Here is a 55,282-nt window from a genome sequence, read left to right as displayed (position 1 = left end):
CCTGGACGAAGGCGTCGGGCGCCATGGGGTGGCTGTCCGTGAAGCCGCGCAGGCCCGCGACCTTCTCGTTGAGCCGGGGGTTGTGCTTCATGGTGCAGGAGCCCAGCGGATACATGCCGTCATCCACGCCGTAGTTCCACTTGGAGAGGCGCGTGAAGTGGCGGATGACCTCGACCTCGCTCAGCTCGGGCAGGGCGTCGAAGCCGCTGCGCTTGAGGTGGGCGGGCCGGGTGTCCTTGGCTGCGGGGACGTCGAGCTTGGGCAGGTCCATGCCCCGCTTGCCGGGGACGGAACGATCGAAGGAGAGGGGTTCGCGCTGACGAAGGAACATGTCGAATCCTCTAGACGGTGGCGGGGACGCGGGCCAGGATCTCGACGAGGCTTTCGATCGTCTGGCGGGTGTGGAGTTCGGTGGCGCACCAAAGGATGCAGCCTTTGTATTCGGGGTAGAAGCGGCCCAGGTCGAGGCCCGGCAGCATCTTCTCCTTCAGGCAGGCCTCCTGCAGCGCGGCGTAGTCGCCCTTGTAGCGCAGCACGAACTCGTTGAAGAAGGGCACCTCGGGCACGGCTTCCATGTCCGGCAGCTCCAGCAGGCGCGCCCGCAGGTACTGGGCCTTGGCGGCGTTCTGTTCGGCGAGGCCGCGCAGGCCCTCGGGCCCGGCGAGCTGCATGAAGATGTTGGCGCGCAGGGCGACGAGACCCTGGTTCGAGCAGATGTTGCTGGTGGCCTTGTCGCGGCGGATGTGCTGCTCGCGGGCGGTGAGCGTGAGCACGTAGCCCGTGCGGCCCTCCAGATCCTTGGTCTGACCGACGACGCGGCCGGGGATCTCGCGCTTGTGGGCGTCCTTCACGGCCAGGAAGCCGAGGAAGGGGCCGCCGAAGTTGGGCTTGTTGCCAAGGCTCATGGCCTCACCGCAGGCCATGTCGGCGCCGGCCTTGCCGGGGGCCTCGAACCAGCCAAAGGCGAAGGCCTCCTGGGTGACGCTCACCAGCAGGGCACCGGCGGCGTGGATGGGGCCGGCCAGGGCCGTCAGATCCTCGGCCGCGCCGAGGAAGTTGGGGTAGCCCACCATCACGGCGGCCACGTCGTCGTTGAGCTTGGCCTGCAGGTCGGCCATGTCGGTGACGCCGTCCTTCAGGCCCACTTCGACGAGCTTGAGGCCGTCGTGGGGCGCGAAGTTGGTCTCCAGCACCTGGCGGTAGAGCGGGTGCAGGCCGCGGCTCACGAGCACCGTGTGGCGCTTCTTCTGCACGCGCACGGCCATGAGCGCCGCTTCCACGCAGGAGGTGCCGCCGTCGTAGAGGCTGGCGTTGGTGACCTCGAGGCCCGTCAGATCGCAGATGAGGGTCTGGTACTCGAAGATGTGCTGCAGGGTGCCCTGGCTGATCTCGGGCTGGTAGGGCGTGTAGGCCGTGAACCACTCCTGGCGGCTGCAGAGCGCGTCGATGGCCGAGGGGACGTAGTGGTCGTAGGCGCCGGCGCCGAGGAACTGGGCGCAGAAGCGCGTGTTGGTGTTGGCCAGGTCCAGCATCTGCCCGAAGACTTCCTGCTCGGATCCCGTGGGGGGCAGGTCCAGCTCCCGCCGCAGGCGCAGGGGTTCGGGAATGCCGGCCAGCAGGGCCTCGGCGTTCGGCACGCCTATGGTGTCCAGGAGGGCTCGATCCTCGACAGGGGAAGAGGGCAGGTAGCGCATGGCAGCCTCAGCAAAGAACGTTGATATACCAACGAACCAGAGTATCAGGCGGGACCGGGATGCCCCATAGGGAATGGGTCACAGCCTGCCTCCCGGTCGCTAAATCCGCTAATGCCGTCTGATCCCCGGGCCTTCCCAGAGGAGAAAGCTCGGCCCGGCTGTGCCGGGCTGAGCGCGGGGGCCCAGGGGTGTTCGCGCAGCGCAGCGGAGCGAGGAACCCCCGGACAGCATCAATGCCGCTTCCAGAGGTCGAAGGGCTGGGTGCCGATGAGGATGTTGAAACTGCCCACCGCGCGGCCGCTGTCCTGGGGCGTGCGGAGGCGCAGGAAGCCGTACGAGGCTTCCACGTAGAAATTGGAGAGGGTCGTGCGGAGCATGAGACCCATTCCTTCGGCCCTCGGCGAGACCTCGGACTTCATGAGGGCCGAGGCGTCCTGGGATACCCAGGCCACGTCGAAGCGGGGCGCCACCTCCACCGTGAGCCCCAGGCCCATGTAGAGCCGCAGGGGCAGGCCGAAGCGCAGGGCCGCGAAATTCGGCGCCATGAAGCCCACGGCCTGGGAGCCGATGACGAAGGAGGGCCCGCCCAGCACCCACCAGCGGTCCAGGGGCAGGCGGTGGCCCTGGCCCCATTCCAGATCCAGGTCCGCGCCGAAGAACTCGCCCAGGGGCTTCACGCCCCGGGCCCTGAAGTAGCTCTGCTGGAAGGTCCCCCCCGCCAGTTCGCCCGTGGCATGGGTGCGGCCCATGCCGAAGCGGGCCCGCAGCAGCAACCCGTCGCGGGGCAGGGTGTAGCGGTCGAAGTTGTCCCATTCGCCCGAAAGGAAGGCCGCGTCCTGGCTCTGGGTGAGGCGCTGGCCCGATTCGCGGAAGGCCGAATCGCGCCGGCCCAGGTCGAGGCTCGCCTTGCCCGTGCCCAGGTTGCTGAAGCGGAAGTAGGTCTTCACCATCAGGTCCGAGGCGCTGATGCGGGCGTCCATGCCATTGCCCGGCAGCTCGGGGGCCTTCCAGGGCAGGGCCACCTCCAGGCGCTGCTCCCAATAATTGGCGACGGCCTCGATCCCGGCTCCGGGGGAAAACCCGAAGGGGCTGCGCAGGGCCAGGCCCGCTTCCTCCTGCAGGCGGTTCCGCGCGGCGCTCAGTTCCGCCTCGGTGCCCTTGAAGCCCAGGTTCAGGGCCCGGTAGGCCAGGCCCACCTGGCCGCCCAGGGTGGTCTCGTAGCCCAGCGAGATGTCCATGCGCTCGCGCTGCTGGGGGACCGGGATGAGCGTGATGGCCGTGCCCTCCTGCCCGTCGGGCCGGATCTGGTAGCGCAGCTCCGCGAGGTGCAGCCGGTGCTCCGCCAGGGCGACGCGCTGCTGGAGCTCCACGGGGCGAAAGGGCCGATCCTTCAGCTGCCCCAGCAGACGCATCAGGTGGGCCCCGTCCACCGTGGACCCCGGGGCGAGGCGGGCCTCCACCCGCGTGACGAGGGGCTCCTTGATGCAGATGCGCAGGCGGCCCGTCTGCGCGTCGAAGGCCGATCCGCGGGCATCCACGAGGGGACCGCCGTCCATGAGGAAGCGGTAGACCAGGTGGCCCATCATGCGGCCGAACACCTGGGGGTTGAAGGGTTCGCCCAGGTGGATCGATTCGGCCACCGCGGACTCGACGGCCTTTCGCCAGCCCTCCGGCGCCTCGATGTCCACCGCCTGAATCGCGGGATAGGCCCGCAGATGGATCGTGAGCGCGCGGTCCGGATCCACCGTGGCAAAGGCCTCTCGGGCGAGGCCGTGCACGAGCACCTGCTGCAGCAGGATCTGCACGTCCTGCACGCGGATCCCCACCCCGTTGGATTTCAGGGTCTCCTCCAGGAGGCCCGCCAGGGCGGGACTCAGGCCCCCGGGGCTTTCGAAGGCCACCCGCGTCACATCCAGGCGCTCGTCGCTGAGCCGGCTGCGGAGCAGGGCGTTCATGGCGTCGCGCCGAGCCTCGAAGGCTTCGCGGCCCTGCCGCACGAGATTCGCGGCCTGGGATCCGTATTCGAGGAAGGGCACGTCGTGGATGTCGGGGCGGATGAGGAAGTCCGCCGCGGCGCGGCTTTCCCACTGGCGCCGCTCCACCACCAGGTCCAGGCTGCGGGCGGCCACGGAGAGGATGCTCGTCGCCGGGCGGTTCTCCAGGGGCGCGCTGATGTCGACGGCGATGACGAGGTCCGGATGGAAGGCCTCCTTCGCCGTCTGCACCGGCAGGTTCTCCACCAGGGCGCCGTCCACGTACTGCTGGCCCTCGATGACGACGGGACGGAAGCCGCCGGGGATGGACATGGAGGCCCGCACCGCCTCCACCAGGTCGCCGCTGCCGAAGACACGGCCCTGGCCCGTTTCGAGGTTGGTCGCCAGCACGCGCAGGGGGCGCTGCAGCTTGTTGAAGTCGCCCCCGGAGAAGTAGGCGCCGCGGGCCAGGAGGCCCTGCAGCGTGTGCTGCACCTCGACGCCGCTTCTCAACCCCTGGGCCAGCGTGATGTGGCCGTCGTGCCGCTCGATGGAGAGGAAGGTGTCGTTGCGGTCCTCCTGCTCGCCCAGCGTCTCGCCCGGGTTGCGCCACAGGGGCTCCAGAAAAGCCCGCGTCAGATCCAGGCGGCTGAACAGGTCCTCGATCTCATGGCCCGAGAAGCCGCTGGCGTAGAGCGCGCCCACCATGGCCCCAGCGCTGGTGCCCGTGACGCTGTCCAGGGGGTAGCCCACGTCCTCCAGCTGCTGGAGCACGCCGATGTGGGCCAGGCCCCGGGCCCCGCCCCCGCTGAGGGCCAGGGCCACGCGGGGCATGCCGGGGATGCTCACCCGCGGCGTGAAGCGGAAGACCATGTCCGCAGGCTGGACCACCACGTCGATGCGGCGGGGCGCGGGAGTCTCCTCCTTCTGGATACTGCCGGGGTGGGGGGGCGTCGCGCCCTGTCCCGCCAACAGGGCGGGCAGTCCCAGCGCCAGCAGCAGGGATTTCATTCGAGGGCCGCCCGCTGAGCCTCCATGAGCGCCGCGCATCCGGCCAGGCCCAGGTCCAGCAGGCCCGTGGCCTCGCTGCGGCTGAAGGAGCGGCCTTCGCCGGTGCCCTGCAGCTCCACCAATTCGAGGTCGCCCCCAAGCGCGGGCCGGGCGGCCACCAGGTTGCAGTCCACGGCGGCCAGGTGGTCTTCCTCATATTCCAGATCGAGCACCAGGCCGCGGCGGCCTTCGCCGGTTTCCACGATGCCCGCGCTCACGGCGGCCACCTGGCGCACCAGGGCCGCCTCCAGCCCCTGGGAGCGCAGCGCCAAGGCCACGGCCACCCAGGCGCCGGTGATGGCCGCGCAGCGGGTGCCCCCGTCGGCGTTCAGCACATCACAGTCCACCGTGAGGGTGCGCTCGCCCAGGGCCGCCAGATCCACGGCCTGGCGCAGGCTGCGGCCGATGAGCCGCTGGATCTCCACCGTGCGGCCCTGCTGCTTGCCACGGGCCGCCTCGCGGTCCGAACGCGTGTGGGTGGCCGAGGGCAGCATGCCGTATTCCGCCGTGAGCCAGCCGGATCCCTTCCCCTTCATCCAGCCCGGCACCCGGTCCTCCAGGTTGGCCGCGCACAGGACATGGGTCCGGCCCACCTTGATGAGGCAGGAGCCCGAGGCGTGGAGCTGCACGCCTTTCTCCAGGCCAAAAGGGCGCAATTCCTCGTTCTGGCGCATCAGCAGGAGCCCTTCCATTCGATCTTGTCGACCCGCCCCTGGTGGCGTCCCCCTTCGAAGGGTGTTTCCAAAAAGGTTTTGAGGTAGGATTCTGCCTTGAGCGGATCCGTCAGCCGCTGGCCGAAAGCGATGGCGTTCGCGTCATTGTGCTGTCGAGCCAGTGCTGCGTGCTCGGGGGAGGTTACCAGCGCGCAGCGGATGCCGGCATGGCGGTTGGCCGCGATGCTGATGCCGATGCCGGATCCGCAGACCAGCACCAGGCGCTCCCACTGATCCATGCCCTCCGCCGCCCGGTGCGCGAAATCCGGGTAATCCACCGAGGCCATTCCGTTCGTGCCGAAATCCACCACCTCGTGACCCTGCTCCAGCGCCCAGGCCTTGAGCCTTTCCTTCAGGTCGAACCCCGCATGATCGCTTGCGAAACCGAGCTTCATCTATCTTCCCCCCGCCTTGCATCCTACCGCCAAGCGACGGCCTCTCTCTCATGCTGAATCCCTTCATCCAGTACCGCCCCCAGGACCGCGGCTTCCTCCTCTGCATGCCGGAGGCCGTGGAGCCCGCCGAGTGGCTCCGCGCCCTCCGCACTTTGCCCGGGGAACTCCAGGGCCGCGAGCGCCTCACGCCCGCCAAGGCTCAGATCTTCCTCGCCGACGGCACCCTGGTGGAGATGCACGCCCTGCCCCTGCGCTGGCAGCGGGCCTATCCCTGGCTTTCATCGCTCGCCCTGCGCCCCGCCAATGCCGGGCCCACCCTCCGCTACTGGGCCATGGCCCTGCGCCTGCTCCAGTCCCTCGTCGTGCGCGGCGCCATGCTGCCCCAGCTCGATACCAAGGGCAGCCCCTGGAAGGCCCGCTGGGGCGTGAGTCTCACGAGCCCCTCGGACCGTGCGGCCCTGCGCCAGCTGGCGGAAGCCATGCCGCCCGCGGCCCTGGCCTTCCCCGAGAACGACACCTGGGCCTTCACCAAGACCGTCGGCCTGGGTGAGCTGGACGCCTTCGACATCGAGGACGACCTCGCCATGCCCCCGGCCGCCGACGCTGTGCTGACGGCCTTCCTGGAGGATGGCGCCGACTTCATCATGCGCTTCGTCTCGGGCGGCCTTAGGGCCGGGGACGATCCCCGTCTGGGCCTCATCCACCGCCTGCGGGGCCACAAGCGCGACCGCCTGCCCTGGGACGAGCGCATCATGGTGGCGCTCTCGCACCAGCTGCCGGAGTTCCCCACCACGGGCATCACCGAACGCACCCTGGGCGAGCAGCTGGCCCAGTGGAGCGAAGGCGCGCGGCCCCAGTGGCTGCGACCTAGCCTCCGTCTCGAAGCCCCGGACGTCCCCACCGTCACCCAGGCCGTGCAGGACGCGGATCGCCTCGCCGAGGAAGGCTGGATCCTCAAGGTGGGCCTCGAAACGGAAGCCGGCGCCGATATCGGCGTGGCCAAGCTCTGGGAGCCCTCCACCGAACCCGAGGTGCTGCAGGCCCGCCAGGTGCTGCTGCGCGGCCTCGCCCGCGCCGTGCCCTTCTTCCCGGCCCTGGAGCGCGCCCTGTCGGGCCAGAAGCCCGAAGACCTCGTGCTGCGGCCCACCGAGGCCTGGGGATTTCTCACCCGCGGCGCAGCGCAGTTAAAGGAGGCGGGCTTTCTCGTCCACGTCCCCGAGGGCCTCGCCGATTTCGGCGGCGCCAAGCGCCTGCGCGCCAAGGTGCGCCTGGGCGCCCGCAACGTGCTGGATTCCGCGCCCCTGGCCCAGGCGGGCCTGGAGGGCAGTGTCAGCGCCGACTGGTCGCTCATGCTGGGCGACGACGCCCTCAGCGTGGAGGATTTCGCCCAGATGGCGAGCCTCAAGCATCCGCTCGTGGCCTGGAAGGGCAAGTGGGTGGCCCTGGATCCCGAGACCCTCAAGCAGATTTCCACCGTGCTGCAGGCCAGTCGCGGTGCGGGTTTCGAAAGCATGACCAAGGGCGAGGCCCTGGCCGCCGCCCTCACGGGCACGGCCCGCATCCCCGGCGTGAGCGAGGCCATCGAAGTGGAAGTCGCCGGCGACTTCGGCGCGGCGCTCGAAGATCTCAAGGTCCTCCCCGACAAGCCCATCACCCAGCCCGCCAGCTTCCAGGGCCAGCTGCGCCCCTACCAGCTGCGCGGCCTCGCCTGGCTGGAGGGCCTGTCCCGCCACGGCCTGGGTGGCATCCTCGCCGACGACATGGGCCTCGGCAAGACCATCCAGGTGCTCGCGCTGCTGTTGCATCGCCAGACGCAAAGCCCCGAATTCGGCCCCGCCACCCTGCTCGTCTGCCCCACCTCGCTGCTGGGCAACTGGGAGCGCGAGCTCGCCAAGTTCGCGCCCAGCCTGCCGGTCTTTGTGCACCACGGCAACAACCGCGACCGCCTGCCCAACACCTTCAAAGCCCACACCCTCGTGCTCACCACGTACGGCGTCGTGCGTCGCGAGGAGGACACCTTCGCCAGCCGCCCCTGGGGCATGGTGGTGGTGGACGAGGCCCAGGCCATCAAGAACGCCGGATCGGCCCAGGCCAAGGCCATCCGCAAGCTGCGCGGCGCCTTCCGCCTGGCCCTCACGGGCACGCCCATCGAGAACCGCCTCTCGGAGCTCTGGGCCATCATGAGCGCGGGACTGCCCGGCTACCTCGGCAGCGAATCGCAGTTCAAGGAGCGCTTCGCCAACCCCATCGAGAAGTACCGCGACCCCGACGCCGCCAACGAGCTGCGTCAGCGCATCGGACCCTTCATCCTGCGCCGCCTGAAGAACGACAAGAACATCATCCAGGACCTGCCCGAGAAGCACGAGATGAAGGTCTTCACGACCCTCAGTCGCGAGCAGGCCGAGCTCTACCAGTACCGCGTCGAGAAGATGGACGAGGAGCTGGACGCCGTCACCGGCATCGAGCGCCGCGGCCGTATCCTCGCGCTGCTCACGCACCTCAAGCAGATCTGCAACCACCCGAGCCAGTTCCTCAAGGCCCAGGGCCCCTACCGCGGGCGCAGCGGCAAGCTGGACCGCCTCACGGAAATGCTGGAGGAGGTGGTGGAGGCCGGGGAACGCGCCCTCGTCTTCACCCAGTTCAAGGAGATGGGCGACCGCCTGCAGGTCCACCTGCAGGAGGCCCTCGGTTTCGAACCGCCCTTCCTCCACGGCGGCACCACCCGCGAAGGCCGCGACGAACTGGTGCGCAGCTTCCAGGAGGATCCCAACTCCTCGCCGGTCCTGCTGCTCAGCCTCAAGGCCGGCGGCGTGGGCCTCAACCTCACGGCCGCCACGCACGTCTTCCACTTCGACCGCTGGTGGAACCCGGCCGTGGAAGACCAGGCCACGGACCGGACCTACCGCATCGGCCAGACGAAGAACGTGCAGGTGCACAAGCTCGTCACCATCGGCACGCTGGAGGAGAAGATCGACGCCCTGCTGGAATCGAAACGGGACCTGGCGGACCGCGTGGTGGGCACCGGCGAAGGCTGGCTCACGGAGCTGGACGACGACGCGCTGCGCCGCCTCGTGGCCCTGGATCCCGACGCCGAACTGCTGGATGCGGATGAGGGCAACGGCGAGGAAGTGGCCGCACCCAAGCCCCTCAAACGGAAGGCCAAGGAGGTGGCCCCATGATCAGCCACGCCGACCGCTTCGGCGCCACCTGGTGGGGCCGCCTCTGGATCAACGGCCTCGAGAAGCTGGGCGACGACTACGAGAATCGCCTGCCCCGCGGCAAGAAGTACGCGGAGGACGGCCACGTCTCGCATTTCAGCGTGCAGCCCGGCGAGATCCAGGCCCGCGTCCACGGCCGCAAGACCTACAACGTGACCCTGGGCCTGCCCGCCCTCACCTCGGCCCAATGGGGCAAGGCCCTCGACCGCATCGCCCTCGAAAGCCGCTTCGTGGCCTCCCTGCTGGCGGGCGAGATGCCCCAGGGGCTCGACGAAACCTTCCGCGAGGCCGGCGCCAGCCTCTATCCGCGCGTGCCGAAGGAACTGCAGACCCACTGCGACTGCCCCGACTGGGCCAACCCCTGCAAGCACGTCGCCGCCGTCTGCTACGTCATGGCCGAGGCCCTCGACCGCGATCCCTGGCTGCTCTTCGATCTGCGCGGCAAGAGCCGCGACGAGGTGTTGCAGGCCCTGCAGTCGGCCCTCGACGCCGCCGCCGTGGCCGCACCGAAGAAGCGCGGGCGGCCTCCCAAGAAGAAGCTCACGGTCGCCGACCTCCTCCGCCAGGAGCAGGCCGAGCCCGAACCCTGGCGCCGCCTGCCGGAAGAGGCCTACGATGCGCTGCCCATGCCCCTTCCCGAGATCGCCATCCCCCGTGTGATCCCGCCGGATCCTTCGGTGTTCACGCAGCTCGGCCCCCTGCCCCACGCGCGCATCGAGACGAGCCTCTGCCTGGCCGCCCTCATGCACCGTACGGCCCAGTGGGTGCAGCAGCAGATCGAAGAAGGTCCGCGCCGCCTTGAGGATGTGGAGGGCGAGGCCGAACTGGAGCAGCCCGCATCCCCCTTCGACGCGCCCCTCCAGCCCGCGCCCAAGGCCAGCCGCAACTGGCGTCACAAGAAGCGGCGCTGGGGTAAAAAAGGCGGACAATAACCCGTTTCCGGAGTCTCCATGCGCACCATCGCCACCTCGAATGCCCCCGCCGCCATCGGCCCCTACAGCCAGGCCCAGATCTCGGGCAACCACCTCTTCACCTCCGGCCAGATCCCCCTCGTGCCCGAGACCATGGAGATGGTGACGGGCCCCATCGAAGGGCAGGCCGAACAGGTCCTGAAAAACCTCAGCGCCGTGCTCGCCGCCGCCAACACCGGCTGGGACCGCGTCGTGAAGACGACCGTCTTCCTCACGGACATGGCCGACTTCGCCGCCTTCAACGCCATCTACGAGAAGGCCCTCGGTGGCGCCAAGCCCGCCCGCAGCACCGTGCAGGTGGCCGCCCTGCCGCGCGGGGCGAAGGTCGAGATCGAACTCATCGCCGAGGTCTAAGGAACCTTCACCACGGAGGCACGGAACTCACGGAGGTTCACGGAGACATCTCTGTGTCTCTCTGATGGATCTTTAACGGGCGATGGCGAATCGATTCAGCCCAGGCCCAGGCGCGCCTTGAGCCCTGGCGCCGCGCCGCGGCTCACCTCCAGTTCGGCACCGCCACTGAGCCTCACGCGCAGGCGCCCGGAATCCCCCGCGCGCAGGCCCACGATGGCTTCGGGCCGGATGAGCAGGTGGCGGTGACCGCGGACGACGCGGGCGCCGAGGGCGGATTCCGCCTCGGCCAACGTCTTCCAGGTGGTGCGCAGGCGCTCGCCCGCGAAGGCCCACACGGCGTCCTCCTCGAAGAGGAAGTGGGTGGTCCTCGCCAGATCCACCAGCACCACGCCCTCGCCCGCCCGCACGGGAAAGCGGAAGGGCCCGGCGGGTCGCGGCACCGCTTCATGTCCGCCGCCGGTCTCGCTTCTGACATCGGTTCTGGCATCGGTCCTGGTCCGCAGCCGCTGCAGGGTGGCCGCCAGGCGTTCGGCCGTCACGGGCTTGAGCAGGTAGTCGGTGGCGGCCTGTTCGAAGGCCCGCACGGCGTGCTCGGCATAGGCCGTGACGAACACCACGGGGAAGGGGCGCGGCAGGTCCGCCGACACATCCAGGCCCGTGAGGCCGGGCATCTGGATATCGAGGAACAGGGCGTCCACCGCCTCGCCGCGGGTCAGCCAAGCCAGCACCGAGGGGCCGTCTTCCAGCTCGGCCACCACCTCGCAGCCCGCTTCGCGCAGCAGTCGCGTGAGACGCCGCAGGTTGAAGGGCTCGTCTTCGGCCACAAGCACGCGCAGGGCCGGGTTCATGCTTTCACCCTCAGGCGCAGCTCAGCGATGGTCCATTCGCCGTCGCGGTGGATCCGCAGGGCCCCGGCGGGCTCGCCCAGCAGGGCCAGGCGCTCCCGCAGGTTGCGCAATCCGAGGCCCGGGCCTTCGGTGGTCTCGGGCGCCGGCCCCGTGTTGGCGACACGCACGCACAGCGCTTCGCCTTCCCGACGCACCTCCACCTTCAGCGCGCCGCCGCCCACCGCCAGGGAGACGCCATGTTTCAGGGCGTTCTCCACCAGGGGCTGGATCATCAGGGGCGGCACCTCCAACGTATCGAGGGCCTCGGGCCAGTCCCAGGATTCGCGCAGCCGATGCCCCAGGCGGAGCCGTTCCAGCGAGAGGTGGCGCTCCACCAGCCTGCGCTCATCGGCCAGGGGGGCCCGCAGGCGCGAACCGTGCACCAGCAGGGCGCGCAACAGGTCGGCCAGGTTCACCAGGGCCGCCTCGGCGGCCACGGGATCCTCGCGCACCAGCTCCGTGAGCCCGCTGATGGCGTTGAACAGCACGTGGGGGTTCATCTGGCCCTGCAGCACTCGGGCCTGCGCTTCGCGCGCGGCGAGGCGGGCCGCCGCCTCCTGGAACTCGGCGCGTTCGCGGTCCGCCAGGATCCAACCCAGCAGCAGGCCGAAGCAGAGGTGCGCCACGCCGAAGGCCCAGAGCCGCGGGTGGATGGGGGCCCGCCAGATGCCCTCGTGGCGCGGTCCCATCGCGTGATGGGGACCGGCATGCTCGATCGAGTGCTCGATCGGGTGCTCCCTCGGGCCCATGTCCATGCGGGGGACCGGACCGGGTCCTCGGCCGGGGGGTGGTCCCTCCAGGGATCCCACCAGCAGCATGGTGCCCAGCGTCAGCCCCGCCATCCAGGGCAGGGCCTGGGCCGCGCCTCGCCACACGCTGGCGAGCGGCGCATCCGATCCTGTCCACTGCCAGGGCAGCGGGGCCAGCACCAGGAAGAGCGCTACCCACAGCGATGGGGCGAGCAGTTCGACGGGGCCCGGGTTCGGCAGCCCCATGAACAGGCGTGTGCCCACCCACACCACGCCAAACAGCAGTGCGGCGCCCCAGGTTCGGGGGCGCCGCATTCGCTGCAAGGTGGCCTGTAGAACGGCTGAAGCGCGCATGGTGCCTCAGGATACTTGGTTCAAGACGGCTTCACAGGCGGCGCGTCGGGGCCCATGCCCTCAGGCCCGGGGCCACCATGCCGGGAACCACCGTGCATGGGGCCGCCGAAACCCGGGCCCATGCCATGACCGTGATGGGGGGACATGCCCATGGGGTGCTTGTTGAACAGCGCCTTCTGATCGGCACTGAGGAGGGGCAGGATTTCCTGCCGCACGGCGCGGTGCTCCAGCAGCAGCTCGAACTGGGCGGCGGCGGCCGCGTCGTGCAAGGTGCGCAGGGTCTTGGCATCGGTGGCGTCGTTGGCCATCGCTTCGCCCAGGGCCTTGTGGGCCGCCCGAGCCTCTTCGCCCTTGGCCTTGAAGGCGGCCTGATGGCTTTCGTGGATGGCCTTCACCTTGGCCTGCTGGTCGGTCGTGAGGTTCAGGCCCTTGAAGCCGTGGCCCTCTCCCATGGGACCGTGCCCATGGGCAGGATTGGGGCCGGGCATCTGGGCGGAAAGGGCCCCGCCGATGGAAAGCACGGCCGCGGTCAGGGCGGCGATGCGAAGGGAGCGGATGTTCATGGGACCTCCTGGGGAAGGGACGGGTGGTCCGTCCACCCCATGAGATACCCCTTGGCGACCGACGGTGGCGCCGCGGCCGTGGAATGCAGATTCGGGCCCCCGAATGACAGATGCGGGGGGTCGAACGGGGGCCTACTCGCCTTCTTCGGTTTCGCCGATGTCTTCCTCGATGCCTTCCCAGCGGCGCCGTGCCCGGAAGGCGGGGTCCTTCAGGTGGCCCAGGAAATCCGTCATGCGCGGGCCCCAGGAGGAGGTCGCCACGCAACCTTCGGGCGCGTGGGACAGCAGGTCGGCCGGGGCCTCCTCCAGACAGAGCTGGGTGAGGATCAGGGCCTGGCGGTAGCTTTCCCCCACGGGCGTAAGGTTGGCGGCGAGGGTATCCAGGATCTCGGTCAGGGGCGCCTCTTCCGGCAGCTTCTCCGCCTCGGCTTCGATGAGTTCGACGGTCTTCAACCGGGCCGTGATCAGCTTCAGGTGCAGGCGCTCCAGCTCCCGCCGCGCGCCCCCCCGCGCCAGCGCGTGCGCCGCGTCCTCAAGGTGCGGGTGCAGCTTGCGGAAGAGCAGGGAGAGGGCGGTCTCCGCCGGGGTCATGGGTGGGGCTTCGGTCATGCCTCCAGCGTACCTCACAGACTCATGCCGGGATGCGTTTCCGCCGAAGGAAAAGCAGATGTACCGCTCGGAGGGGTTCATGGAATCGGCCGCTTGCCCGCAGCCCGCCCCCCGCCACGGGACCTCCTGATGCTGCACCCCCTGCTTCAGCAGCAGCTCAAAGGAACGGGTCTGGACGTCGGATCAGGCCCCGAGGCGCTCCAGCGGCTCCTCGAAAGCGTTAGCCAGTCCTACGCGGAGGCCGACCTGGACCGCGCCGCGCTCAGGCAGAGCCTGGCCCAGTCCAGCGAGGAGATGGACGGCCTGCTCGTGGAGCTGAAGCGCATTTCCGAAAGCCGCATCGCCGAAAGCGAACAGCGTCTCCGCGCGGTCATGGAGACCGTGCAGGAGGTCATCTTCCACACCAACGCGCGGGGCGAGTGGGTGTTCCTCAATCCCGCCTGGGAGGAGCTGACGGGATTCACCGTCGCCGAGACGCTGGGCACGTTCTATCTCGACGCCGTGCTTCCCGAGGACCGGGAGGCCGCCAAGGCCGAAGTGGTCGCTTCCCTCCGCGACCCCACGCGGGAGGCCCGCCGCGCCGTCCGCTTCCGCTCGAAGACGGGCTACCGCTGGCTGGAGGTCCACGCCCGCCCCCTGATCGATGCGGATGGCCTCATCACCGGCGCCAGCGGCACCCTCAACGACATCCATGACCGCCGCCAGGCCGAGGAGGAGATCCAGCGCCAGCAGCGACTCCTGTCGAGCCTCCTCGATACGCTGCCCATCAGCATCTTCCTGAAGGACGCCGAAGGCCGCTTCCTCTTCGTGAACCAGGAGACCTGCCGCACCCTCGGGCTCCCCGCCGAGGCCATCACCGGCCGCACCGACGCCGACATCTTCCCGCCCGAAAAGGCCGCCCGGCACCGCGCCGAGGATCTGCGCGTGTGGGAGACCGGCACGCTCATCACCAGCGAGGATCCCTTCGAAAGCCCCACGGGCACCCGCTGGTTCCTCGTGGGCAAGACCCTCATCCAGGCGCACTCGCGCAACGAACCCACCCTGCTGGGTTTCAGCCTCGACATCACCTCGCGCAAGTGGGCGGAGGACGAGCTGCGCAAGGCCAAGGAGCAGGCCGAGGCCGCCACCCGGGCCAAGTCGGACTTCCTCGCCAACATGAGCCACGAGATCCGCACACCCATGAACGGGGTGCTCGGCATGATCGGCTTCCTGCTCGACACGCCCCTCAATCCTGATCAGCGCGAGCACGCCGAGACCGTCCACGCCTGCGCCAGCGGCCTCCTCGAGATCATCAACGACATCCTCGACTTCTCCAAGATCGAGGCCGGCAAGCTGGACCTGGAGATCCTCGACTTCGATCTACGGGACTGCGTGGACGAGGTGCTGGCCATGTTCGCGGATCAGGCCGAAGCCAAGGGCCTCGACCTGGCCTGCTTCCTGGATCCCGCCATCCCGGCCTCGCTGCGCGGCGATCCCGGCCGCATCCGCCAGATCCTCATCAACCTCGTGGGCAATGCCATCAAGTTCACGGGCGCGGGCTCGGTCATCCTCCGGGCCCGCGCCGGCGCACGCGAGGGGGACCACCTCGAACTCGCCTTCACCCTGGAAGACACTGGCATTGGCATTCCCGAGGACGCGCAGGCCCGCCTGTTCAGCCCCTTCTCCCAGGCGGACGGATCCATGACGCGCCGCTTCGGCGGCACGGGACTGGGCCTGGCCATCTGCCGGCAGCTCCTCACCCTGCTGGGCGGCGACATCCGCGTGGACAGCCGGCCCGGCGCGGGATCCACCTTCCATTTCTCCCTGCGGCTGGAAGTGGACCCCCTCGCCCGCCCGCGACCCAACCGCCTGCGGGGCGCCAGTGTCCTGTGGGTGGGGCCCCCCAGCGCCACGCGCGACACGATGGTGGCGCAGATGGAAGCCATGGGCCTGGTGCCCACCGTGCGCTCCACGGCGGCCGGCCTGAATCCCAGTGCCTTCCAGATCGTGATCCTGGAAGAGGAGGCGCCGTCCTCCTGGCCGGTCCACCCTCCCACCTGCCTGCGCGTGGTTCCCTGGTCCCTGCCGACCCGCCACACCCTTTCGGCGGCGCAGCTGGTCCGGCCCATCCGGCAGCGCCCCTTCCTGGCCGCCCTCGAAGGCGCCCTGGGGTTCACGCCGGAGGCCCTGCCAGCCGAACCAGCAGCGGCCGAGCCCCTCGCCCTGCCCCGCCAGGGCCGGATGCTGGTGGTGGAGGACAACGCTGTGAACCAGAAGGTGGCCGTGCGCTACCTGGAGCGCCTGGGCTACCGCGTGGACGTCGCGGCCAACGGTCTGGAGGCCCTGGAGGCCTGCGCCCGGCTGCCCTACGACCTGATCTTCATGGACTGCCAGATGCCCGAGATGGACGGCTTCGAGGCGACGGCGGCCCTGCGCGCGCGGGAAGACGGTCACGCGGCCCGGCGCATCCCCATCATCGCCCTGACGGCCCACGCCATGGCCGGCGAGCGGGCCCGCTGCCTGGCGGCCGGCATGGACGATTACCTGACCAAGCCCCTCCGGTTGGACGAACTGACGCGAGTGATCCAGCATTGGATGCAGGAGCCTGCCATGTGCACACCATCCAAGGGCGATGCCAATGCTTTCGACGGGGACGCCGCGAATCTGCTGGACTTGATGACGCTCCAGAACCTGGTGGATCTGGATGATGGCGGCTCGGGCCTACTGTCCGAGATGATCACCATCTTCCGCGAGGACACGCCACGCCGCATCCAGGACATCCTGCAGGCGGCCGCCCGCGGGAACGCCCTGGAATTCTCCCATGCCGGGCATGCCCTCAAAGGCGGGGCCGGCGCCCTTGGCGCCCATGCCATGCGCAGCTTCGCGGCGGATCTGGAGGCCCTGGGACGCAGCGGCTCCACGGATGCGGGGCTTGACCTGTCGAGGCGCCTCGAAGACCTCTTCCAGAGCTCCCTGGCCGCCCTGGACGCCTACGTGGCGAGCCTCCCGGCCCGGCCCTGAGGACGACCAGTCATGAGAACGGCTGGGCTCAGGGCCCGCCGAAGGGACGGACGCCCGACGCGCCCTTGGGCGGGGGCTGATCGCTGATCTGGATGCGGCCGTTGGCATCGGTCCACTGGTAGATGCGCGTGGAGGCCCGCTGCTGGGGCGTGGGTTCAGGCACGGTCTTCTCTTCGTCCACCTTGAAGCCGCCCCGGCCCTTCTGCAGCAGGGACATGCTGCCCGCCAGCTTCGGATCCGGCTGGACGGCCTTGCGGTGGTAGAGGTCGAGAACCTTGGGCACGTAAGCCTGCGTTTCCCGGAAAGGGGGAATGCCCTTGTGCCGGTTCACGGCGCCTTCCCCGGCGTTGTAGGCCGCCACCACGCGGATCAGGTCGCCGGAATAGTAGTCGTGGAGCCATTTCAGGTACTTCACGCCGCCCTGGATGTTCTGCCGGGGATCGAAGGGATCCACCACGCCGAAGCGCTCAGCCGTCGAGGGCATGAGCTGCATCAGGCCCAGGGCCCCGGCGCGGGAGCGCGCCTTGTAGTTGAAGGCGCTTTCCGCCTGGATGATGGCCCGGGCGAGGTGGGTGTCCACCCCTTCGACCTGGGCGATCTCATCGACCAGTGCGATGAGCTCCGGGCTCCGCAGGGCCTTCGCCATTTCCGCGGGCGTGACCGCGAGGCGCACCTTGCCCACGCCGACGTGCTTGAGCACCAGTCCCTGGCCCTTCATGTAGGCCGGCGGCAGGTTGTTGATCACCAGGCGGCCCTGCTTGTCCCAGTAGGTGTAGAGATACGTGTTCCCGGGCCGCACCGGATCCCGCGAGGCCTTCGGCATCCCGGCGGTCAGGCACAGGGCGAGGGCGGGCAGGATCAGTCCGGGACGCCACATGGAGCTTCCATGATAGGTCCCATCGGCCGCGGAGCCTAATTCATGAGGGGCAATCCCCTTTCGATGTCTGCATCACCCTGGAAGGACAGGCCCTGCGCGCAATTTGACCCCGACTCACGCAGGCGGGATTCGAACGCGTCCGGCTGCGCCGTCCGCCGGTCTTGCTCGCGACAGCGCACCGCGCTGTCTCCGCAAGCCCACTCGGAGGTTCGAATCCTCCCGGGTCATTTCGAGAAAAAAGGGGGCCACGCGGCCCCCTTTTTGGTCGGGGCGAGAGGATTCGAACCTCCGACCCTCTGCTCCCAAAGCAGATGCGCTACCAGGCTGCGCCACGCCCCGAAGGAGTCAGGATACCGCTACTTGCCGCCGATGGCGACGGCGCGGAGGTTGAGACCGGCGCGCTGGAGGTCGAAGATCTTGGCGGCGAGGCCGACGAGCAGCTGGGTTTCCATCTCCTCGCGGCCACGCTTGGTGGCGCCCGCGGGGGGAAGGGCGGTGATGTCGGCGGCGGTGCGGGTCTTGGACCAGTTCAGGTCCATGGCGAAGGAGACTTTCTTATCCTGGCTGGCCAGTTCGCCGGCGACGTTGGACATGCGGCCGTCGCCGCCGTAGCCGACCCGCAGCCAGCCCGGGCCTTCGAAGCCGCGGCTGCTGTTGTTGATGTTCACGGACTGCAGGCGGTTTCCGGCCCCGTAGGAGAAATCCATGCGGGTGTGCACACCCTGCTCGTCGTTGCGGAAATCCAGGCGCACGGGCTGCTTGGTGGCCTTGTCCACGGCCACCTCCAGCTTGCCGCGCTTCCAGAAGCCTAGGCTCTGGGCCAGACTCTGCTCGCGCTTCTTCGCGTCCCAGCCCTGGGTGGGGGCATTGAAGACGAGCCGCTGGACGGCATGGCCGTCGATGGTGTCCTCGCCGGCCAGGCTGGCCTGGAAGGTGGGGGCGTCGATGTAGACGGCCTTGATGTCGTTCAGGGTCTGGCGGAACCAGGACATGTAGGTGAGGGGCGCGTCGGAGGCCGCCAGGTCCACACGGGTGGTGTAGGCGTTCTGCTCCTTGCTGTAGATGAAGCCCCGGTTGCCGCGGCGCGTGTAGAGGATCGTGCCGAAATCGCCGGCCAGGTCCGTCTTGAAGTCGCCGTTGGCGAAGTAGGTGCCGTGCACGCGCAGGTTGGCGGCGCCGCCCTGGCTGTTGCCCTTCACCGCGCCCTGACTGAGGCTGTCCACCTTCTGGTTCACGAGGGCGCCGCTGAGCGCGATTCCGAGGGTGCCCTGCATCTCGACGGAGGAGATGCCCTGGTAGGGCTGGCCGAACCAGGCCGAATCGATGGCATCCAGCGTTTCCCGCAGGGTCCTGCGCGCAGCTTCGGACTCAGGCGTGGCCTTCGGGGCCGCTTTGGGCGCAGCCTTGGCCGGGGCCGGCTTGCTGGCCTTGGCGGGCGCCTGGGCCGGAAGCAGGGTGGCTACGAGCAGAAAGGGGAGGGCGGAAGGACGCATGCAAAACCTCTGGGCATCAACGATGAGGATGTCGTGGGCTGGACTTTGGTTCCGGCCGCTCCTTGGCGAAGCAGGCCCGGCAGAGGGCCTTGGCCGGATCCTCGGGCACGAAGGGCAGGTACTCCTGGGCCCCGCATGCGGCGCAGGTGATGTGGGTGAGGATGCGGGCCGCATCCTTTCCGCCCTTGCGCTTGTAGACGAAGGAACGCCGGTAGCAGTCCGGGCACAGGTAGAACTTCTGGCCCGTCTCGACGCGGAAGTGCATGCCGCAGTCGGCGCAGATCTTCTCCCGGGGGGCCTTGGGATCCGGTGCCGCCACGGGGGCCCGCTTGGTCAGCAGGACGGGTGAGGGTTTCGGAGCCTGATCCGGAACCGCATCCCCGCTCGGGGGATCGTTCGCTGATTTGGATCCTTTTTTCATTGTCATGCTTCCAAGGCGGCCAGAGCCGAGGGATCAGGGTACCCCATCCGGCCCTAAGCTGCGAATTGGGGCCCGCGAGTTGGGGGCCCCGAAGTCTGGCATCCTGGGCACATGACCCAGCATTCCGACCTCCTGGAGCCCCTGCGCCGCGGCGAGCACCGGGCCCTGGGCCGGGCCATCTCCTGGATGGAAAACGGCCACCCCGGCGCCCGCGGCCTCATGGCCCGGCTCTGGCCCCACCTGGGGCGGGCATCCGTGATCGGCATCACGGGTTCCCCCGGTGCCGGCAAGAGCACCCTCACGGACCGCCTGGCCCGGGCTCTGCGCGCCGAGGGACAGCGGGTGGGCATCCTCGCGGTGGATCCCACCTCGCCCTTCAGCGGCGGTGCCATCCTGGGCGACCGCATCCGCATGCAGCGCATCGCGGCCGATCCCGGCATCTTCATCCGCAGCATGGCCACCCGCGGGGCCCTGGGCGGCCTGGCGCGGGCCACCCAGGACGCCATCGACCTGCTGGATGCCGCGGGCTTCGACACGATCCTCGTGGAGACCGTCGGCGTGGGCCAGGACGAGGTGGACGTCGTGAGCTGCGTCCAGACCTGCTGCGTCGTGCTGGTGCCGGGCATGGGCGACGAGATCCAGGCCATCAAGGCCGGGATCATGGAGGTCGCCGATCTCTTCGTCATCAACAAGGCCGACCGCGACGGGGCCGACCAGGTGGAGCGCGAACTCGAGGCCATGAAGTCGCTGGCCATGCCCAGCGGCTGGGATCCGCCCGTGCTGCGCACGGTGGCCCAGCAGGGCGAGGGCGTGGCCGAGCTGCTGGCCCAGGTGCGCGAGCACGAGCGCTGGCTGCGGGCCCATGGCGGGCTCGCACGCAAGGCCAAGGAGCGCGCCCGGCTCCGCTTCGAATCGCTGCTCGCCGAGGCCGCCCTGCGCCGCGCCAAGCAGCAGGCCGGGCCGGACAGGGTGGAGGCGCTCGTCCAGGGCATCGCCGACCGGGCCCTGGACCCCTACACCGCCGTGAGCGAAATTCTCGGCGAAGTTTGAGTCTCTGGCCCGTGTCCCGATAGGGCAGTCATGGGGACACGCAACCTCAACAAGGACGAGCCGGAGGCCATCCGCATGGTCTTCCAGCGCCTCTGCGAAGGCGAGGAAAGCGTGCGCCTGACCTTCGGCCAGCTGAGCGGTGAATTCAAGGTGCTGGCCGAGGCGCCGGACCGCATCATCCTCGGCATCTCCGACGTGGAACGCGGCCAGTGGCGCCTGAAGCCCGGCGCCAAGCTCACCCTGAAGCTGGTGGACCGGGGCCTGCCCTACGAGGCGGTGGTGGATTTCGAGGGCCACGGCAAGCTCCACGGCATGGAGGCCGGGCACATCGCGATGCCGCGGCTGCTGCGGGCCATGGACACGCACCGGTTCGCGGAATTCGTGCCGGACCGCCCCCTGCCCTGCCCCTTCGCCGATCAGCACAGCAACGTGAAGGATGGCTTCGCCCTGGCCTTCGGCGAGGACGGGCTGGAGCTGGCGCCCCCCGAAGGCACCCAGTCCCTCAGCGACCTCCTGAGACTCAACGCCGCCTCCACGGTCGAGCTACGGACCACGCCGACGGAGCGCATGGTCCTCGAGGTGCGGGTCGCCTACTTCACCGACAGGGCCTGGGGCCTGCGGCTCAGCGACGGCGCCGACCGCCTGGCCGTGGGCCAGTACCGCCAGTGGCTGATGGAGGCCCGCCACCAGCAGGCCAACCGGGACCGCGCCCGCTTCAGCCCGGGCGGGCTCGAATCGCCCCGCCTGCCAGGGCGCAGGGAGGTCCTCCTGCCCACCACCAGGCCCAAGCTGATCGTGGACCGCGATCCCCTCGTGCTCGTGCTCGCCGAAGGAGAGGCCTTCCCCGCCCGCCTCGCCGAGGCCATCGGCCGCAAATTCGGCGTGGCCGCCCTCGACCTGGGCCCCGGCCCCCTCAAGCCGACCCTGGCGGACCTGGGCGTCGATGGCCAGACCTGGGGGCGCATCCGCCTCGTCATGATCCATCACCTGCTCCGCTCGGGCACGGCCCTGGAGCGCTGCCGTCGCACGGTCCAGGAGGAGGCCTGCCCCCTGCCCATCCTCATTGCGGGCACCGAGGAGGAATCCGATCTGAAGCGCAACCGCGCCGCGGCGGCCGGGGCCGTGGACTACCTGGTGGTCGATCCCTTCCACGTCCTGGCGGTCCTGCGCACCCTCGACGAGACCCTGAAACTCTTTGGCTGAACTTCAGAGGAGGCCGGGGGCATCCGATGCAGGGGGGTGGCCGATGGTTGTCCCCACCTCAAAGGAAATCCGCATGTCGTTATCGCAGCGCCTGAGTGTCCGGGGCAAACTCCTCCTGATGCTGATGCTCCCCCTGGGGGGCTATGCCTACTTCAACCTGCATGAGGCCTGGACAGACTTCCAGGCGCTCCGCGTGCAGGGCCTGCTCGCCAAGGGGATCGACCTGGGCCACCCGCTCTGGCGCTCCTTCGTCTTCGGACTCCTGATCTCCTTTGCCGTCTGGGTGATCACCTTCGTCGTGGTCTACCGCCTCAGCCTCTGGATCACTAAGCCCCTGAAGGCCCTCGCCAGCGGCCTCGAACAAAGCGACCTCACCCTGCAACTGGAGGTCGAAAGCGCCGACGAGATCGGCCAGGCCGCCCGTGCCTTCAACGCCTACAACACCCGCCTGCGCGGCGTCTTCCAGAACCTAACGGGATCCTCGGGCGCCGTGGCCAGCGGGGCGACCCAGCTCTCGGCCTCCAGCGAGGAGATGGCCACCACCAGTTCGAGCCTGGCCGAGAACTCCGTGGCCCAGCGCGCCGCCTTCGAGCGCGTCGCCGCCGCCGTCACCCAGCTCTCCGCTTCAATCGACCAAGTCTCGGGCAACATCCGCAGATCACAGAAGGAATCCGAAGCCGCCGTGGCCGCCGTGAACCAGGGCACCCAGGCCGGCGGCGAAAGCGCCCAGGCCATGGATGACATCCGCGAATCCACGGTCCGGATGGTGGCCGCCGTCCGTCTCATCCAGGACATCGCGCGGCAAACCAACCTGCTTTCGCTCAACGCCGCCATCGAGGCCGCCAAGGCCGGGGCCATGGGCAAGGGCTTCGCCGTCGTGGCCGAGGAAGTGCGCAAGCTGGCCGAACGCAGCGGGGCCGCCGCGCGGGAGATCGGCGAACTCATCGAGCGCAGCAACGCCTCCGTGGACCGCGGCGCCGAGATGGTCGACGCCACCGTGGCGGCCCTCGGCACCATCGATACGAACATCCAGGGCCTCGCGGCCATGATCCTCGAAGTGGGTGCCGCCGCCGACGAACAGGCCCGCACCAGCACCGAAGTGGCCGAGCAGGTGGATCAGAACCTGGGCCGCGTCGCCCACAACGCCACCGCCACCGAGCAGATGGCCCGCACCGTGAGTGAAGTGGCGCGCACCGCCGCCGAGCTGGCCCGCGTCGCCGAGGACCAGAACCAGCTCGTCGGACAGTTCAGGGTCTAGGCGCTCGTCGTCTCCAGCTTCGCGGCCCGGCGCCTGCGCCCGGCTGCGATCTCGCGCACGCCCTCGATGGCCGCCTCGATGTGCTCGGCGTGATTGAAGGCGCCGATGCCGAAGCGCACGGCGCCGTGGATCGCCGCCGTGCCCAGGTGCTCGTGCACCATGGGCGTGCAGTGGAGGCCCGTGCGGCAGGCGATGTTGTGGTCCACGTCCAGCATGGTGCCCACGTCCGCTGCCTCCATCCCCTCCACGTTGAAGGAGAGCACGCTGATCCGCTCGCGGCCCGGGATGTCCTCGGCGCAGTAGAGCCTCACGCCCTCGATCTCCCGCAGGGCGTCCCGCAGGCGCCGCCACAGGACCATCTCGTGGTGGTGGATCGTCGAAAGCCCCAACTCGTTCACCCACCGCACGCCCGCGTTCAGGCCCGCGATGCCCGGCAGGTTGGGCGTGCCGTACTCCATGCGGTAGGGATACTCGTCCAGGTGCTGGCGCTGGATGCTCTTCACGCCCGTGCCGCCCGCGCGGGTGCGGCGCACCTCCACGCCCTCGCGCACGTACATGCCGCCGATGCCCATGGGGCCCATCAGGCTCTTGTGGCCCGTGAAGCAGACGATATCGGCGTTCAGCTCATCCATCTTCACGGGCACCATGCCTGCGCTCTGGCTCACGTCCAGGATGAAGCGAATGCCGCGCTCGCGACATGCCGCGCCGATGGTGGCAGCGTCCTGCACGGTGCCGATGACGTTGGAGGCATGGTTCATGACGCAGGCCTTCGTTTCGGGCCTGAAGCGGCGGATGACCTCGGCGGGATCCACGTAGCCGGTCGCGTCGAAGTCCACCCAATCGACGGGACTGCCCTCCTGCTCCAGCTTCCAGAGGGGCCGCAGCGTGGCGTTGTGCTCCAGGTGGGTGGTGACGACGTGATCGCCGGGCTGGAGGCTGCCCCAGATGGCCAGGTTCAGTGCGTCCGTCGAATTCAGGCCGAAGACGAGGCGGTTGGGATCCGTGCCCCCGAAGAAATCGCAGAGCAGGCGCCGCGTGTCGTCCACGAGGGAACCCGCCTCCAGGCAGAGGTCGAAGCCGCTGCGTCCGGGATTCACGCCCGCCGAGCGGTAGAAGGTGTCCATGCGCGTGTAGACCTCCTGCGGCTTGGGGAAGGAGGTGGCCCCGTTGTCGAGGTAGATCATCTTCACTTCGGGCGGAATCGGAAGGTGGAGCAGGGTCATGGCTGGGCCTCCGCGAATGTGGGTGTAGACGAGGGAGTGGACGTGGGCGGGACGAGGGCCGCGGCGACGAGTTCCGCCACGGTCTTGATGTGAACCTTCAGCTGGTATTCCTTGTTCAGCTCACTGAGTTGATCGATGCAGTTGTGACAGGGGGCGGCCACCACCTTGGCGCCGGTGGCGCGGATCTGATCCGCCTTCATGCGGCCCGCCTTCAGGCGCCGGTTCCGGTATTCGGACATGGCCAGCTGGCCGCCGCCCCCGCCGCAGCAGTAGTTCTCGATGCCTCGCGGTGCCATCTCCGTGAAGGTGTTCACGGCCCTGCGCAGCACGCGGCGCTGGGGTTCCGAAATGCCGCCGTGGCGCACGAGGTTGCAGGGGTCATGCAAGGTCACGGGCTGGGTGTTCTTCGTCGGATCGACCTGGATGCGGCCTTCGTCCAGGTACTGATCCATGAGTTCGAGGATGCTCACGACGGGAAAAGGGAATGCGGATTTGAGCCACTCGGGCCCCATCCAGCGCGCGCTCTGGTAGCCGTGGCCGCATTCGCCGATGACCAGCACCTCGCAGCCCAGCCGCGTCATGGCGTCCGTGAGGTTCTTCACGATGGCCGCGGCCTGGTCGTCCTCGCAGGTGAACAGCGCATAGTTCGTGAGATCCCAGCCCGCCTCGCTGGCCAGGGTCCAGTCCTCCTTGGCCGCCCAGAAGACCTTGGCGCTGGCCTGCAGGGAGAGCGGGAAGAACTTGGCCTCGCGGGGATTCACCGTGAAGAGGCAGCGCGCGCCCTGCTTGTCCACGGGGATCCGGGCCTGCGGATCGCCCGTCTCGGCCTGCAGTTCTTCTTCGATCCACTCGAGGGTCTCCACCCACTCCTCGCGCTCGATGGCCATGTTGTTGCCGTGCCTCAGGCTGTTTTCCACGTTGGCCTGCAGATCGTCGGGCACCAGGCCCATGGCGCCGAGCGCCCGCCGCGCCGCGCGGAACAGCGCGGGCATGGGGATGCCGATGGTGCAGTTGAGTGAGCAGCGCCCGCACAGCGAACAGCGGCCGAAGACCGCATCCACCCAGGCGCGGGCCATGTCGCGGTCGAAGCGCTTGGCGCCCACCAAGCCCGGCGCCACGCGGCCAAAAGTCGTGTAATGGGCGCGGAAGACGCTCGCGATGTGATCCAGCTTGCGGCCCGGCACGTTCTCCAGCCTGGGTTCGGCGCGGTGGTAGTGGCAGCTGTCCGCGCAGAGACCGCAGCGGACGCAGGCGTTCAGGAAGCCCGCCTCGGCCTCTTTGAGATGTTCGCGGAAAACCGCCAGCCCCTTGGCGAGGGTCTCGTCCGTGAGGGCCTCCAGCTTCTGATCCAGTTCAGCGGACATGGGCGCCTCCCGGCGGAAAGACGCCCCGGCGGCCGAAGAAGGCCCCGAGGTGGCGGCGCGCCACAAAGAAGAAGAGGCAGTGCCGGATCTTGCCGAGGGGCACGTAGATCAGCAGCAGCATGGCGCTCAGCATCCAGGCCGTAACGGGCCCTGTGAGGGCCAGGGCCACGAAGGCCGTGGCGAGCAGGTTCGATACCACGTCATCCGGGTGGGAGAGGCGGCGTAGCTCCGGCTTCAGGAGGCGCTTCAACAGCAGCCCGAGACCGCCCAAGACACCCAAGCCAAGGAGAATCCGGGCTCCCATCAGGATGCGGCCGGGCAGCGCCACATCGCACAGGGCAAGCAGCAGCAGGCCCAGGGCCGTGAAGATGCCACCGTGGTAGGCCAGGCCCGCGAAGTACGAAGGCAGGTGCTCCCGCACGCTCTCCTTGGCACCGGGGCTCATGGCCCCCGTGAAGGCGTAGCGCACGCCCGCGGCCGGGTCCCCGGCGGGGGCCGCGTGGAGGGCGCGCGATCCGTAGGCACGGGCCTCGGCTCGCAGCAGGACGAGACCCGCCACGGCCCAGGTGGCCGAGGCGAGCACGCCCAAGGTCAGCACGACAGACATCGACACCCCCTAGACGCAGCCGTCGGGCTTGGGCAGGCCCGCCAGCTTGCAGGCGCCCTTGGCGGGGCCACTGGGAAAGAGGTCGTAGATGCGCTGGAGCCGCAGACCCGTGCCCTTGCAGACCGCGCGGACCATGGGCGCCCCCTGCTTCTCCTCGAAGTGCGCGCGGATGAACCGGATGACCGCCCAGTGCTCCTCGTCCAGGGTCTCGAGCCCCTCTTCCTCCCGGGCCAAGACCCGCGCCAGATCCTCGTTCCAGAGGCCCGGCTCCACGAGGAAACCCTCCTCGTTCAGCGCCACCACCTGTCCGTTGAACACCAGACTGCCCATGCATCCTCCCAAGCCGGGCGATCCGCGCCCCACATCCGGGCTGGATTTTGTGTGGGTCAGAATCAAAATTGTCTGCATGACAATCTGGGTGCCCGACCTTCCCGAGGATTCACGTCCCACGTACCTGGCCGTGGCCGATGCCATCGGAGCCGCGGTACGACTGGGCCGGCTGAGGCCCGGGGACCAGCTCCCGACCCACCGCGCCCTTGCGGACCTCCTGGGTGTGAATGTGAGCACGATCACACGCGCCTACCGCGAAGCCGCCCGCCGCCTGCTGGTCGGCGGCGAGGTGGGACGCGGCACCTACGTGCTGGGCCTGGCCTCGGAAGAAGCCCTCTTCGCCTTCCACAGCCGGCCCGAGGGCGGCGTCATCGACCTCTCCACCAACCGCCCGCCCGTGGGCCTCGCCGAGGACGACCTGGCCAAAGGGCTCGCGGCCCTCCTTCACCGCGAAGGCGGGCGCTTCCTCAACTACCCGAGTCCCGGCGATACGCGCCTCCACCGCGAGGCCGCCGCCGCCTGGATGGCGCGCCGCGGCGTGTCGGCCGATCCCGAGCGGGTGCTGATCTGCGCCGGCGCGCAGCACGCGGCGGACACGGCCCTGGGGCTGCTCTCCGAGCACGAGGATCTTGCCTGTGAAGCCCTCGTCTATCCGGGCCTGAAGGCCGTGGCGCGCCAGAGCCACCGCCGCCTCCACCCCATGCCCATGGACGAGGAGGGCCTCCTGCCCTCGGGCCTGGAGGCGGCTTGCCGCGCGGGCCTTCGCGTGGCGGCCCTGTCGCCCACCCTGAACAACCCCACCACCGCCACCATGGGCCTGAAGCGGCGCGAGCAGATCGTCGCCCTCGCCCGGAAGCACGATCTGATCCTGGTCGAGGAAGACGTCTACGGCCTGCTGCAGGAGGGGGCGCCGCCGCCCCTGGCCGCCCTGGCGCCCGAGCGCGTGCTGTACGTGACCGGCCTCTCCAAGACCGTCGCGCCGGGCCTGCGGCTGGGCTACCTGCTGCTTCCGCCCCTGCTGCAGGCCCGGGCCCGCGAGGCTGAGCATCACACGACCTGGTACGTCACGGCCCTGAGCATGGCCCTGGGCACGGCCTGGCTGGAGGACGGCACGGCCTGGCACCGCCTCCTCGCCCAACGGAAGGAACTCGCCGCCCGGCATCGCCTCTGCGCCCAAAATCTCCGCCACCTCGCCTGGCGCGGCGCGCCCCACTGCCCCCACGTGTGGCTGCCCGCCCCTCCGGGCGGGCCCGAGCGCTTCACCCGGCGGGCCCTGGAGGTTGGCGTGGTCGTGGTGCCTTCAGACGTCTTCGCCGCCACGCGGGCCGTGCAGGAGCCGGGGCTGCGCATCTCCATCGGCGCCGCGCCGGACCGCGCCACCCTCGCCCAGGGCCTCGCGCGGCTCGAGGGCGTGGCGGAGGCGCTGAGAGCCGAAGGAACCTAGAGCTGGGTGATCGTGCCGTAGAGGTCGGGCCGGCGATCACGGAAGAAGCCGAAGGAGGCCCGGTTGCGGCGGATCTCGTCGAGGTCGAAGGCCGCGTGGATGATGCCCGAGTCGGTGCGCCCCAGTTCCGCCACCTTGTCGCCGCGGTGGTTCGAGATGAAGGAGTGGCCGTAGAAGGTCTGGTCGCCCTCCAGACCGATGCGGTTGGAGGCCACCACGGGCACCACGTTGGACACCGCGTGTCCAATCATCGCGCGCTGCCAGAGGTCCTTCGTGTCCAGCTCGGGGTTCTCGGGCTCGGTGCCGATGGCCGTGGGATACATCAGGATCTCGGCGCCCATGAGCATCATGGCCCGGGCGCATTCCGGGTACCACTGGTCCCAGCAGATGCCCACGCCGACACGGCCGAAGCGCGTGTCCCAGACCTTGAAGCCCGTGTTGCCCGGCCGGAAATAGAACTTCTCCTCGTAGCCGGGTCCGTCGGGAATGTGGCTCTTGCGGTAGATGCCGAGCAGGGCGCCGTCGGCGTCCACCATGGCGAGGCTGTTGTAGTACATGTGGCCGTCCCGCTCGTAGAAGGAGACGGGGATGACCACGCCCAGTTCCCTGGCCAGGGCCTGGAATCGGGTGATGGTGGGGTGTCCCGCGGCGGGCTTGGCCCAGTCGAAGAATTCGTCCTTCTCTTCGCGGCAGAAGTAGTAGCCCTCGAACAGCTCCGAAGGCAGGATCACCTGCGCACCTTGAGCCGCGGCCTCGCGCACGAGCGATTCCACCCGGGCCACGTTCTCGTCCAGGCTGGCGGTGAAGGCGCACTGGGTGGCGGCGACGCGGATTGTCGTGTTCACAGGACCTCCGGCTGCTGCTGGGTGATGCAGTGAAAGGCGCCGCCCCCGCTGAGGATGGCGCGGGCCGAGCGGCCCACCACGCGCCGCCCAGGGAAGAGGGGCGCCAGGGCCGCCACGGCGGCTTCGTCGTGGGGCGTGCCGTAGGTCGGCACGACGACGCTGCGGTTGCCGATGTAGAAGTTCACGTAGCTGGCGGGCATGAGCTCGCCGTCCTCGTTTTCCAGTGCGCCGGGCGAGGGGATGCGCAGCACCTTCAGCTTCCGCCCCCGCGCATCGGTCATGGCTTCGAGATCCGACGCGAGGCGCGCCAGCGTGGCGGCGTTGGGATCGCCGGCATCGCGCGCCTCCATGCACACGACGACGCCCGGCGCCACGAAGCGCGCCAGGGTATCGATGTGGCCATCGGTGTGATCGTTGATGAGGCCCTCGTCCAGCCAAAGCACCTTCTCGGCGCCGAGATCCTTGCGCAGGGCCGCTTCGAGGGCCGCCTGATCCAGGCCCGGATTGCGGTTGGGATTGAGCAGGCACTGGCGGGTGGTGAGCAGGGTGCCTTCACCATCTGCCTCCACGGATCCGCCTTCGAGGATCCACGCATGAACCCGCGAAGGCAGGCCGCTCAGGGCCGCCACCCGCGGGGCCACCTGATCGTCGCCCGGCAGCACGTACTTGCCGCCCCATCCGTTGAAGCGGAAGCAGGCGGCCTGCAGCGCACCGCCCGCCTTCACGAAGATCGGCGCCGTATCCCGCAGCCAGATGTCGCCCACGGGCACACGGTGGAAGCGCACCTGGCCCAGCACGGGCGCCAGGGCCGCGCGGGCCTGGGCTTCGGCCACATCGTCCTGCACGAGCAGATCCAGATCCTCACCGCCATCTTCGGCGATGGCGAGGCAGAGGGCCGCAAACTCCGTCTGGGCCGAGGCCAGGTTCTCCTGCCACAGGTGGCCGTGGCTGGGCCAGGCCAGCCAGCAGGCGCTGTGGCGATCCCATTCGGCGGGTTGGTGGATCATCGGATTCGTCATGACGGAAAAGGTCCTGGCGGGGAAGGGCGCCTTCGAGCGGCGCACCCTCCAGTTCATCAAAAGCCGACGGTCCCGTCGAGGAGAATGGCTGCCCGGACAGGAAGATCGCCTTGACGGACCAGGATACCGCGTAAGATGGGGTATCCACCCGGAGCCCCCATGCCGCTTCCCCGTCTTCTGCGGGCCGCAGTCCTGTTCGCCGCAGCCCTGCTGGCGCCCACCCTCGATTTGCGGGCCCAGCGGTCGGCGGAAAAGACCGAGGCCACGGTCCGCGAGCAGTACACCAAGCGCGAGGTGCGGATCCCCATGCGGGACGGCGCCCACCTCTTCACGGCCATCTACACGCCCAGGGACAAGAGCCGGACCTATCCGATCCTCCTGCAGCGCACGCCCTACAGCATCCACCCCTACGGCGAAGAGGCCTTTCCGGCGCACCTGGGCCCCTCCGCCCGCTTCCAGCAGGAGGGCTTCATCTTCGTCTACCAGGACGTGCGCGGCCGCATGATGTCCGAAGGCGAGTTCGTGAACATGCGCCCCCAGCGCGCCGTGAGCGGCGCCGCCGTGGACGAGAGCACGGATACCTACGACACCATCGCCTGGCTGCTCGAACATGCCGCTAGCAACAACGGGCGCGTGGGTCAGTGGGGCATCAGCTATCCGGGCTTCTACTCGGCCGTGGGCCTGCTCTCGGGACATCCCGCCCTCAAGGCCGTCTCGCCCCAGGCCCCCATCGTGGACTGGTTCCAGGGGGATGATTTCCATCGGAACGGCGCCCTCTGGCTGCCCCACGCCTTCAACTTCATGACCTCGTTCGGCAAGCCCCGGCCCGTGCCGACCAAGGCCTGGCCCAGCACCCTGGATCACGGCACTTCGGACGGCTACGAGTGGTTCCTGCGCCTGGGCAGCACCGCCGCCACCCGGCAGTTCACGAAGGACATCGCCTTCTGGAACGAGATGATGGACCACCCCACGTACGACGCCTTCTGGCAGGCCCGCAACCTGCGCCCCCAACTGAAGGACGTGAGGCCCGCCGTGCTTACCGTGGGCGGCTGGTTCGACGCCGAAAACATCTACGGGGCCCTCCAGGTCTTCCAGACGATCGCGCGCCAGAGCCCGGCCACCGACAGCCGCCTCGTGATGGGCCCCTGGTTCCACGGGGGCTGGGAACGCAGCAAGGGCGACCATCTGGGCCCCGTGCAATTCGGATCTGCCACCTCCGACTGGTTCCAGTCCGAGGTGCTGTTCCCCTTCTTCATGCATCACCTGAAGGGCGCGAAGGAGGCGAACCTGGCCCGGGCCACCGTCTTCGAAACCGGCGCCAACCGCTGGCACAAGCTCGATGCTTGGCCCCCCAGGCGGGCTGAGCCGCGGGCCCTCTATCTTCAGCCCCGGGGAAAGCTCGCCTTCACGGCGCCCCCACCCGAGGGTGGTTCCGATGCCTTCGTCTCCGATCCCGCCAAGCCCGTGCCCTTCATCGAGCAGGTGGCCATCGGCATGCCCCGCGAGTACATGTCGGCCGACCAGCGCTTCGCCGGGCGCCGCACGGACGTGCTCGTCTTCCAGACTGAGCCGCTTCGTGAGGACCTGACCTTGGCTGGTCCGCTGCGCCCCGAACTTTTCGTGGCCACCACGGGCACCGACGCCGACTGGGTGGTGAAGCTCATCGACGTCTACCCCGATGATTTCAGGAACCCCGATTTCAGAGAGGGCGGTGATCCCTGGGACCGCACACCCAACCCCATGGGCGGTTACCAGCAGTTGGTGCGTGGCGAAGTCATGCGCGGCAAGTTCCGCGACAGCCTCGAAAAGCCCGCCCCCTTCGTGCCTGGCCAACCCACCCGCGTCGCCTGGTCCATGAACGACGTCTTCCACACGTTCAAGAAGGGCCACCGCGTCATGGTGCAGGTGCAGAGCACCTGGTTCCCCCTCATGGACCGCAATCCCCAGGTGTTCATGAACATCAACGAGGCCCAGCCCGCCGACTACCAGAAGGCCACCCACACCGTCTTCCACGACGCCGCCCGGCCCAGCCACCTGGGTGTCGGGGTCTACGCCGAAAAATAGAAGCAGCCGCGGATGAACACGGATAAACGCAGATGAAGCATGGTTTTTCCATCTGGGTTTATCCGTGTTTATCTGTGGCTCATCCTTCATTCCCCTTCCAGCCTTCCAGCACCCTGAAGCGGCTGCCCATCATGCCGGGCAGGGTGAGCTGGAGCAGGTTCTCGGTGCGCTTCATGCGGTCGGGGGCCGGCAGGCCCATCCACTGGGCGCCCCAGGCGTCGAGAGGGGCGTGGGTGCGGATCCACCTGCTCAGTTCCATGTGCGAGAGGGAAGTCAGACCCTCACCCTCCAGCACGTGCGCCAGGCGCGTGAAATCAACATCGGATGTCAAATCCGCCTCACCCAGATCCTCGTGCCACAGACCATCCACTCCGTGGGCCTTGAAGCGGCGCAGGTCCGCGCCCTTGGCAAGCAGGCGGTCGGCGGATTCGCCGTAGTCCACCGCCAGGAAGAGCCCGGCCTCCAGGGCCCTGGACAGCTCTCGCACGAGACCCGGCAGGGCCTCGCACCAGATGCTTCCGTCCCCGGGTTCGAGGCCGTCCGTCTGCGCCGCGAACCAGACCCCGGCCTCGCCGGGATCCGCCGCCTGCCATTCGGGACCGGAGGCCGCCAGCACCTCGCGGGCCCACTGCTCGCCATTCCAGCGCCAGGGCTGGGCGGGCAGGGCATCGAAGAGTTCATTGCTGAACACGCAGCCGGTGAAGGGTTCAAGGGGATCGGTTTCCGAGGCGAATCGCGCGCGATTCGCCTGGAGGAAAGGCGCCAGGGCCGCTTCAGCCGCATGCCTCGCTGCAGGATTGTCGTCGCGATGGACGTAGATGAGGGCTTCGGCGAAGGGCCCGGAGACGGCGTTCAGCAGGTCGCGGCCGAGCCAGCCGCGCCCTGCGCCCGGCTCCAGGGCCGTGAAGCGCGCGGGGCGGCCCAGGCGCTCCCAGGCGGCCTCCAGGCGCAGGGCGAGGGTCTGCCCCAGCAACGGCCCCAGATCCAGGGCCGTGTAGTAGTCCTTGCCCGCGAAACCCCAGGGGCCTTCCTTCCGCCGGTAGTAGCCGTGCTGCGGGTGGTAGAGGCCCAGGGCCATCACTTCGGCCGCGGGCACGGCGCCTTCGTTCAATCGGGGCTGCAGCAGTTCGTTCAGCGGATTCACTTCTTCTCCAGGGGCCATGTCTCCAGCAGCACGGGCAGCAGCCACTGCGTGAGCAGGAGCGCCAGCGCCACGCCGCCCAGGCAGGCGAGTCCGAGGCCCCGCAGGCCGCGGTAGCCGCTGAAGACCATGCCGCCAAATCCCGCGAGCGTGGTGCCCGCGCACACGGCGTTCACGCGCGCCACGCGCCCGGGCGCATCCGCCTCCCGGCGCGCGCGATGCAGGAGGTTGAAGGCCGTGTCGACGCTCACGCCCAGCGCGATGGGGATGGCCATGAGGGAGAGGAAGGTCAGGGGTTCGCCGAACCAGCCCAGGGCGCCGAAGACTCCCACCTGGCTGGCGAGCAGGGGCACGAGGGCGAAAGCCGCGAAGCGCAGGCTGCGGCCGAAGGTGGCGATGACGATGAAGATGCCCGCCACCGCCAGCAGCACGGCCTGCTGCACGGCCTCCTTGGCGATGCCCTTCACCACGCGGAAGAGGGGCTGGGTGCCGACGAAGCGTCCGCCGGCGGCCTCCACGCTCGGCGTGAGCCGCGCCAGGGCGGCCTCGTCCAGGCGGATGGGCACGGTCAGCGCCGGGGCCAGGGGCGCGGGTTTGCGGTTCCTGTGGAAGCCGTCCCAGAGGTTCCAGGGATGGTGATCCTCGGGCTGGGAGACGCGGGGCAGCATCGCCTGCAGGGCACCCACGGGCTGGGCGGGATCGGCGGCCGCGGCGGCCAGGGCCGTGAGCGGACCCTCCAGACCCGCAGGATCCAGGCCCGCCTTGGCGGCGGCCTCCAGCACCTGGTGGCGCCAGGTTTCCGAACCCAGCGCGTGGCGCAGTTCGGGATCGAGGGTCTTCCAATCGGGCACGGGCAGGCCCGCCTCCCGCAGGATGGGGCTCAGCTTGTTCCAGCGCGCGGGCAGGCGGTCCGGATCTTCCAGCGGGATCTGGAGGGCGAGGGGCTGCAGGCTGGCGCCGAGGTTCCGCGTGAGGCGCTCCTGCAGGTTGAGGGCCGGATTGCCCTGGGCGCGGAAGCGCCGCAGATCCTCTTCCCAGCGCGTGCGGGGGGCGCCGACGAGGGCGAGGATCAGCACGGCGAGGGCCACCCAGGGCGCCCAGCGGTGGCGCGAAGCAGCAGTCTGGACGGGTCCGGGGGCGAAGGTGCCTGTGCCGTGATCCAGCGCCAAGAGGAGGGGCGGCAGCACGAGGAAGGTGGCGAGCAGGCAGGCCAGCAGGCCCAGCCCCGTTGTGAGGCCCAGGTCGCGGATGCCGGGGAAGGGCGCGAAGGCCAGCGCGAGGAAGGCAAAGGACGTGGCCAGGGCGCCCGCGACCACGCCGGGCCCCGTGCCGAGCAGGGCGGCGCGCAGGGCCCAGGCCTTGGACCGGCCCGCGCGGCGCTCGTCGCGGTAGCGGCTGAAGAGTAGGATGCCCACGTCGTCGCCCACGCCCAGCAACACCGCGCCGAAGCCCGCGGCCATGAGGTTCACCCGGCCCAGCACCCAGCCCGTGAGGCCCAACGCCCAGACCATGCCGACGAGCAGGGGCACCATGACGAAGCCGTAGCCCGCCAGGGTGCGAAAGCCCAGCCAGTAGACGAGGCCGATGAGGACGAAGCTCAGGCCGAGGCTGAACAGCACCTCCATCGTGAGGCGGTGGGATTCCCAGGCAGTGATCGCGTGGGCGCCCGTGATCTGCAGCGGGAAGGCGCGGCCCTCCATGGGCGCCAGTGCCCGTTTCACGTCCTCCAGGTTGGCGGAGGCGGGCAGGGCCCCCTTGGCACCGCGGCCCAGCCAGGCCATGAGATGCGTGGTGGCTTTGGCATCCGTGGCCGGGAAGCCCACCACCAGGGGCAGCAGCACGAAACGGCCATCCTTGGTCTCGAAGTATCCGGTGCGCACCCGCAGCGTGAAGGCCCGGCCCAGGGCGGTGGCCTTGGCCATGCCTTCGCCGTTCTGGGGCGCGAGGTCGCGCAGGCCCAGGGGGTCGAGGCGCGCCAGGGCGGCGGACAGGGGCTCGGGCGAGGCCAGGGCCTTGGCCGTGGCCTGCAGGCGGCGCTGCAGCGCGGCGGGATCCGTCAGCGGTGCGAGGCGGTCGCCCAGCCAGGCGGGCGCGAGGGTGTAGAGCGTTTCCGTCGTGAGGCGGCTGACGGCGGCGTCGCCTTCGGTGATGGCCCCCACGGCCAGCAGGGCGGGCCAGGGGCTGGCGCCGCCGGGACCCGGCACGGGCACGGGATCGCTCAGGCGTCCCTCGGCGGCCAATCCATTCAGGGGCAGGTTGCCCTCGGTGAGCAGGCGGTCGACCACCCCTTCGGCCCAGGCCCGCCGGGCCTCCAGATCCGCCTCTCCGCCCTCGGCCACCACCCACATCAATTCCTGCTGTCCGACGCCCGCCTCCAGGTTGGCGCGCACGGCCGGATGCTCGGAGGGCAGCAGGCTCATGAGGTCGAGGGCACGCTCCACCCGCAACGTGCCCCAGCCCAGCAGGAGCGTGAGGCCCGCCACGACGAACCAGAGGCCGCGCGAGCGGGAGAGGTGCAGCCGAAGCAGGCCGCGCAGGAATGCTTTCATCGGCGTTTTCATGAGCTAGCAGCGTTCGATGCGGTCGATCCAGGGCCTCAGTGCCGGCACCATCTCCACGCGCTCGGCACCGCGCAGACGCTCGAAGAGACTGGCATCCTCCAGGCGCACGAGGGGATGGTTCTCCCGCCGGTCCATGGCTTCGGGCGGGTACGAGGCCGTGAGGATGGTAGGCAGTTCTTCGCTGTAGCGGTGATCCAGCAGCTGGGCCAGGGCCGCGGCGACGCGGATGTCCGTGTCCATGCGGTCCCAGTCATCCAGCACCAGCAGCGGCTGTTCCTGCAGCGGCTCGATGAGGTCGCGCACGCTCTGGAAGGCCTGGTTCTGGAAGCTGCGCACGTCGTAGTAGGCGTCCTTGATGGTCTGGCTGAGGGTGCGCACGGAGATGAAGCTGCCGCTGCGGCCTGTGCGCTCGGTCCAGGCCCGCAGCGCGGCGGCGGCCAGCGTGCTGCGTCCGCTCTGGGCGGGGCCGTGGATCCACCAGAGCTCCCATCCGTGGCGGAAGCGGTGCTTGCCCGAGGTGGCCCACTGGGCCAGGCCGTCGGCGCCGGCGGGCCGGATGCCGTGCTCGGGGCGCTTGCGCAGGGCCTGGAGCAGCTTCACCAGATCCTCGCGGCCCTCCAGTTCGCCCACCTCCTCGGCGGGGCGGGCCAGCAGGTCTTCGAGGTCCGGCACCCGGTCCAGGAGGGCGCGCACGCCGCTGGCCTGGGCGTTGTTCCACCACTTCCAGAAGCGGGTGAAATCCGCTTCGCGGTAGCGCGCGGGCAGGCCCAGCGTTTCGGCGTCGGGCGCCAGATCGGCGGTGCAGCCGCAGACGAAGACGGGCTTCTGCGGATCCGGATCGAAGACCAGTCCCTTCCCGTGGCAGCGTGGGCAATCGGGGCGGCCCCTCACCATGCGCGCGCTCCCGTCATGGCCCGTCTCCGCCGCGCAGGAAGCCGCCCAGCACTTCGCGGCGGCGTTCGCGGATGCGCGCGAAGGCGCGCTCTTCCAGCTGGCGCACGCGCTCGCGGGAGATGGGCGGATCGAAGCGCTTGCCGATCTGTTCGAGCGTCAGCGGATCCTCGCCGCCGATGCCGAAGTGCAGCGTGATGATGGTGCGCTCCTTCTCGCTGAGTGAGGCCAGGCTGGCGTCGATCTGCTCGAGGAAGGCCTCCTGGTCGAGGGTGTGCATGGCCGAGGGCTCGACCTCTTGCTCCAGGCTGTCGCCCACGGTGAGGTCCGAATCGCCCAGGCCCTGCTCCGTCGAGACGGTGGAGGTCGTCTGCTGCAGCAGCTGGTAGCGCTCTACGTCCTCGAGGCTCAGGCCCGCGGCGTCGGCGATCTCCTGCAGGAAGGGCGCGCGGCCCAGCGACTGGCTGAGCTTCTGGGTCACGCGGTTGAGCTGCACGAGGTGGCCCGCCACCTTCTGGGGCAGGCGGATCTTGTTGCCATGCTCGGCCAGGGCGTGGAAGATCGCCTGCCGCACCCACCAGGAGGCGTAGGTGAGGAACTTGTTGAGGCGCTCGGGATCGAAGCGCTTGGCGGCCTCGATGAGGCCCAGGTTGCCTTCGCTGATGAGGTCCAGCAGGTCGAGGCCCATGCCTTCGAACTTGCGCGCCTCCTTGACGACGAAGCGCAGGTTCCCCTCCACCAGCTTGCGCAGGCCCTCGGGATTGCGGTCGTTCTGCCAGAGACGGCCGTTGATCCGCTCCTCCTCCGCCGTCAGCAGGGGCAGGTGGCGGATCGAATCGAAATACTTGTCGAGCGAGCGCTCTTCGAGATGCCGGAGGGGCACGGATCACCTAATGGGGAGGGACCAGCATAGCAAGCGAGCGCGCCTCCGAGCGATGCCTCACGTCAGGAGCGTTTGCGGAGCCCGTGGGGCGTCAGCTTCACGAGGCCCGTGGCCGTCGTCGGCCGGGGCACGTCCTTCAGGCCCGCCGCTTCCAGCAGATGGGCCAGGCGCTCCATGTCCTCCTGCATGCGGTTCATGCGATCCCGAAGGCCCAGCACCACCTCGACGCCCGCCAAATTCACACCCAGGTCACGGGTGAGGTTCAGGATGAATTCCAGGCGTTCCAGATCCTCGTCGCTGTAGAGCCGCGTCTTGCCTTCGGTGCGGCTGGGCGTGAGCAGCCCCTCCCGTTCGTAGAGGCGCAGGGTCTGGGGATGCACGCCATAGCGCATCGACACCACGCCGATCATGTAGGCCCCCATGCGTGGGTCTTTAGCCATGGTGGACACTCCGCTGCTTTCTCACGTCTTCGTCGTTCAGTTCGGCCAGTTCCCGCAGGAGCTCCTTGCTGCGCTCGTCCTGGATCTGGGGCGTGACCAGAGCCACCTCGGCGATGAGGTCGCCGCGCTGGTTGCTGCGCGGCACGGGCATGCCCTGGCCCTTGAGGCGCAGCCTCGCGCCGGTCTGGGTGCCGGGTGGCACTTTGATCGTCTGCTGGCCCTCGGGGGTCGGCACGTCCACCTTGGCGCCCAGGGCGGCCTCGGTGAAGCTGATGGGCAGGCGCACGTAGAGGTTCGGCCCCTTGCGCTCGAAGCGCGCATCCGGCTCCATGCTGATCTGCAGGAAGAGGTCCCCGGGCCCACCGCCGCGGCGCCCGGCCTCGCCCTTGCCCGCGACGCGCAGCTTGGCGCCATCCTCCACCCCCGCCGGAATGGCGATGGTGACGGTCTCCTGGCGGGCGTGGCGGCCCGCCCCGCCGCAGTCCGGGCAGGCCGGGGCCTTGGATCCGCGGCCGCCGCAGTCCGGGCAGCTGCGACCGAAGGACAGGAAGCCCGAGCCTCCGCCGATCTTGCCCTTGCCCTGGCAGGTGCGGCACAGCTCCTGTTTGCGGTTGGATTCGCCCGTGCCCCGGCAGGCCAGGCAGGGCTCGGAGCGGTTCACGCGCAGGTTGAGACGCGTGCCTTCGAAGGCCTCCCTGAAGCCCAGGCGGACCGAGTGGAGCAGGTCCTCGCCGCGTTCGGGCCCCTGCCGCATGGGACGGCCGCTGAAACCCGCGAAGACATCCTCGAAGGAGAAGCCGCCGCCATGCTGGAAATCCGGCGGGATCTGCGCGCCGGGTCCGTTGGGATCGCCGTAGGTGTCGTAGTTCCGCCGCTTCTCGGGATCCGACAGCACGTCGTTGGCCTCGGCGAGCTGCTTGAACTCGGCCTCGGCCTTCGCATTCCCGGGGTTCAGGTCCGGATGGTGCTTGCGCGCCAATTTCCGATACGCCTTCTTGATCTCCTCATCGGAGGCCGATTTCGGCACGCCCAGGATCTTGTAGTAGTCGGGGTGGGGCATGGTCTTAGTCTAGGGCACTAAGATTTCATTCAGGCACAAAAATGGGGAGCCCGCAGGCTCCCCGTTTCGTGCCTTGGCTAACTAACCACTTCGGCGTCGATCACATTATCGTCGCCCTTCTTCTCGCCGGCGGGGGCACCGGGCGCGCCGGGGGTGGAACCGTCCTGGGGCGGCTCCTGCTTGTAGAGGCTTTCAGCCAGCTTGTGGCTCTTGGCCGTGAGGGTTTCGAGCGCCTTCTTGATGCGCTCCTTCTCCAGGCTCGCCAGGGCGGCCTTGGCTTCGACGATGGCCTCCTCGGCCTCCTTCTTGTCGGCCTCGGGCAGCTTGTCGCCGTTGTCCTTCAGGAGCTTCTCCACCTGGTAGACCATCTGGTCCAGGTGGTTCTTCTCCTCGAGCATGGATTTGCGGGCCTCGTCGTCGGCCTTGTGGGCCTCGGCGTCGCGCACCTTGGCTTCGATCTCCTCCTTGGAGAGGCCCGTGCTGCCCGTCAGCGTGATGCTGGCATCCTTGCCCGTGCCCTTGTCCTTGGCCGTCACGTGCACGATGCCGTTGGCGTCGATGTCGAAGACCACCTCGATCTGCGGCATGCCACGGGGCGCGGGCGCGATGTTGCCGAGGTGGAACTGGCCCAGCAGCTTGTTGCCCTCGACCACGGGACGCTCGCCCTGGAACACCTCGATGTCCACGCCGGGCTGGTTGTCCACGGCGGTGGTGTAGACCTCGCTGCGCTTGGTGGGGATGGTGGTGTTACGCGGGATGATCACGCTCATCTGGCCGCCGTTGGCGTTGATGCCGAGGGAAAGCGGCGTCACGTCGAGGAGCAGCACGCCCTTCACGTCGCCGGCCAGCACGCCGGCCTGCACGGCGGCGCCCACGGCCACGACTTCATCGGGATTCACGCTGTGGTTGGGCTCCTTGCCGAAGATCTGCTTGACCATCTCCAGCACCTTGGGGATGCGGGTGGAGCCACCCACCATCACCACTTCGTCGATCTCGTGATGGGAGAGCTTGGCGTCGCGCACGGCGTTCTCGCAGGGGCCCTTGAGCTTCTGCAGCACGGGCTCGATCATCAGTTCGAACTTGGCGCGACTGAGGCTCTGGTTGACGTGCTTGGGGCCGCTGGCGTCCGCCGTGATGTAGGGCAGGCTGATCTCGGTTTGCGTGGTGCTGGACAGCTCGATCTTGGCCTTCTCGGCGGCCTCCTTGAGGCGCTGCATGGCGTCGGCCTGCTTGCGAAGGTCGATGCCCTCGGCCTTCTGGAACTCGTCGGCCAGCCAGTCGATGATGGCCTGGTCCACGTTGTCGCCACCCAGGTGGGTGTCACCGTTGGTGGACTTCACTTCGACCACGCCCTCGGAGACTTCGAGGATGGAGATATCGAAGGTGCCGCCGCCGAAGTCGAAGACGGCGATGGTGCCGTCCTTCTTCTTGTCGAGGCCGTAGGCCAGGGCCGCGGCCGTGGGCTCGTTGACGATGCGCTTCACGTCCAGGCCCGCGATGGCGCCCGCATCCTTGGTGGCCTGGCGCTGGGCGTCGTTGAAGTAGGCGGGCACGGTGATGACGGCTTCCGTGACCTTCTCGCCCAGGTAGGCCTCGGCGGCCTCCTTCATCTTGCTCAACACGACGGCACTGATCTCCTCGGGGCTGAGGTGCTTGTCGTTGACCACCACGGCACAGCCGCCCTTTTCGGCGCGCTCGACGGTGTAGGGCACGAGTTTCTGCTCGCGGTCCGAATCGGCGTAGGGCAGGCCCATGAAGCGCTTGATGGAGTAGATGGTGCTCTTGGGCTGGGCCACGGCCTGACGCTTGGCCGGGGCGCCCACCAGCCGCTCGCTGGTCTTGGGGTTGAAGCCCACCACGGAAGGCGTCGTGTTCGCGCCCTCGGGGTTCGGGATCACCTTGGGCTGCCCGCCTTCCATGACGGCGACGCAGCTGTTGGTGGTGCCGAGGTCAATGCCGATGATCTTGCCCATGTCGTGCCTCCTGGGGGCCAGGTCGAGGCTTCGCCCCCCTGGAATTCCTAGGATAGGGGGGATGGCGGGATTGTCAACATGATCTTCAAGATTTGACTCATATTTTCTTCTCGGTTGATGTTCTTCTTCGAATGAATATGCTGGAAGCCATGACCCTTCGGCCCTGTCCCACCTGCCGCACCCCCACCTCCTGGGAGGGGAACCCCTTCAAGCCCTTCTGCTCGGAGCGGTGCCAGACCCGCGACCTGGGCGCCTGGTCCAGCGAAAGCTACCGCATCCCGGAAAAGCCCCAGGAGGAGGACGGCGAAGGCTGGAGCGACGAAGGCGAAGAGGGCTAATCAGGCCCCGGGGGACGCTGCACGACGAGGAAGAGGCGGCGGAACCAGAAGGGTGTGCGGCCATTCCCATCCTGCGGATAGGCCTCGCGCAGCCGATGCCTGTAGGCTTCGAAGAAGGCCGCGCCTTCCGCGTCATCGAGCGCTTCCAGCAGGGGCACCAGCAGGCTCCCCCGCGTCCAGGCGGCGACCGCATCCGGCCCCTCGAGCAGGTGCAGGTAGTCGGTCTGCCAAAGGTCCATCCGGCTCGCCCAGGGCGAAAGCCAACGCAGGTAGGCTTCGGCCTCGGCGACGGGATGGCGCCTGAGAAGCGGACGAAGCCGCTCTCGCCAGGGGCCGGATTCGGCCACGTCGAAGGCCGCTCGGTGGGAGGGGCGATCCTGGTTGCAGGGCATCTGCACTGCCAGGCAACCGCCGGGGGTCAGGAAGCCCATCAGGCGCGGAAAGAGGGTTTCGTGCCCGTCCAGCCAGTGGAGCGAGGCGTTGGCGTAGAGGAGATCCACGGGCCGATCCGGAGCCCAGGCCGCCAGGTCCGCCTGGCACCAAGCTAGGCCAGGAGCCTCGGAGGCCGCCCGGGCCAGCATCTCCGGATCGCGGTCCACGCCCAGCACCTGGGCCCCGGGCCAGCGGGCCTTCAGGAGCCGCGTCACCTGGCCGGGACCGCAGCCCAGGTCCACCACGCGCTCCGGGGCCTCCAGGGGCACGCGGGTCAGCAGGTCGAGGGCCGGCCTCAGCCGTTCGGACTGGAAACGCAGGTACTGGCCGGGATCCCAGGGCATGGCCGATTCTGCCACACCCGGAAAGTCAGTCCGCCTGATGGACCTTCTTCACCATGTAGCGGGGCCGGTCGCGCACTTCCTGGTAGATGCGGCCGATGTATTCGCCCAGCAGGCCGAAGGCGATGAACTGGCAGCCCACGAAGAAGAAGAGGATGGCGAACAGCGTGAACACGCCCTGGGCCGTGCCTTCGGGGTGGAGGAAGCGGTAGATCACGAGGCCGAGGAAGAGGAGGAAGCCCACCGCCGCCGTGATCACGCCGAACACGCTGAGGGCCTGCAGGGGCAGCAGGCTGAAGCTCGTGAGCAGGTCGAACTGGAGGTTGATGAGCTTCCAGAGCCCGTACTTGCTCTCTCCCGCGGCACGCTCGGCGTGGGCCACGGGCACTTCCGTGATGCGCTTGGCGAAGCTGTTGGCCAGGGCGGGGATGAAGCTCGAACGCTCCTTGCACAGCATCATCGCGTTGACGACATCGCGGTTGTAGGCCCGCAGCATGCAGCCGTAGTCATGCAGCTTCACGCCCGTGGTTTTTCGCGTGACGGCGTTGACGATCTTGCTGGGCATGGTGCGGAAGAAGCTGTCGTTCTCCTGGCGGCCCTGGCGCCAGCCGCCGACCACGTCGTAGCCTTCCTCGATCTTGGCCACGAGCTTGGGGATCTCCTCGGGAGGATTCTGCAGGTCGGCGTCGAGGGTCACGATCACCTGGCCCTGGGCCTCGGCGAAGGCGCCGAAGATGGCGCTGTGCTGGCCATAGTTCCGGTTGAACTCCACCACCTTCACCCGCGGCTCGGCCTTGGCGATCTCGATGAGCATGGAGAGGCTGCGGTCCCGGCTGCCGTCGTCCGTGAGCACGATCTCCCAGGGTTTGGCCGGATCGGAGAAGTGGTCCGCCATCACCTTGGACAGCCGCGCCCACAACGTGGGGATGTTCTCCTCCTCGTTGTAGATGGGGATGACGACGCTGAGATAGGTGTTTGGCATGGCGTCCATGGGCGCTCCGAAGCTTCCATTCTAGTAGGATCAAAGGCTGTACCGGAGTCTGCCATGCCCGAGCCCAAGATCCTGCTGGTGGAAGACGAGCTCAGCCTCGCCGAGGGGATCAAGCTGAACCTCGAGCTGGAGGGCCTCGCCTGCACCTGGATCCCCCGTGGGGATCAGGCCCTGAAGCAGATCCTGGCCGAATCCTACGACCTCGTGATCCTCGACGTGATGCTGCCGGGCATGGACGGCTTCACCATCTGCGAAAAGGTGCGGGCCGCCCGGAACTTCACGCCCATCCTCTTCCTCACAGCCAAGAACACCGACGACGACCGCGTCCACGGCTTCGAGACCGGCGCCGACGACTACCTGGGCAAGCCCTTCCAGGTGCGCGAGCTGCTGCTGCGCGTGCGCGCCATCCTGCGCCGCGAATCCTGGTACAAGAGCCGGGAGATCAGCAGCCGCCAGCCCTACGGCAACTACTGGGTGGACTTCGACAACTTCTGCGGCGAGGGCCCCGGCGGCGCCTTCCAGCTGGGCGTGAAGGAATCCATGATCCTCAAGCTCCTGATGGAGCGGCCGGGCCAGGTGGTGAGCCGCACGGACATCCTGGACAAGGTCTGGGGCGAGGACGCCTACCCCACCAGCCGCACCGTGGACAACTTCATCGTGCGCATCCGCCGCGTGATGGAGGACGATCCCCACCACCCGCGCTGGGTCCACACCATCCGCAGCGTGGGCTACCAGTTCGATCCCGAAGGCCGCCAGCGCAAGGGCGAAGAATAAAAGAGGGGCGCGAAAGCGCCCCTCTTCATTGGCTGGGCTGAACTACTTGACCTCGAAATCCCGGCTGCGGGCCAGCGCCTCGAAGGCGGCGCACTGCTCGGCGAGGGTAGCGGCGGGGGCTCCCTGCTTCGCGTCGGCGAGCACGGCGCGCTTCTCGTCACCCTTGGCGAATTTGCTCTCCCCCATCACGGGTTCCAGCGCAGGCAGCAGGGTCAGCTCACCTGCGGGGCCTTCCGGGGCCTTGGAGGCGGCGATGTCTCCGGCCTTGGCCATCAGGGTGGCGCCGGGCATGGCGCCGAGGCGGCGCAGGTCCAGCCAGCCGAAGGCGGGATCGCGCAGCAGGTCCAGGTCCTCCTTGTCCAGCCAGGCCGCCAGGTCCTTCAGGGCCTTGGTCTGGACGGGATCGGGCAGGCGGCGGGTCTTCTTCTCGCCCTTGACCTCGGTCTCCTGCGGCGTCACGGCGATCCACTCCTGGGCGCGCTTCACCCAGAGGGCCGTGATGGCCTTCTGGGTGGCGAAGCCTTCGGGGGCCTTGGGTCCCTTCGCCTTGGCCTTCTTGCCCTTGGCAGGGGCTTCGGGCTCCGCCCAGCTGGGCGCCGTGGCATCCACCTTGGCGTCAAAGAGCAGGCCCTTCACCTTCGCGAGGCGGGGCTCCAGGCCCTTGGGGCCGGTCTTGGCCGCGCCGCGGGCGGCGGCCTGGAGGTCCTTCCAGGTGGACTCGAGCAGAATTTTCTTCCCTTCAGTGTCGTAGAAACCATGGTTGGCGTTGAACTTCGCCAGGTAGGCTTCCACCGCCGGCAAGGCGGCCGAAGCCTTCGCGGGGATATCGACCTTGGCCTTCAGCAGCGCCTCCAGCCCGTCGCGCACTTCGATGGCCCGGGGATGGCTGCGGTAGAAGCCCAGCTCGTGGGCGGACAGCGCGGCGCGACGCAGGGTGTAGGCCAGCTTGCGCTGGGTGGGGCGGAGCTGCTCGAAGGGCTTGGCCTCCACAACCGGAACTGCGGGTTTCGGCGTCTCCGCCTGGGGCGCCATCGGCGATTCGACGGGCTTGGTGGCGGTTTCTGGGGCCTGGACCGGGGCGGGCTTTGGTTCAGGAGGGGGTGTCTGGGCCAGAAGGCCCGAGGCCACGATGGCGGCCATGACCCAACTTCGCTGCATGGGGGACTCCTCGATGGGGGGGGCTGTGGATGGCCCCAGTATGCCCCAGGCGGCAGACTCACGCCTCGACCGGAGTCTCTAGGAGACGCTCGAGACTTTGCTTGAGCTGCTTTAGATCGAAGGGCTTACCCAGGTAGGGCACCTGGCTGGCCTCGAGGAATTCCCGCGTCTTCGCGTCGAAGGAATCCCCGGTCGTGTAGAGGATCCGCCGCGTCATGGCGGGCCGCTGGGCCTTCAGCCACTCGAAGAGGTCGACGCCCGAAAGGCCCGGCATGCGGATATCCGAGACGATGACGTCGAAGGCGCCGGATTCCAGCTTCTGGATGGCTTCGTCGCCGCGGGGGCTCGACGCCACCTCCATGCCCCAGGCGCCGAGGGCGTCCACGAGGCATTCCAGCAGGAAGCTTTCGTCATCCACCACCAGGGCCTTGGCCCCCTTCAATCCCATGGGCGCCACCGGAACCGCGGGCGGTGTGGGCAGGGCCGTACAGGGCAGTTCCAGCAGGAAGGCGTTCCCCAGGCCCTCCTGGCTGCGGGCACTCAGGCGGCCGCCATGCTGGCGGGCGATGATGTCGGCGATGGGCAGGCCCAGGGCCTCCGTCGTCGTGGCCTGCGCCGGATCGAACAGCTCGGCCTGGCACGCCTCTCCGAGGGCCGGAGCCGTGTCCTGCACGACCACCTGGAGGTTCTCGCCGGAGGCCCGGGTGGCCACCCTCAGGCGCTTGATGGGGCTCATGGCCATGGCCTGGAGTCCGTTCAACAGGAGGTTGGTGAGGGCCTGGACCATCAGGCCGGGATCCAGGGCCGTTTCGGGCAGGGTGGCGTCCAGGTTCAGTTCGACCGTCACGCCCATGCGCTGGGCCTTGGCGTCCACCAGGGCCGCCGCCTCCCGCACCAGGTCATTCACCTGCGCGGGCAGGGGCCGGGGGCTGGGCGGGTTCAGCACGGTGAGCAGGGGCTGCAGCAGGCTCTGGATGGAATCCACGGCCTTGGCGAGGCGGGTGGCCTGCTCGGCCTGGTGGGGATCCAGGGAGGATTCCGCGATCAGGCGCGATTCGAGCAGCACGGGCGTGAGCCGGTTGGCCGCCTCGTGGAAGAGCGTGGGAACCAGGCGGCCCAGGGCCTCGTGCTTCTGGGAATGGACCAGGCGGTCCTGCAGATCCCGCTGCTCCGAAAGGTCCCGAACCAGGGCCGAGTAGGCCAGCACGCGCTCATCGTTGCCGCGCACCGGCGCATAGGTGATGTTGGCGGGGAAGGCGATCCCCCCCTTGCGCAGCCGGGTGGTGGCCATGTCCCGCACCACCTGGCCGCGGCCCACCTGCTGGGCCACCTGGTCCAGTTCGCCCAGGAGGTTATCCGGGGTCAGCTGGGCCATGCTGCGGCCGACGATCTCGGGGCGGGAGTATCCGAAGATGCGTTCCGCGGCAGTGTTCCAGGTGAGGATCTTGCCATCCGGCGCATAGGAGATGACCGCTTCGCCGATGTTCTGGACGAGGCCCTCCAGGTATTTCCGGGTCTTCAGGTTGTCCTGGTTCGCCCGGTCCAGCTGGGTGTAGAGCTGGCTCATCTCCTCGTTCTTCTTTTCCAGCGTGTCCTTGACCTGCTTCAGCTCCGAATAGAGCCGGGCCGTCTCCATGTTGGATTTGAGGGCATCTTCCAGCAGATCCTGGGCGTCGGCGACCTTGCCGGGCACCAGGTCCGCCACGCTCACGTTGCTGTGGCGCAGCACCGTCGATTCCACCGCCGGGGCCAGGGGCGCCTCCTGGGGAGGTGGCAGTTCCCGCATGCTGGTGCGCACGTTGGACTCGATGAGGTTAAGCATCTCGTCGAAGTCCTTGATCTTCTTGTCCAGGTGGTACTTCTTGAAGGTGTAGCCCACCGTTTCCCGGGTGATGGCCAGGAAGGTGTCCAGCACGCCGGTGCCGCGGTTCGCCACGGATTCGAAGTACGGCACGCTGCGGAAATTTAGGCGCCGATTCATGACACCCACGGCCATGGCGTCCGGCAGATCCCGCTTGTTGTACTGGATGATGAAGGGTATCTGCTTGATGTTCAGCCGGTTGGCGTTGAGGTTGTGGTAGAGGTTCGACAGCGAGTCCACGTTGTCCTGCATCTTGGCTTCGCTGGAATCCGCCACGAACACCACGCCGTCGGCCCCACCGAGCACCACGCGCCGGCTGGCATCGTACTGCACCTGGCCCGGCACCGTGTAGATCTGGAGATGGATGGCGTTGCCGTAGATGTAGCCCAGGTTGATGGGCAGCAGATCGAAGAAGAGGGTGCGGTCCTCCTGCGTATTGACGGAGAACATCTCGCCCCGTTGCGTGTCCGAGCACATGGCGTGCAGGGATTGCAGATTGGTGGTCTTTCCCGACAGACCTGGCCCGTAATAGACCAGCTTGAGCAGGATCTCATTGGCACGGGTATTAAACTGAACCATGGGTTCGCCAGGAAAAAAGTGGAATCCAGCCTACCACGGAGGACCGCGGTACAAGCCGCCACCTCCCTCTCAACGGCAAACCCCGTGTTAGCATGACCTTTTTCACACTTTCAGGGGTTTCTGGCGCGATGACCGTCCCGATCCAAGTGGCCATCATCATCTCGGTATGCCCGTCGGGCGTATGCGAGGCCGACCACGCGGCAGGACTCGGCCCCATCCAGCCAGGAAGCGCGCGATGACGATGCCGACCCACGTCGCCATCATCATCTCGGTATGCCCATCGGGCATACGCGAGGCCGCCCACGCGGGATGGCCAGGCAAGACCGAGCCGGGGAGCCCGCGATGAGCATCCCGACCCATGTCGCCATCATCATGGACGGCAACGGCCGTTGGGCAGCCCAGCGAGGCAAGGCCCGCATCAAGGGGCACAAGGCCGGAGTGCAGGCGGTCGAACGCATCCTGGAGGCCGCTTCGGATGCGGGCATCCAGCACCTGAGCCTCTACGCCTTCTCCACGGAAAACTGGAAGCGGCCCGCCCTCGAAGTGGGAGCGCTCATGGCCCTGCTCCGCATGTACCTGCGCATGTTCGTCCACCAGCTCACCCGGAAGCAGATCCGCTTCCACCACCTGGGCTCGCTGGAGGGCATGCCCGCGGGCATCCGCACGGACATCCGGGCCCTGGAAGCGGCCACGGCGAAGAACACGGGCATGACCTTCCACCTCGCCGTCAACTACGGCTCGCGCCTGGAACTCTCCCAGGCGGCCCGCCGCTGCATCGAGGACGGCCTCCGGGCCGACCAGGTGGACGAGGCTGCCCTTGAAGCCCGCCTGTGGACCACCGGGGTGCCCGATGTGGACCTGCTCATCCGCACCAGCGGCGAGCACCGCATCTCCAACTTCCTGCTCTGGCAGTCGGCCTATGCCGAACTCTACATGACCGACCTCCTCTGGCCGGATTTTGGCCCCGCGGAACTGCAAGCCGCGCTCGAGGACTATGCCCAGCGCGAACGCCGCTTCGGGGGGATCTGATGGAACGGACCACGCCCAAGGTGGACACCAGGAACATGACCGTGCGCGTGACCTCGGCCCTGGTTTTCGGCGTCTTTTTCTTCAGCCTCCTGTGGTTCGGCGACCAGTCCTGGGCCCCGCCCACCTACCTGGCCATCATGGCCCTCGCCTCCCTGATGGGCATGCGGGAGATGGCTCTCATGGCTCGGGCCCGGGGCTTCAATCCCTCGCTGGTCGCCGGCGTCCTGCTGACCTGGGGCCTTCTCGCCCACTTCTTCCTGCAGAGCGGCAGCCAGGATCCCCTGCCGCTCTGGCTGGTGCTGGCCCTGGGGGCCATGGTCATCCACTTCGGCGCCCTTTTCTTCGACCAGAAGCTGGAAGAGGCCCTGCCCAGCCAGGCCATCACCTGGCTCGGCGCCCTCTACCTGGGCCTGGGCCTGGGCTTTCAACAGAAGATCTTCATGCTGCAGGGCACCCTGCCCAAGACCGGCAGCCGCCTGATCCTGGCCCTTTTCATCATCACGTGGTTCGGCGATAGCGCCGCCTACTTCGTGGGCAGCTACTTCGGCAAGCACCGCCTTGCCCCCAAGGTGAGCCCCAAGAAGAGCTGGGAGGGCGCCTTCGGCAACCTCGGCGGCAACCTCCTCGGCGCCGCCCTCATGCGCGCCACCGTCTGCACCGAATGGACCTGGGTGGACGTGGTGGCCCTGGGCCTGCTGCTGGGCACCGTGGGCCAGTTGGGCGACCTCGTGGAAAGCACCTGGAAGCGCAGCACGGGCGTGAAGGATTCCAACGTCGGCGGCGTCTCCATCCCGGGCCACGGCGGCCTGCTGGACCGCGTGGACAGCCTGGTCTTCGCCGCGCCCGCCCTCTTCGCCTACCTGCACTTCGTCCACGGTTTTAACTGAGTGCGAACCCTCGCCATCCTCGGCTCCACCGGGAGCATCGGCACCTCCACCCTGGATGTTGTGAGGGCCCATCCCGACCGCTTGTCCGTCGTGGCGCTCGCCGCGGGCCGGAACCGGGACCTGCTCAAGACCCAGTGCGAGACCTTCCGCCCCCGCTGCGTGTCCGTGGGTTCCCAGGAGGACGCCCAGTGGCTGCGTGCCCAGCTCTCCTACCAGCCTGAGCTGCACTGGGGCCCCGAAGGCCTCCTGGCCTGCGCCCTGCACGCTGACGCCGACACCGTGGTGGCCGCCATCGTGGGCAGCGCGGGACTGGCCAGCACCGAGGCGGCCCTGCGGGCCGGACGCCGGGTCTGCGTGGCCAACAAGGAATCCCTCGTCGTCGGCGGTGCCCTCATGCACGAGGCGGCCCTGGCCGGAAGCGGCGAACTGCTGCCCGTGGACAGCGAGCACGCGGCCCTGCACCAGCTGCTGGACGGCCGGGATCCGGCCAGCGTCCGCGAAGTCCGCATCACCGCCAGCGGCGGCCCCTTCCGCGACTGGCCTTTGTCCCGCATCCAGGCCGCCACGGTTCAGGAGGCCCTCAACCATCCCACCTGGAAGATGGGGCCCAAGATCACCATCGATAGCGCGACGCTGATGAACAAGGGTCTGGAAGTCATCGAGGCCTCGGTGCTCTTCGGCCTCACGGCGGATCAGGTGGCCGTCACCGTCCACCCGCAAAGCCAGGTGCACGCCATGGTCGGCTTCCACGACGGCAGCTACCAGCTGCAGGTCTGCGCCAACGACATGAAGCTGCCCATCCAGTACTGCCTGCTCTATCCCGACAAGCAGCCGGGCCCCGTGGCGCCCTATCCCTGGGAGGCGGCCCGCACCTGGACCTTCGAGGCCCCGGATCCGGAACGCTTCCCCTGCCTGGGCTTGGCCTTCGAGGCCCTGCGCGAAGGCGGCACGGCCCCGGCCCTCCTGAACGCCGCCAACGAGGTGGCTGTGGCCGCTTTCCTCCAAGGCCGGCTGGGATTCTGGGACATCCAGGCCTGCAACCGGGAGACCCTCTCCCGCCTGCCCGCCCAGCCCCTGTGCTCCCTGGACCAAGTGCTGGATGCGGATCGGGCCGCGAGACGTCATGCTGAAGGATGGGTCCAAACCCGGGCCTGACCTTCTCGGATGTCCATGAGCCGTCTTCGTCTGCCGCTGTCCTTGTCGCTGTCCGTTGTCGTCACGTTCATCTTCGCCCTCAAGATGCCGGGCGCGGGCTTCTGGGGCCCCATCCTCATGCTGGGCGGCCTCGTCTTCCTGCACGAAGGCGGCCACTTCCTGGCGGCCAAGTACATGGGCATGCCCGTGGAAGTCTTCTCGCTGGGCTTCGGCCCCCGGCTCTTCGGCTTCAAGTGGCGGGAGACGGACGTGCGCCTCTCGGCCCTGCCCCTGGGCGGCTATGTGAAGCTGGCGGGCTTCAACCCCGAAGACCCCGGCGCCGACGACCCCTACGGCTTCCTCAAGCAGCCCTACGCCAAGCGCATGCTCTTCTACAGCGGCGGCGTCCTGGCCAACTTCGCCACCACCCTGGTCCTGTTCACCCTCATCGGCGCGGACCAGTCCCGCATCACCAAGGTGCAGGAATCCTGGACGGTCATCGAGGTCCTACCCGGCAGCGCCGCCGAACAGGGGGGCCTCAAGGTGGGCGATGAACTCCGCGGCATCGGCGACCTGGCCTTCCCCGCCACCGCCTGGGAAACGGCCGTGGCTTACATCCAGGCCCATCCCGGCCAGCCCGTGCCCTTCCACCTCACCCGCGATGGCAAGGCCATGGACCTCGCCCTCACACCCCGGCTGGAGAACGGCAAGGGCCGCCTGGGCTTCCAGCCCATGCCCGTGCCCACGCCCCTCGAACGCCGCGCCTACCGCCCCGGCGACTTCGCCGTGGGCGCCAGGTACGCCGTGGTTACGTCCTGGCGCATGACGAGCCAGGTCTTCGCGGTCCTCAAGCGCCTCGTCACCTTCAAGGGCGCGGAAGTCTCGGGGCCCATCGGCATCATCCGCCAGAGCAGCCGTGCCGCCCGCACGGGCTGGGACGCCTTCCTCTGGCTCTGCGGCGCCATCAGCCTGCAGCTGGGCCTGCTCAACGCCCTGCCCATCCCCGCCCTCGACGGCGGCCACATGGCCCTGCTCACCTTCGAGAAGCTGCGCCGCAAGGAACTCACCATCGAACTCAAGGAGAAGATCCTCACCGGCGGCTTCCTGATGCTCGCCTCGCTCATCGCCCTGGTGATCGTCATGGACCTGCTGAAGCTCAGGAAGTAGCCACTTCGGCGCGCGGGAACAGCACCTGGAAGCGGGTGCCCCGCCCGGATTCACTTTCCACGTGGATGGTTCCGCGGTTCTGCTTCACCACGCCATGCACGAGGGCGAGGCCCAGGCCCGTCCCCTTGCCCGCGGGCTTGGTGGTGAAGAAGGGTTCGAAGATCCGCGCCACCAGGTCGGGCGCCATGCCGCACCCGCTGTCCGTCACGCTGAGGCAGACGTAGTCTCCCGGCAGCGTGTCGCCCAGCGCGGCGCAGTCGGCTTCGTTCAAGGTCCGGTTGGCCGTACCCACCTCGATCCGTCCCGATCCGGAGATGGCATCGCGGGCGTTCACCACCAGGTTGGTCAGGATCTGGCCGAGCTGGGTGGGATCCATCCGCACCTTCCAGAGCGCCGGTTCCTTGTGCCAGCTCAGCTCGATCTCCGGTTCCACCATCCGCGCCAGCACGCCTTCCATGGCCGCCGAGGTCTCGTTGAGATCCACCAGACGGGGAGTGACCGGCTGCTGGCGCGCGAAGGCCAGCAGCTGATGCGTCAGCTCCGCAGAATGGCGGGCCGCCCGCCGGATCTCCTCGAGGTACTTCCGCTCCCGCTGTTCCGGGGGCATCCGGTGAAGCGCCAAATCCGCGTTCGCGAGGATCACGCCGAGCATGTTGCTGTAGTCGTGGGCCACGCCCCCCGCGAAGCGCCCCACCGCCTCCATCTTCTGGGCCTGATGCAACTGGGCCTCGAGCCGGCCGCGCTCGGTGACGAGCTTGTGGTGCTCGGTGATGTCACGTCCGATGCCCAGCACGCCGACGAGTCGGCCGCTGAGGTCGAACACGGGCGTCTTGAGGGTCTCCAGCAGCATGGGCTGGCCCGTCTCCGCGACGGTGACCCACTCTTCGTTCTGCCGCGTCTCCCCCGCCTCGATCGCCTCCTGATCTTTCTGCCTGAAGAAATCCGCCATGTCCTTGGGCACGAAATCATGATCCGTCCGGCCGACGATCTCGGCCTCCTTGGCCCCGAAGAAGTGCTCGAAAGCCGGGTTGCAGGCGAGGTAGACGCCTTCGGGGCTCTTCAACCACACCAGGTCCGGGATGGCGTGGATGAGGGTCCGCAGCTTGGCTTCGCGATTGGCCACCCGCTCCACCAGATGCTTCACCATGACAAAGAGCATGGCCGCGGTGACGGCCACGAAGACCCAGCCCTTCAGGATGCTGACGACGGTCATCATGGCCGGTTCGCGCACCAGCACCTGCACCGCGCGATCGGACAGGAGAATCCAAAGACCCGAGAATCCCGCGTAGAGGAGGACGATCCGCAGGGCTCCGACCGTGCTTGATACCGCGGCCTTCGGGTGGATCTGGATCGGCTCGGGCATGATGCGGTCCGGAGGTCGAGAGATCTATCCTATCCCAGCCCTCTCGTCACAGCCCGAACAGCTCCTTGATCTTGGGCGTGACGCTGCGGCTCACTTCAAGGTCCAGGCCGTCGGCCACGCGCACGGAAGCCCGGCCGCCTTCGAGAGGCCTGAGTCCGAGCACGGCTTCGGGGCGCAGCAGCAGGTGGCGCTGGATGCGGATGAGACCCGCCCCCGGGAAGGCGGCCTCCACCTCGGCCAGGGTGGTCCAGGCCGTGCGGTGGCGGCTCGGCGCGCCCTGGATGGAGGCCCAGGCCCAGACGACCTCTTCTTCCACCTCGAAGTGGCTCGTGCGTTTCAGGTCGAGGAAGACGTGGCCTTCGCCCGCCTTCACGGGGAAGCGCTGGGGCGCCGCGGCCGGCGCGTCCACGCGCCGGGGCCCGGCTTCGCCCAGGCGCGCCAGGGTCTTCGCCAGCCGTTCGGCAGAGACCGGCTTCATGATGTAGTCCGCGGCGGCCGCCTCGAAGGCGCGGACCGCGTGTTCCGAATAGGCCGTGACGAAGACCACGGGGGGACAGTGGCGGCATTCCCCCAGCTCGGCCATCACCTCCAGGCCCGTGGCCCCGGGCATCTGGATGTCGAGGAAGAGAACGTCCACGTCCTGCGGATCGCGAAGCCAGGCGATGACGGAGGGGCCGTCCACCAGCTCGGCCTTCACCTCGCAGCCCGCCTCCCTCAGCAGGCGCGCCAGCCGGGCCCGGGCCAAGGGCTCATCGTCGGTCAGCGCCACGCGCAGCGGCCTCATCGCCGGGTCTCCAGGCCTTCCAGGGCCACTTCCGCCACCGTCGTCGCCCCTTCGGAGCGGAGGTGGAAACTGGCCCCGGATCCATAGGCCAGCTTCAACCGCGCCTCCAGATTGCGAAGCCCCACACCCTGGCCGGGCACCAGGCCCAGGCCCCGCCCCGTGTTCACGACCTGCAGGCGCAGACCGGCCTTGTCGCGCAGCAGCTTGATGGTCATTTCACCTCCGGCCGGATGGGGCGCGATACCGTGCTTCAGTGCGTTCTCCACGAGGGGCTGGAGCAGGAAGGGCGGCGCCTCCACGGCATCCAGGCCCGAATCCCAACCCCAGCTCACCTTGAGGCGCTCGCCCATCCGCAGGCCCTCCACCGCGAGGAAACGCTGCACCAGGGCCCGCTCGTCCCCCAGGGGGGCCGTGGGCCGGTCGCCATGTCGAAGCAGGGCGCGGTACAGCTCCGACAGGTCGAGAAGCGCCTGTTCGGCCGCCTCGGGGTCCTGGCGCACCAGTTCGGCCAGGCCGTTCAGCGAATTGAACAGCACGTGGGGACTCAGTTGGCCCCGCAGCAGCACCCACTGGGCCTCTTCCAGCTTGGCCTCGGCGGCGAGCTTCTCTTCCTCCGTGATGACGGAAAAGGCGATGATGGCGCCCACGATGGACATGATGGGCACGCCTCCGAGGAGGTTCATCGAAAGCACGGTCTTGAACGTGACCTTGGCCCCCTGGCCCAGGCCCAGGGCTTCCGCCTTCAGGCTCGCGTTGCGCACCATCAGCCAGCTGACGCTGACCAGCAGCAGGATGATCAGCGTGTTGAAGAGCAGCGCCTGGGCCAGGCCGCGCCAAAAGGGCGCCCGGGCCCGGTCGTCGCCGCTCCAGCGCCAGGGCAGGGGCGAGAGGAAGCCGTAGCAGAACGAGATCACGAAGGGCATGACCAGGGTGTTCAGCAGGGCCCCCGACTGGCGCAGCTGGTTCGCGGGCACCAGCAGAAACTGGAACCCTGTGAACACCACCGCGAAGACGAGCACCACGATCCAGGGCACCCGCCTCCGGAGGCGCGCGTGGAAATGCTGTTGGAGGGGGGCGAGGCGCATGGGTTCCAGCATGCCCGAGCCGAACCCTCCCGGGCGAGGTCACGCCGAGCGGCCAGTGGCGCCCGCCCAACCGGGGCAGGGCGCCGGTGATTCGCCGATTTGCCTTGGAACGCCGAGCTCCCCGCAGGCACCCAAGGAACCAAGTCCGGAGATCCCATGCGCCCCATCCTTGCCCTTGCCCTCAGTCTCGCCACCACCCTGGCCCTGCCCGCCGCCGAAAGGAAGGTCCCCATGTCCCTCCACGACATCACCCTCAACACCCTGGATGGAAAGCCCCAGTCCCTCGCCGCCTACAAGGGGAAGGTCGTGCTGGCCGTGAACGTGGCCAGCGAATGCGGCTTCACGCCCCAGTACGCCGGGCTCGAAAAACTCTACGAGCAGCAGAAGGGCCGCGGCCTCGTCGTGCTGGGCTTCCCCTGCAACCAGTTCGGAGGCCAGGAACCCGGTTCAGCCGAGGAGATCCACAGCTTCTGCCAGAAGAACTACGGCGTGACCTTCCCCCTCTTCGAAAAGCTCGAGGTGAAGGGGCCCGGCCAGGCCCCGCTCTACCAGTTCCTCACGGCCAAGCACGGCGAGCCCGCCTGGAACTTCCACAAGTACCTGATCGGCAAGGATGGCCAGGTGATCGCAGCCTTCAGCAGCAAGGTCGCGCCCGACAGCCCCGAACTGAAGGCCGCCATCG

General features: G+C 68.7%; 48 protein-coding genes and 1 tRNA gene (2 of these 49 only partly in view). 16 read left to right on the top strand and 33 right to left on the bottom strand.

What is annotated here, in order from left to right:
* The 5 genes from gcvPB to rpiB form a co-directional block, all read right to left on the bottom strand.
* Positions 1-331: the 5' portion of an aminomethyl-transferring glycine dehydrogenase subunit GcvPB gene (gcvPB, locus tag QSJ34_RS09420; RefSeq protein ID WP_285574327.1), read on the bottom strand. It extends 1,202 nt beyond the left edge of the window; the window shows 331 of its 1,533 coding nt (coding positions 1-331); the start codon lies at positions 329-331; the stop codon falls past the left edge of the window.
* Positions 332-341: 10 nt separating this feature from the next.
* Positions 342-1,694 (bottom strand): aminomethyl-transferring glycine dehydrogenase subunit GcvPA, encoded by a 1,353-nt coding sequence (gene gcvPA / locus QSJ34_RS09415; protein ID WP_285574325.1) that lies wholly within the window; start codon positions 1,692-1,694, stop codon positions 342-344.
* A gap of 230 nt (positions 1,695-1,924) precedes the next feature.
* The gene (locus QSJ34_RS09410) at positions 1,925-4,678 is read right to left on the bottom strand and encodes a patatin-like phospholipase family protein (protein ID WP_285574323.1); all 2,754 of its coding nucleotides are present in this window, start codon (positions 4,676-4,678) and stop codon (positions 1,925-1,927) included.
* Positions 4,675-5,391, bottom strand: a complete 717-nt coding sequence (gene rph, locus QSJ34_RS09405; RefSeq protein ID WP_285574321.1) for a ribonuclease PH — start codon at positions 5,389-5,391, stop codon at positions 4,675-4,677. Before rph ends, QSJ34_RS09410 begins: the two co-directional genes overlap by 4 nt.
* The gene (rpiB, locus tag QSJ34_RS09400; RefSeq protein ID WP_285574319.1) at positions 5,391-5,825 is read right to left on the bottom strand and encodes a ribose 5-phosphate isomerase B; all 435 of its coding nucleotides are present in this window, start codon (positions 5,823-5,825) and stop codon (positions 5,391-5,393) included. Before rpiB ends, rph begins: the two co-directional genes overlap by 1 nt.
* 50 nt (positions 5,826-5,875) lie before the next feature.
* Between rpiB and QSJ34_RS09395 the strand changes: the two genes are divergently transcribed.
* From QSJ34_RS09395 to QSJ34_RS09385, 3 genes are read left to right on the top strand one after another with little or no spacing between them, the layout of a single operon-like run.
* Positions 5,876-9,004, top strand: coding sequence for a DEAD/DEAH box helicase (locus QSJ34_RS09395; RefSeq protein ID WP_285574316.1), 3,129 nt, complete (start codon positions 5,876-5,878; stop codon positions 9,002-9,004).
* Positions 9,001-9,975 (top strand): SWIM zinc finger family protein, encoded by a 975-nt coding sequence (locus QSJ34_RS09390; RefSeq protein ID WP_285574314.1) that lies wholly within the window; start codon positions 9,001-9,003, stop codon positions 9,973-9,975. Before QSJ34_RS09395 ends, QSJ34_RS09390 begins: the two co-directional genes overlap by 4 nt.
* An 18-nt stretch (positions 9,976-9,993) precedes the next feature.
* Positions 9,994-10,368: a RidA family protein gene (locus QSJ34_RS09385; protein ID WP_285574312.1), complete on the top strand. Its 375-nt coding sequence runs from the start codon at positions 9,994-9,996 to the stop codon at positions 10,366-10,368.
* A gap of 95 nt (positions 10,369-10,463) precedes the next feature.
* On the opposite strand, the gene QSJ34_RS09380 is transcribed toward QSJ34_RS09385, so the two are convergent.
* From QSJ34_RS09380 to QSJ34_RS09365, 4 genes are all read right to left on the bottom strand, one after another.
* The gene (locus QSJ34_RS09380; protein WP_285574310.1) at positions 10,464-11,216 is read right to left on the bottom strand and encodes a LytR/AlgR family response regulator transcription factor; all 753 of its coding nucleotides are present in this window, start codon (positions 11,214-11,216) and stop codon (positions 10,464-10,466) included.
* Entirely contained in the window at positions 11,213-12,319 is a 1,107-nt protein-coding gene (locus tag QSJ34_RS09375) for a sensor histidine kinase (RefSeq protein ID WP_285574307.1), read from the bottom strand. The genes QSJ34_RS09380 and QSJ34_RS09375 overlap by 4 nt, the downstream gene beginning before the upstream one ends.
* A 59-nt stretch (positions 12,320-12,378) precedes the next feature.
* The gene (locus QSJ34_RS09370) at positions 12,379-12,921 is read right to left on the bottom strand and encodes a Spy/CpxP family protein refolding chaperone (RefSeq protein WP_285574306.1); all 543 of its coding nucleotides are present in this window, start codon (positions 12,919-12,921) and stop codon (positions 12,379-12,381) included.
* Positions 12,922-13,053: 132 nt separating this feature from the next.
* Positions 13,054-13,530 carry a hypothetical protein gene (locus tag QSJ34_RS09365; RefSeq protein WP_285574304.1) on the bottom strand — a complete coding sequence of 159 codons (477 nt, stop codon included), beginning with the start codon at positions 13,528-13,530 and terminating at the stop codon, positions 13,054-13,056.
* 129 nt (positions 13,531-13,659) lie between these two features.
* Here QSJ34_RS09365 and QSJ34_RS09360 point away from each other — a divergent pair, with 129 nt between their 5' ends.
* Positions 13,660-16,530: a PAS domain-containing hybrid sensor histidine kinase/response regulator gene (locus QSJ34_RS09360; RefSeq protein WP_285574302.1), complete on the top strand. Its 2,871-nt coding sequence runs from the start codon at positions 13,660-13,662 to the stop codon at positions 16,528-16,530.
* A gap of 28 nt (positions 16,531-16,558) precedes the next feature.
* Here the strand turns inward: QSJ34_RS09360 and QSJ34_RS09355 are convergent, their stop codons facing one another.
* From QSJ34_RS09355 to QSJ34_RS09340, 4 genes are all read right to left on the bottom strand, one after another.
* Positions 16,559-17,407: a transglycosylase SLT domain-containing protein gene (locus QSJ34_RS09355; RefSeq protein ID WP_285574300.1), complete on the bottom strand. Its 849-nt coding sequence runs from the start codon at positions 17,405-17,407 to the stop codon at positions 16,559-16,561.
* 262 nt (positions 17,408-17,669) lie between these two features.
* A tRNA-Pro gene (locus tag QSJ34_RS09350) sits at positions 17,670-17,746 on the bottom strand.
* A 17-nt stretch (positions 17,747-17,763) separates the two neighbouring features.
* Positions 17,764-18,900, bottom strand: a complete 1,137-nt coding sequence (locus tag QSJ34_RS09345; RefSeq protein ID WP_285574298.1) for a hypothetical protein — start codon at positions 18,898-18,900, stop codon at positions 17,764-17,766.
* 16 nt (positions 18,901-18,916) lie between these two features.
* Positions 18,917-19,327, bottom strand: coding sequence for a hypothetical protein (locus QSJ34_RS09340; protein ID WP_285574296.1), 411 nt, complete (start codon positions 19,325-19,327; stop codon positions 18,917-18,919).
* Positions 19,328-19,432: 105 nt separating this feature from the next.
* Between QSJ34_RS09340 and meaB the strand changes: the two genes are divergently transcribed.
* The 3 genes from meaB (at position 19,433) to QSJ34_RS09325 (ending at position 22,832) form a co-directional block, all read left to right on the top strand.
* Positions 19,433-20,371 (top strand): methylmalonyl Co-A mutase-associated GTPase MeaB, encoded by a 939-nt coding sequence (meaB, locus tag QSJ34_RS09335; RefSeq protein ID WP_285574294.1) that lies wholly within the window; start codon positions 19,433-19,435, stop codon positions 20,369-20,371.
* Between the two features lie 30 nt (positions 20,372-20,401).
* On the top strand, positions 20,402-21,574 hold the full coding sequence (locus QSJ34_RS09330) for a hypothetical protein (protein WP_285574291.1): 1,173 nt from the start codon (positions 20,402-20,404) through the stop codon (positions 21,572-21,574).
* A 73-nt stretch (positions 21,575-21,647) separates the two neighbouring features.
* The gene (locus QSJ34_RS09325; RefSeq protein WP_285574289.1) at positions 21,648-22,832 is read left to right on the top strand and encodes a methyl-accepting chemotaxis protein; all 1,185 of its coding nucleotides are present in this window, start codon (positions 21,648-21,650) and stop codon (positions 22,830-22,832) included.
* Here the strand turns inward: QSJ34_RS09325 and QSJ34_RS09320 are convergent.
* Genes QSJ34_RS09320 through QSJ34_RS09305 form a run of 4 tightly spaced genes read right to left on the bottom strand, consistent with a single transcriptional unit; the run spans position 22,829 to position 26,356 of the window.
* A complete protein-coding gene (locus QSJ34_RS09320; protein ID WP_285574287.1) occupies positions 22,829-24,055 on the bottom strand; it encodes an aminotransferase class V-fold PLP-dependent enzyme in 1,227 nt (408 codons plus the stop codon). The two genes, QSJ34_RS09325 and QSJ34_RS09320, sit on opposite strands and share 4 nt — an antisense overlap.
* Positions 24,052-25,419, bottom strand: coding sequence for a (Fe-S)-binding protein (locus QSJ34_RS09315; RefSeq protein WP_285574285.1), 1,368 nt, complete (start codon positions 25,417-25,419; stop codon positions 24,052-24,054). The genes QSJ34_RS09320 and QSJ34_RS09315 overlap by 4 nt, the downstream gene beginning before the upstream one ends.
* Positions 25,409-26,026 (bottom strand): hypothetical protein, encoded by a 618-nt coding sequence (locus QSJ34_RS09310; protein ID WP_285574282.1) that lies wholly within the window; start codon positions 26,024-26,026, stop codon positions 25,409-25,411. The genes QSJ34_RS09315 and QSJ34_RS09310 overlap by 11 nt, the downstream gene beginning before the upstream one ends.
* A gap of 9 nt (positions 26,027-26,035) precedes the next feature.
* Positions 26,036-26,356 carry a TusE/DsrC/DsvC family sulfur relay protein gene (locus QSJ34_RS09305; RefSeq protein WP_285574280.1) on the bottom strand — a complete coding sequence of 107 codons (321 nt, stop codon included), beginning with the start codon at positions 26,354-26,356 and terminating at the stop codon, positions 26,036-26,038.
* 76 nt (positions 26,357-26,432) lie between these two features.
* Here QSJ34_RS09305 and QSJ34_RS09300 point away from each other — a divergent pair, with 76 nt between their 5' ends.
* On the top strand, positions 26,433-27,800 hold the full coding sequence (locus tag QSJ34_RS09300; protein ID WP_285574279.1) for an aminotransferase-like domain-containing protein: 1,368 nt from the start codon (positions 26,433-26,435) through the stop codon (positions 27,798-27,800).
* Here the strand turns inward: QSJ34_RS09300 and aguB are convergent.
* Positions 27,797-28,645, bottom strand: coding sequence for an N-carbamoylputrescine amidase (gene aguB / locus QSJ34_RS09295; protein ID WP_285574277.1), 849 nt, complete (start codon positions 28,643-28,645; stop codon positions 27,797-27,799). The two genes, QSJ34_RS09300 and aguB, sit on opposite strands and share 4 nt — an antisense overlap.
* Positions 28,642-29,709, bottom strand: a complete 1,068-nt coding sequence (locus QSJ34_RS09290; protein ID WP_285574275.1) for an agmatine deiminase family protein — start codon at positions 29,707-29,709, stop codon at positions 28,642-28,644. The genes aguB and QSJ34_RS09290 overlap by 4 nt, the downstream gene beginning before the upstream one ends.
* Before the next feature lie 114 nt (positions 29,710-29,823).
* On the opposite strand from QSJ34_RS09290, the gene QSJ34_RS09285 reads away from it, so the two are divergent.
* The gene (locus QSJ34_RS09285; RefSeq protein ID WP_285574273.1) at positions 29,824-31,728 is read left to right on the top strand and encodes a CocE/NonD family hydrolase; all 1,905 of its coding nucleotides are present in this window, start codon (positions 29,824-29,826) and stop codon (positions 31,726-31,728) included.
* A 79-nt stretch (positions 31,729-31,807) separates the two neighbouring features.
* On the opposite strand, the gene QSJ34_RS09280 is transcribed toward QSJ34_RS09285, so the two are convergent.
* The 7 genes from QSJ34_RS09280 to dnaK form a co-directional block, all read right to left on the bottom strand.
* On the bottom strand, positions 31,808-32,890 hold the full coding sequence (locus QSJ34_RS09280) for an SAM-dependent methyltransferase (protein WP_285574271.1): 1,083 nt from the start codon (positions 32,888-32,890) through the stop codon (positions 31,808-31,810).
* Positions 32,869-35,418 carry an MMPL family transporter gene (locus tag QSJ34_RS09275; RefSeq protein ID WP_285574269.1) on the bottom strand — a complete coding sequence of 850 codons (2,550 nt, stop codon included), beginning with the start codon at positions 35,416-35,418 and terminating at the stop codon, positions 32,869-32,871. Before QSJ34_RS09275 ends, QSJ34_RS09280 begins: the two co-directional genes overlap by 22 nt.
* Positions 35,419-35,433: 15 nt before the next feature.
* Entirely contained in the window at positions 35,434-36,324 is an 891-nt protein-coding gene (locus QSJ34_RS09270; RefSeq protein WP_285574268.1) for a P-loop NTPase family protein, read from the bottom strand.
* A 13-nt stretch (positions 36,325-36,337) separates the two neighbouring features.
* The gene (locus QSJ34_RS09265) at positions 36,338-37,204 is read right to left on the bottom strand and encodes a sigma-70 family RNA polymerase sigma factor (protein WP_285574267.1); all 867 of its coding nucleotides are present in this window, start codon (positions 37,202-37,204) and stop codon (positions 36,338-36,340) included.
* A 62-nt stretch (positions 37,205-37,266) separates the two neighbouring features.
* Positions 37,267-37,644, bottom strand: coding sequence for a MerR family transcriptional regulator (locus QSJ34_RS09260; RefSeq protein ID WP_285574264.1), 378 nt, complete (start codon positions 37,642-37,644; stop codon positions 37,267-37,269).
* Positions 37,637-38,704 (bottom strand): molecular chaperone DnaJ, encoded by a 1,068-nt coding sequence (gene dnaJ / locus QSJ34_RS09255; RefSeq protein ID WP_285574262.1) that lies wholly within the window; start codon positions 38,702-38,704, stop codon positions 37,637-37,639. The genes QSJ34_RS09260 and dnaJ overlap by 8 nt, the downstream gene beginning before the upstream one ends.
* A gap of 77 nt (positions 38,705-38,781) precedes the next feature.
* Positions 38,782-40,677 (bottom strand): molecular chaperone DnaK, encoded by a 1,896-nt coding sequence (dnaK, locus tag QSJ34_RS09250; protein WP_285574260.1) that lies wholly within the window; start codon positions 40,675-40,677, stop codon positions 38,782-38,784.
* Between the two features lie 149 nt (positions 40,678-40,826).
* Here dnaK and QSJ34_RS09245 point away from each other — a divergent pair, with 149 nt between their 5' ends.
* Positions 40,827-41,015: a DNA gyrase inhibitor YacG gene (locus QSJ34_RS09245; RefSeq protein WP_285574258.1), complete on the top strand. Its 189-nt coding sequence runs from the start codon at positions 40,827-40,829 to the stop codon at positions 41,013-41,015.
* Here QSJ34_RS09245 and QSJ34_RS09240 read toward each other — a convergent pair.
* Entirely contained in the window at positions 41,012-41,791 is a 780-nt protein-coding gene (locus QSJ34_RS09240; protein WP_285574256.1) for a methyltransferase domain-containing protein, read from the bottom strand. The two genes, QSJ34_RS09245 and QSJ34_RS09240, sit on opposite strands and share 4 nt — an antisense overlap.
* A 25-nt stretch (positions 41,792-41,816) precedes the next feature.
* Positions 41,817-42,770, bottom strand: coding sequence for a glycosyltransferase (locus tag QSJ34_RS09235; protein ID WP_420798839.1), 954 nt, complete (start codon positions 42,768-42,770; stop codon positions 41,817-41,819).
* A gap of 63 nt (positions 42,771-42,833) precedes the next feature.
* Here QSJ34_RS09235 and QSJ34_RS09230 point away from each other — a divergent pair, with 63 nt between their 5' ends.
* On the top strand, positions 42,834-43,553 hold the full coding sequence (locus tag QSJ34_RS09230) for a response regulator transcription factor (RefSeq protein ID WP_285574251.1): 720 nt from the start codon (positions 42,834-42,836) through the stop codon (positions 43,551-43,553).
* Positions 43,554-43,595: 42 nt separating this feature from the next.
* Here QSJ34_RS09230 and QSJ34_RS09225 read toward each other — a convergent pair whose 3' ends face one another.
* Positions 43,596-44,711, bottom strand: a complete 1,116-nt coding sequence (locus QSJ34_RS09225) for a hypothetical protein (protein WP_285574249.1) — start codon at positions 44,709-44,711, stop codon at positions 43,596-43,598.
* A 58-nt stretch (positions 44,712-44,769) separates the two neighbouring features.
* Entirely contained in the window at positions 44,770-47,151 is a 2,382-nt protein-coding gene (locus tag QSJ34_RS09220; protein ID WP_285574248.1) for a PAS domain S-box protein, read from the bottom strand.
* A gap of 342 nt (positions 47,152-47,493) precedes the next feature.
* On the opposite strand from QSJ34_RS09220, the gene uppS reads away from it, so the two are divergent.
* From uppS to QSJ34_RS09200, 4 genes are read left to right on the top strand one after another with little or no spacing between them, the layout of a single operon-like run.
* Entirely contained in the window at positions 47,494-48,180 is a 687-nt protein-coding gene (gene uppS, locus QSJ34_RS09215; protein WP_285574246.1) for a polyprenyl diphosphate synthase, read from the top strand.
* Positions 48,180-49,067, top strand: coding sequence for a phosphatidate cytidylyltransferase (locus QSJ34_RS09210; protein WP_285574242.1), 888 nt, complete (start codon positions 48,180-48,182; stop codon positions 49,065-49,067). Before uppS ends, QSJ34_RS09210 begins: the two co-directional genes overlap by 1 nt.
* Positions 49,068-50,222 carry a 1-deoxy-D-xylulose-5-phosphate reductoisomerase gene (gene dxr / locus QSJ34_RS09205; RefSeq protein ID WP_285574240.1) on the top strand — a complete coding sequence of 385 codons (1,155 nt, stop codon included), beginning with the start codon at positions 49,068-49,070 and terminating at the stop codon, positions 50,220-50,222. It begins immediately after the preceding gene.
* A gap of 15 nt (positions 50,223-50,237) precedes the next feature.
* Positions 50,238-51,368, top strand: a complete 1,131-nt coding sequence (locus tag QSJ34_RS09200; RefSeq protein ID WP_285574239.1) for a M50 family metallopeptidase — start codon at positions 50,238-50,240, stop codon at positions 51,366-51,368.
* Here the strand turns inward: QSJ34_RS09200 and QSJ34_RS09195 are convergent.
* The 3 genes from QSJ34_RS09195 to QSJ34_RS09185 are packed head-to-tail and all read right to left on the bottom strand — an operon-like array spanning position 51,358 to position 54,600.
* Positions 51,358-52,731 carry a two-component system sensor histidine kinase NtrB gene (locus tag QSJ34_RS09195; protein ID WP_285574237.1) on the bottom strand — a complete coding sequence of 458 codons (1,374 nt, stop codon included), beginning with the start codon at positions 52,729-52,731 and terminating at the stop codon, positions 51,358-51,360. The two genes, QSJ34_RS09200 and QSJ34_RS09195, sit on opposite strands and share 11 nt — an antisense overlap.
* 46 nt (positions 52,732-52,777) lie before the next feature.
* Positions 52,778-53,515: a LytR/AlgR family response regulator transcription factor gene (locus tag QSJ34_RS09190; protein WP_285574234.1), complete on the bottom strand. Its 738-nt coding sequence runs from the start codon at positions 53,513-53,515 to the stop codon at positions 52,778-52,780.
* Positions 53,512-54,600: a sensor histidine kinase gene (locus QSJ34_RS09185; protein WP_285574232.1), complete on the bottom strand. Its 1,089-nt coding sequence runs from the start codon at positions 54,598-54,600 to the stop codon at positions 53,512-53,514. Before QSJ34_RS09185 ends, QSJ34_RS09190 begins: the two co-directional genes overlap by 4 nt.
* A 231-nt stretch (positions 54,601-54,831) precedes the next feature.
* On the opposite strand from QSJ34_RS09185, the gene QSJ34_RS09180 reads away from it, so the two are divergent.
* On the top strand, positions 54,832-55,282 hold the 5' portion of the coding sequence (locus QSJ34_RS09180; protein WP_309568728.1) for a glutathione peroxidase. Its footprint extends 17 nt past the window's final position; 451 of the gene's 468 nt are visible here — the first part of the coding sequence; the start codon lies at positions 54,832-54,834; its stop codon lies off the right edge, out of view.

The organism is Geothrix limicola, assembly GCF_030268085.1.
Lineage (GTDB): Bacteria > Acidobacteriota > Holophagae > Holophagales > Holophagaceae > Geothrix > Geothrix limicola.
Note: the sequence above shows the minus strand (reverse complement) of the source record. Positions and strands in the feature narration are given on the sequence as shown.

What these genes read in the sequence shown, in the direction of transcription:
- gcvPA (WP_285574325.1), bottom strand. Translation starts at nt 1,694, where the DNA reads ATGCGCTACCTGCCCTCTTCCCCTGTCGAGGATCGAGCCCTCCTGGAC.
- QSJ34_RS09355 (WP_285574300.1), bottom strand. Translation starts at nt 17,407, where the DNA reads ATGTGGCGTCCCGGACTGATCCTGCCCGCCCTCGCCCTGTGCCTGACC.
- rpiB (WP_285574319.1), bottom strand. Translation starts at nt 5,825, where the DNA reads ATGAAGCTCGGTTTCGCAAGCGATCATGCGGGGTTCGACCTGAAGGAA.
- QSJ34_RS09270 (WP_285574268.1), bottom strand. Translation starts at nt 36,324, where the DNA reads ATGGTGAGGGGCCGCCCCGATTGCCCACGCTGCCACGGGAAGGGACTG.
- QSJ34_RS09375 (WP_285574307.1), bottom strand. Translation starts at nt 12,319, where the DNA reads ATGCGGCGCCCCCGAACCTGGGGCGCCGCACTGCTGTTTGGCGTGGTG.
- QSJ34_RS09320 (WP_285574287.1), bottom strand. Translation starts at nt 24,055, where the DNA reads ATGACCCTGCTCCACCTTCCGATTCCGCCCGAAGTGAAGATGATCTAC.
- QSJ34_RS09230 (WP_285574251.1), top strand. Translation starts at nt 42,834, where the DNA reads ATGCCCGAGCCCAAGATCCTGCTGGTGGAAGACGAGCTCAGCCTCGCC.
- QSJ34_RS09345 (WP_285574298.1), bottom strand. Translation starts at nt 18,900, where the DNA reads ATGCGTCCTTCCGCCCTCCCCTTTCTGCTCGTAGCCACCCTGCTTCCG.
- QSJ34_RS09235 (WP_420798839.1), bottom strand. Translation starts at nt 42,770, where the DNA reads ATGCCAAACACCTATCTCAGCGTCGTCATCCCCATCTACAACGAGGAG.
- QSJ34_RS09365 (WP_285574304.1), bottom strand. Translation starts at nt 13,530, where the DNA reads ATGACCGAAGCCCCACCCATGACCCCGGCGGAGACCGCCCTCTCCCTG.
- QSJ34_RS09285 (WP_285574273.1), top strand. Translation starts at nt 29,824, where the DNA reads ATGCCGCTTCCCCGTCTTCTGCGGGCCGCAGTCCTGTTCGCCGCAGCC.
- QSJ34_RS09370 (WP_285574306.1), bottom strand. Translation starts at nt 12,921, where the DNA reads ATGAACATCCGCTCCCTTCGCATCGCCGCCCTGACCGCGGCCGTGCTT.
- QSJ34_RS09280 (WP_285574271.1), bottom strand. Translation starts at nt 32,890, where the DNA reads ATGGCCCCTGGAGAAGAAGTGAATCCGCTGAACGAACTGCTGCAGCCC.
- QSJ34_RS09245 (WP_285574258.1), top strand. Translation starts at nt 40,827, where the DNA reads ATGACCCTTCGGCCCTGTCCCACCTGCCGCACCCCCACCTCCTGGGAG.
- QSJ34_RS09330 (WP_285574291.1), top strand. Translation starts at nt 20,402, where the DNA reads ATGGGGACACGCAACCTCAACAAGGACGAGCCGGAGGCCATCCGCATG.
- QSJ34_RS09410 (WP_285574323.1), bottom strand. Translation starts at nt 4,678, where the DNA reads ATGAAATCCCTGCTGCTGGCGCTGGGACTGCCCGCCCTGTTGGCGGGA.
- QSJ34_RS09195 (WP_285574237.1), bottom strand. Translation starts at nt 52,731, where the DNA reads ATGCCCGAGCCGATCCAGATCCACCCGAAGGCCGCGGTATCAAGCACG.
- QSJ34_RS09220 (WP_285574248.1), bottom strand. Translation starts at nt 47,151, where the DNA reads ATGGTTCAGTTTAATACCCGTGCCAATGAGATCCTGCTCAAGCTGGTC.
- QSJ34_RS09390 (WP_285574314.1), top strand. Translation starts at nt 9,001, where the DNA reads ATGATCAGCCACGCCGACCGCTTCGGCGCCACCTGGTGGGGCCGCCTC.
- dnaJ (WP_285574262.1), bottom strand. Translation starts at nt 38,704, where the DNA reads ATGCCCCACCCCGACTACTACAAGATCCTGGGCGTGCCGAAATCGGCC.
- rph (WP_285574321.1), bottom strand. Translation starts at nt 5,391, where the DNA reads ATGCGCCAGAACGAGGAATTGCGCCCTTTTGGCCTGGAGAAAGGCGTG.
- QSJ34_RS09325 (WP_285574289.1), top strand. Translation starts at nt 21,648, where the DNA reads ATGTCGTTATCGCAGCGCCTGAGTGTCCGGGGCAAACTCCTCCTGATG.
- meaB (WP_285574294.1), top strand. Translation starts at nt 19,433, where the DNA reads ATGACCCAGCATTCCGACCTCCTGGAGCCCCTGCGCCGCGGCGAGCAC.
- QSJ34_RS09210 (WP_285574242.1), top strand. Translation starts at nt 48,180, where the DNA reads ATGGAACGGACCACGCCCAAGGTGGACACCAGGAACATGACCGTGCGC.
- QSJ34_RS09395 (WP_285574316.1), top strand. Translation starts at nt 5,876, where the DNA reads ATGCTGAATCCCTTCATCCAGTACCGCCCCCAGGACCGCGGCTTCCTC.
- QSJ34_RS09260 (WP_285574264.1), bottom strand. Translation starts at nt 37,644, where the DNA reads ATGGCTAAAGACCCACGCATGGGGGCCTACATGATCGGCGTGGTGTCG.
- uppS (WP_285574246.1), top strand. Translation starts at nt 47,494, where the DNA reads ATGAGCATCCCGACCCATGTCGCCATCATCATGGACGGCAACGGCCGT.
- QSJ34_RS09305 (WP_285574280.1), bottom strand. Translation starts at nt 26,356, where the DNA reads ATGGGCAGTCTGGTGTTCAACGGACAGGTGGTGGCGCTGAACGAGGAG.
- QSJ34_RS09190 (WP_285574234.1), bottom strand. Translation starts at nt 53,515, where the DNA reads ATGAGGCCGCTGCGCGTGGCGCTGACCGACGATGAGCCCTTGGCCCGG.
- QSJ34_RS09340 (WP_285574296.1), bottom strand. Translation starts at nt 19,327, where the DNA reads ATGACAATGAAAAAAGGATCCAAATCAGCGAACGATCCCCCGAGCGGG.
- QSJ34_RS09315 (WP_285574285.1), bottom strand. Translation starts at nt 25,419, where the DNA reads ATGTCCGCTGAACTGGATCAGAAGCTGGAGGCCCTCACGGACGAGACC.
- QSJ34_RS09225 (WP_285574249.1), bottom strand. Translation starts at nt 44,711, where the DNA reads ATGCAGCGAAGTTGGGTCATGGCCGCCATCGTGGCCTCGGGCCTTCTG.
- dnaK (WP_285574260.1), bottom strand. Translation starts at nt 40,677, where the DNA reads ATGGGCAAGATCATCGGCATTGACCTCGGCACCACCAACAGCTGCGTC.
- QSJ34_RS09240 (WP_285574256.1), bottom strand. Translation starts at nt 41,791, where the DNA reads ATGCCCTGGGATCCCGGCCAGTACCTGCGTTTCCAGTCCGAACGGCTG.
- QSJ34_RS09275 (WP_285574269.1), bottom strand. Translation starts at nt 35,418, where the DNA reads ATGAAAGCATTCCTGCGCGGCCTGCTTCGGCTGCACCTCTCCCGCTCG.
- QSJ34_RS09360 (WP_285574302.1), top strand. Translation starts at nt 13,660, where the DNA reads ATGCTGCACCCCCTGCTTCAGCAGCAGCTCAAAGGAACGGGTCTGGAC.
- QSJ34_RS09310 (WP_285574282.1), bottom strand. Translation starts at nt 26,026, where the DNA reads ATGTCTGTCGTGCTGACCTTGGGCGTGCTCGCCTCGGCCACCTGGGCC.
- QSJ34_RS09185 (WP_285574232.1), bottom strand. Translation starts at nt 54,600, where the DNA reads ATGCGCCTCGCCCCCCTCCAACAGCATTTCCACGCGCGCCTCCGGAGG.
- QSJ34_RS09200 (WP_285574239.1), top strand. Translation starts at nt 50,238, where the DNA reads ATGAGCCGTCTTCGTCTGCCGCTGTCCTTGTCGCTGTCCGTTGTCGTC.
- QSJ34_RS09380 (WP_285574310.1), bottom strand. Translation starts at nt 11,216, where the DNA reads ATGAACCCGGCCCTGCGCGTGCTTGTGGCCGAAGACGAGCCCTTCAAC.
- QSJ34_RS09300 (WP_285574279.1), top strand. Translation starts at nt 26,433, where the DNA reads ATGACAATCTGGGTGCCCGACCTTCCCGAGGATTCACGTCCCACGTAC.
- QSJ34_RS09385 (WP_285574312.1), top strand. Translation starts at nt 9,994, where the DNA reads ATGCGCACCATCGCCACCTCGAATGCCCCCGCCGCCATCGGCCCCTAC.